The 53,943-nt window shown below is 72.6% G+C and carries 55 protein-coding genes, 1 tRNA gene and 1 rRNA gene (1 of these 57 only partly in view); 28 read left to right on the top strand and 29 right to left on the bottom strand.

Annotation, left to right across the window (positions count from 1 at the left end; translation table 11 throughout):
- A protein-coding gene (locus LY05_RS11630) for a CAP domain-containing protein (RefSeq protein WP_148923276.1) crosses the window boundary here: on the bottom strand, window positions 1–1,179 show its 5' portion. Its footprint begins 273 nt before the window's first position; the window shows 1,179 of its 1,452 coding nt (coding positions 1–1,179); it begins with the start codon at window positions 1,177–1,179; the stop codon falls past the left edge of the window.
- 71 nt (window positions 1,180–1,250) lie between these two features.
- Complete coding sequence (gene ubiA, locus LY05_RS11625; RefSeq protein WP_170258986.1) at window positions 1,251–2,201, bottom strand: 4-hydroxybenzoate octaprenyltransferase; 951 nt, start codon at window positions 2,199–2,201, stop codon at window positions 1,251–1,253.
- A 34-nt stretch (window positions 2,202–2,235) separates the two neighbouring features.
- Here ubiA and LY05_RS11620 point away from each other — a divergent pair, with 34 nt between their 5' ends.
- The 3 genes from LY05_RS11620 (at window position 2,236) to LY05_RS11610 (ending at window position 5,036) form a co-directional block, all read left to right on the top strand.
- A complete protein-coding gene (locus tag LY05_RS11620) occupies window positions 2,236–2,973 on the top strand; it encodes a 16S rRNA (uracil(1498)-N(3))-methyltransferase (protein ID WP_148923275.1) in 738 nt (245 codons plus the stop codon).
- Window positions 2,970–3,566 (top strand): hypothetical protein, encoded by a 597-nt coding sequence (locus LY05_RS11615; RefSeq protein WP_148923274.1) that lies wholly within the window; start codon window positions 2,970–2,972, stop codon window positions 3,564–3,566. The genes LY05_RS11620 and LY05_RS11615 overlap by 4 nt, the downstream gene beginning before the upstream one ends.
- A 99-nt stretch (window positions 3,567–3,665) precedes the next feature.
- Entirely contained in the window at window positions 3,666–5,036 is a 1,371-nt protein-coding gene (locus LY05_RS11610) for a glutamate--cysteine ligase (RefSeq protein ID WP_148923273.1), read from the top strand.
- Between the two features lie 18 nt (window positions 5,037–5,054).
- On the opposite strand, the gene LY05_RS11605 is transcribed toward LY05_RS11610, so the two are convergent.
- The 3 genes from LY05_RS11605 to tldD all read right to left on the bottom strand — a co-directional run bounded on the left by LY05_RS11605 (window position 5,055) and on the right by tldD (window position 7,875).
- A complete protein-coding gene (locus LY05_RS11605; protein WP_072747682.1) occupies window positions 5,055–5,513 on the bottom strand; it encodes a hypothetical protein in 459 nt (152 codons plus the stop codon).
- 14 nt (window positions 5,514–5,527) lie between these two features.
- A complete protein-coding gene (locus tag LY05_RS11600; RefSeq protein ID WP_148923272.1) occupies window positions 5,528–5,935 on the bottom strand; it encodes a hypothetical protein in 408 nt (135 codons plus the stop codon).
- A 509-nt stretch (window positions 5,936–6,444) separates the two neighbouring features.
- Entirely contained in the window at window positions 6,445–7,875 is a 1,431-nt protein-coding gene (gene tldD / locus LY05_RS11595; RefSeq protein WP_148923271.1) for a metalloprotease TldD, read from the bottom strand.
- A 208-nt stretch (window positions 7,876–8,083) separates the two neighbouring features.
- Between tldD and coxB the strand changes: the two genes are divergently transcribed.
- From coxB to LY05_RS11560, 8 genes are all read left to right on the top strand, one after another.
- Complete coding sequence (gene coxB, locus LY05_RS11590) at window positions 8,084–8,965, top strand: cytochrome c oxidase subunit II (RefSeq protein ID WP_083581396.1); 882 nt, start codon at window positions 8,084–8,086, stop codon at window positions 8,963–8,965.
- Window positions 8,966–9,002: 37 nt separating this feature from the next.
- Window positions 9,003–9,953 (top strand): heme o synthase, encoded by a 951-nt coding sequence (gene cyoE / locus LY05_RS11585; protein ID WP_148923270.1) that lies wholly within the window; start codon window positions 9,003–9,005, stop codon window positions 9,951–9,953.
- A 10-nt stretch (window positions 9,954–9,963) separates the two neighbouring features.
- Window positions 9,964–10,110, top strand: coding sequence for a hypothetical protein (locus tag LY05_RS15175; protein ID WP_170258985.1), 147 nt, complete (start codon window positions 9,964–9,966; stop codon window positions 10,108–10,110).
- Window position 10,111: 1 nt separating this feature from the next.
- On the top strand, window positions 10,112–10,669 hold the full coding sequence (locus LY05_RS11580) for a cytochrome c oxidase assembly protein (RefSeq protein WP_148923269.1): 558 nt from the start codon (window positions 10,112–10,114) through the stop codon (window positions 10,667–10,669).
- Between the two features lie 50 nt (window positions 10,670–10,719).
- Window positions 10,720–11,526, top strand: a complete 807-nt coding sequence (locus LY05_RS11575) for a cytochrome c oxidase subunit 3 (RefSeq protein WP_148923268.1) — start codon at window positions 10,720–10,722, stop codon at window positions 11,524–11,526.
- A 5-nt stretch (window positions 11,527–11,531) separates the two neighbouring features.
- Window positions 11,532–11,894 carry a DUF983 domain-containing protein gene (locus LY05_RS11570; RefSeq protein ID WP_148923267.1) on the top strand — a complete coding sequence of 121 codons (363 nt, stop codon included), beginning with the start codon at window positions 11,532–11,534 and terminating at the stop codon, window positions 11,892–11,894.
- 16 nt (window positions 11,895–11,910) lie between these two features.
- Window positions 11,911–12,606, top strand: coding sequence for an SURF1 family protein (locus LY05_RS11565; RefSeq protein ID WP_148923266.1), 696 nt, complete (start codon window positions 11,911–11,913; stop codon window positions 12,604–12,606).
- Between the two features lie 125 nt (window positions 12,607–12,731).
- A complete protein-coding gene (locus LY05_RS11560; protein WP_170258984.1) occupies window positions 12,732–13,319 on the top strand; it encodes a cytochrome P460 family protein in 588 nt (195 codons plus the stop codon).
- Between the two features lie 33 nt (window positions 13,320–13,352).
- On the opposite strand, the gene LY05_RS11555 is transcribed toward LY05_RS11560, so the two are convergent.
- Window positions 13,353–13,429: transfer RNA gene (locus LY05_RS11555), tRNA-His, on the bottom strand.
- A gap of 96 nt (window positions 13,430–13,525) precedes the next feature.
- Between LY05_RS11555 and LY05_RS11550 the strand changes: the two genes are divergently transcribed.
- Complete coding sequence (locus LY05_RS11550) at window positions 13,526–13,741, top strand: DUF6324 family protein (RefSeq protein ID WP_072747673.1); 216 nt, start codon at window positions 13,526–13,528, stop codon at window positions 13,739–13,741.
- Between the two features lie 12 nt (window positions 13,742–13,753).
- Here LY05_RS11550 and LY05_RS11545 read toward each other — a convergent pair whose 3' ends face one another.
- On the bottom strand, window positions 13,754–14,269 hold the full coding sequence (locus LY05_RS11545; RefSeq protein ID WP_245728516.1) for an MmcB family DNA repair protein: 516 nt from the start codon (window positions 14,267–14,269) through the stop codon (window positions 13,754–13,756).
- 103 nt (window positions 14,270–14,372) lie between these two features.
- Here LY05_RS11545 and LY05_RS11540 point away from each other — a divergent pair, with 103 nt between their 5' ends.
- The 3 genes from LY05_RS11540 (at window position 14,373) to LY05_RS11530 (ending at window position 18,484) form a co-directional block, all read left to right on the top strand.
- Window positions 14,373–15,707 (top strand): NAD(P)-dependent oxidoreductase, encoded by a 1,335-nt coding sequence (locus tag LY05_RS11540; RefSeq protein WP_072747672.1) that lies wholly within the window; start codon window positions 14,373–14,375, stop codon window positions 15,705–15,707.
- A 3-nt stretch (window positions 15,708–15,710) separates the two neighbouring features.
- The gene (preA, locus tag LY05_RS11535) at window positions 15,711–17,012 is read left to right on the top strand and encodes an NAD-dependent dihydropyrimidine dehydrogenase subunit PreA (RefSeq protein WP_072747671.1); all 1,302 of its coding nucleotides are present in this window, start codon (window positions 15,711–15,713) and stop codon (window positions 17,010–17,012) included.
- A 551-nt stretch (window positions 17,013–17,563) separates the two neighbouring features.
- Window positions 17,564–18,484, top strand: a complete 921-nt coding sequence (locus tag LY05_RS11530; RefSeq protein ID WP_148923264.1) for a DMT family transporter — start codon at window positions 17,564–17,566, stop codon at window positions 18,482–18,484.
- A gap of 24 nt (window positions 18,485–18,508) precedes the next feature.
- On the opposite strand, the gene mutL is transcribed toward LY05_RS11530, so the two are convergent.
- The 6 genes from mutL to LY05_RS11500 all read right to left on the bottom strand — a co-directional run bounded on the left by mutL (window position 18,509) and on the right by LY05_RS11500 (window position 25,035).
- Window positions 18,509–20,389 (bottom strand): DNA mismatch repair endonuclease MutL, encoded by a 1,881-nt coding sequence (gene mutL, locus LY05_RS11525; RefSeq protein ID WP_249041940.1) that lies wholly within the window; start codon window positions 20,387–20,389, stop codon window positions 18,509–18,511.
- Window positions 20,390–20,468: 79 nt separating this feature from the next.
- Window positions 20,469–21,824, bottom strand: a complete 1,356-nt coding sequence (locus LY05_RS11520; RefSeq protein ID WP_148923262.1) for a M16 family metallopeptidase — start codon at window positions 21,822–21,824, stop codon at window positions 20,469–20,471.
- Window positions 21,821–23,224, bottom strand: a complete 1,404-nt coding sequence (locus LY05_RS11515) for a M16 family metallopeptidase (protein WP_148923261.1) — start codon at window positions 23,222–23,224, stop codon at window positions 21,821–21,823. Before LY05_RS11515 ends, LY05_RS11520 begins: the two co-directional genes overlap by 4 nt.
- 342 nt (window positions 23,225–23,566) lie before the next feature.
- Window positions 23,567–24,154: a DUF3035 domain-containing protein gene (locus LY05_RS11510; protein ID WP_148923260.1), complete on the bottom strand. Its 588-nt coding sequence runs from the start codon at window positions 24,152–24,154 to the stop codon at window positions 23,567–23,569.
- A 36-nt stretch (window positions 24,155–24,190) separates the two neighbouring features.
- Window positions 24,191–24,664: a signal peptidase II gene (gene lspA, locus LY05_RS11505; RefSeq protein ID WP_072747666.1), complete on the bottom strand. Its 474-nt coding sequence runs from the start codon at window positions 24,662–24,664 to the stop codon at window positions 24,191–24,193.
- A gap of 23 nt (window positions 24,665–24,687) precedes the next feature.
- Window positions 24,688–25,035: a hypothetical protein gene (locus LY05_RS11500; RefSeq protein WP_148923259.1), complete on the bottom strand. Its 348-nt coding sequence runs from the start codon at window positions 25,033–25,035 to the stop codon at window positions 24,688–24,690.
- Between the two features lie 186 nt (window positions 25,036–25,221).
- Between LY05_RS11500 and LY05_RS11495 the strand changes: the two genes are divergently transcribed.
- Both LY05_RS11495 and LY05_RS11490 read left to right on the top strand, forming a co-directional pair.
- Complete coding sequence (locus LY05_RS11495; RefSeq protein ID WP_148923258.1) at window positions 25,222–26,970, top strand: tetratricopeptide repeat protein; 1,749 nt, start codon at window positions 25,222–25,224, stop codon at window positions 26,968–26,970.
- Entirely contained in the window at window positions 26,967–27,854 is an 888-nt protein-coding gene (locus LY05_RS11490; protein WP_249041939.1) for a 4-(cytidine 5'-diphospho)-2-C-methyl-D-erythritol kinase, read from the top strand. Before LY05_RS11495 ends, LY05_RS11490 begins: the two co-directional genes overlap by 4 nt.
- 28 nt (window positions 27,855–27,882) lie before the next feature.
- Here LY05_RS11490 and LY05_RS11485 read toward each other — a convergent pair whose 3' ends face one another.
- Complete coding sequence (locus LY05_RS11485) at window positions 27,883–28,872, bottom strand: polyprenyl synthetase family protein (RefSeq protein ID WP_072747663.1); 990 nt, start codon at window positions 28,870–28,872, stop codon at window positions 27,883–27,885.
- A 65-nt stretch (window positions 28,873–28,937) separates the two neighbouring features.
- Here LY05_RS11485 and LY05_RS11480 point away from each other — a divergent pair, with 65 nt between their 5' ends.
- The 4 genes from LY05_RS11480 to LY05_RS11465 all read left to right on the top strand — a co-directional run bounded on the left by LY05_RS11480 (window position 28,938) and on the right by LY05_RS11465 (window position 31,498).
- Window positions 28,938–29,168 (top strand): putative signal transducing protein, encoded by a 231-nt coding sequence (locus LY05_RS11480; RefSeq protein WP_072747662.1) that lies wholly within the window; start codon window positions 28,938–28,940, stop codon window positions 29,166–29,168.
- The gene (locus LY05_RS11475) at window positions 29,165–29,965 is read left to right on the top strand and encodes a tRNA1(Val) (adenine(37)-N6)-methyltransferase (protein WP_148923257.1); all 801 of its coding nucleotides are present in this window, start codon (window positions 29,165–29,167) and stop codon (window positions 29,963–29,965) included. The genes LY05_RS11480 and LY05_RS11475 overlap by 4 nt, the downstream gene beginning before the upstream one ends.
- 44 nt (window positions 29,966–30,009) lie before the next feature.
- Window positions 30,010–31,209, top strand: a complete 1,200-nt coding sequence (locus LY05_RS11470; protein ID WP_346265234.1) for a M20 aminoacylase family protein — start codon at window positions 30,010–30,012, stop codon at window positions 31,207–31,209.
- 115 nt (window positions 31,210–31,324) lie between these two features.
- On the top strand, window positions 31,325–31,498 hold the full coding sequence (locus LY05_RS11465; protein WP_072747660.1) for a YdcH family protein: 174 nt from the start codon (window positions 31,325–31,327) through the stop codon (window positions 31,496–31,498).
- 128 nt (window positions 31,499–31,626) lie between these two features.
- Here the strand turns inward: LY05_RS11465 and yddG are convergent, their stop codons facing one another.
- The 5 genes from yddG to LY05_RS15260 all read right to left on the bottom strand — a co-directional run bounded on the left by yddG (window position 31,627) and on the right by LY05_RS15260 (window position 36,419).
- Window positions 31,627–32,550 (bottom strand): aromatic amino acid exporter YddG, encoded by a 924-nt coding sequence (gene yddG, locus LY05_RS11460; RefSeq protein WP_148923256.1) that lies wholly within the window; start codon window positions 32,548–32,550, stop codon window positions 31,627–31,629.
- A gap of 125 nt (window positions 32,551–32,675) precedes the next feature.
- Window positions 32,676–33,398: a beta-ketoacyl-ACP reductase gene (gene phbB / locus LY05_RS11455; protein ID WP_072747658.1), complete on the bottom strand. Its 723-nt coding sequence runs from the start codon at window positions 33,396–33,398 to the stop codon at window positions 32,676–32,678.
- Window positions 33,399–33,473: 75 nt separating this feature from the next.
- The gene (locus LY05_RS11450; RefSeq protein WP_072747657.1) at window positions 33,474–34,649 is read right to left on the bottom strand and encodes an acetyl-CoA C-acetyltransferase; all 1,176 of its coding nucleotides are present in this window, start codon (window positions 34,647–34,649) and stop codon (window positions 33,474–33,476) included.
- Between the two features lie 125 nt (window positions 34,650–34,774).
- Complete coding sequence (locus tag LY05_RS11445) at window positions 34,775–35,923, bottom strand: alpha/beta fold hydrolase (RefSeq protein ID WP_211356325.1); 1,149 nt, start codon at window positions 35,921–35,923, stop codon at window positions 34,775–34,777.
- Between the two features lie 73 nt (window positions 35,924–35,996).
- On the bottom strand, window positions 35,997–36,419 hold the full coding sequence (locus tag LY05_RS15260) for a hypothetical protein (protein WP_211356324.1): 423 nt from the start codon (window positions 36,417–36,419) through the stop codon (window positions 35,997–35,999).
- On the opposite strand from LY05_RS15260, the gene phaR reads away from it, so the two are divergent.
- On the top strand, window positions 36,376–36,978 hold the full coding sequence (gene phaR / locus LY05_RS11440; protein WP_148923254.1) for a polyhydroxyalkanoate synthesis repressor PhaR: 603 nt from the start codon (window positions 36,376–36,378) through the stop codon (window positions 36,976–36,978). The genes LY05_RS15260 and phaR overlap by 44 nt on opposite strands.
- A gap of 6 nt (window positions 36,979–36,984) precedes the next feature.
- On the opposite strand, the gene LY05_RS11435 is transcribed toward phaR, so the two are convergent.
- Complete coding sequence (locus tag LY05_RS11435) at window positions 36,985–38,346, bottom strand: EAL domain-containing protein (protein ID WP_170258983.1); 1,362 nt, start codon at window positions 38,344–38,346, stop codon at window positions 36,985–36,987.
- Window positions 38,347–38,407: 61 nt separating this feature from the next.
- On the opposite strand from LY05_RS11435, the gene LY05_RS11425 reads away from it, so the two are divergent.
- Window positions 38,408–39,031 (top strand): DNA-3-methyladenine glycosylase I, encoded by a 624-nt coding sequence (locus LY05_RS11425; protein WP_148923251.1) that lies wholly within the window; start codon window positions 38,408–38,410, stop codon window positions 39,029–39,031.
- Here LY05_RS11425 and LY05_RS11420 read toward each other — a convergent pair.
- The 6 genes from LY05_RS11420 to LY05_RS11395 form a co-directional block, all read right to left on the bottom strand.
- Window positions 39,010–39,288, bottom strand: coding sequence for an HPr family phosphocarrier protein (locus LY05_RS11420; protein WP_072747653.1), 279 nt, complete (start codon window positions 39,286–39,288; stop codon window positions 39,010–39,012). The genes LY05_RS11425 and LY05_RS11420 overlap by 22 nt on opposite strands.
- Complete coding sequence (locus tag LY05_RS11415; protein ID WP_072747652.1) at window positions 39,285–39,698, bottom strand: PTS sugar transporter subunit IIA; 414 nt, start codon at window positions 39,696–39,698, stop codon at window positions 39,285–39,287. The genes LY05_RS11420 and LY05_RS11415 overlap by 4 nt, the downstream gene beginning before the upstream one ends.
- 73 nt (window positions 39,699–39,771) lie before the next feature.
- Window positions 39,772–40,683 (bottom strand): RNase adapter RapZ, encoded by a 912-nt coding sequence (gene rapZ / locus LY05_RS11410; RefSeq protein WP_148923250.1) that lies wholly within the window; start codon window positions 40,681–40,683, stop codon window positions 39,772–39,774.
- A gap of 60 nt (window positions 40,684–40,743) precedes the next feature.
- Complete coding sequence (locus tag LY05_RS11405; RefSeq protein ID WP_072747650.1) at window positions 40,744–41,199, bottom strand: HPr kinase/phosphorylase; 456 nt, start codon at window positions 41,197–41,199, stop codon at window positions 40,744–40,746.
- Between the two features lie 11 nt (window positions 41,200–41,210).
- Window positions 41,211–42,971, bottom strand: coding sequence for a sensor histidine kinase (locus LY05_RS11400; protein ID WP_148923249.1), 1,761 nt, complete (start codon window positions 42,969–42,971; stop codon window positions 41,211–41,213).
- Between the two features lie 8 nt (window positions 42,972–42,979).
- Entirely contained in the window at window positions 42,980–43,678 is a 699-nt protein-coding gene (locus tag LY05_RS11395; protein WP_072747648.1) for a response regulator transcription factor, read from the bottom strand.
- A gap of 296 nt (window positions 43,679–43,974) precedes the next feature.
- Between LY05_RS11395 and LY05_RS11390 the strand changes: the two genes are divergently transcribed.
- A complete protein-coding gene (locus tag LY05_RS11390) occupies window positions 43,975–45,579 on the top strand; it encodes a phosphoenolpyruvate carboxykinase (protein WP_148923248.1) in 1,605 nt (534 codons plus the stop codon).
- A gap of 79 nt (window positions 45,580–45,658) precedes the next feature.
- Complete coding sequence (locus LY05_RS11385) at window positions 45,659–46,525, top strand: N-formylglutamate amidohydrolase (protein ID WP_083581387.1); 867 nt, start codon at window positions 45,659–45,661, stop codon at window positions 46,523–46,525.
- 203 nt (window positions 46,526–46,728) lie between these two features.
- On the opposite strand, the gene LY05_RS11380 is transcribed toward LY05_RS11385, so the two are convergent.
- Together LY05_RS11380 and pyrF are read right to left on the bottom strand one after the other, a co-directional pair.
- Entirely contained in the window at window positions 46,729–48,066 is a 1,338-nt protein-coding gene (locus tag LY05_RS11380; protein WP_148923346.1) for a DNA polymerase IV, read from the bottom strand.
- A gap of 51 nt (window positions 48,067–48,117) precedes the next feature.
- The gene (gene pyrF, locus LY05_RS11375) at window positions 48,118–48,855 is read right to left on the bottom strand and encodes an orotidine-5'-phosphate decarboxylase (protein WP_170258982.1); all 738 of its coding nucleotides are present in this window, start codon (window positions 48,853–48,855) and stop codon (window positions 48,118–48,120) included.
- 198 nt (window positions 48,856–49,053) lie between these two features.
- On the opposite strand from pyrF, the gene clpB reads away from it, so the two are divergent.
- Window positions 49,054–51,663, top strand: a complete 2,610-nt coding sequence (clpB, locus tag LY05_RS11370; protein WP_072747644.1) for an ATP-dependent chaperone ClpB — start codon at window positions 49,054–49,056, stop codon at window positions 51,661–51,663.
- 80 nt (window positions 51,664–51,743) lie between these two features.
- Here clpB and LY05_RS11365 read toward each other — a convergent pair whose 3' ends face one another.
- Entirely contained in the window at window positions 51,744–52,478 is a 735-nt protein-coding gene (locus LY05_RS11365) for a C2 domain-containing protein (RefSeq protein WP_148923246.1), read from the bottom strand.
- 137 nt (window positions 52,479–52,615) lie between these two features.
- On the opposite strand from LY05_RS11365, the gene LY05_RS11360 reads away from it, so the two are divergent.
- Together LY05_RS11360 and LY05_RS11355 are read left to right on the top strand one after the other, a co-directional pair.
- A complete protein-coding gene (locus LY05_RS11360) occupies window positions 52,616–53,434 on the top strand; it encodes a hypothetical protein (RefSeq protein WP_148923245.1) in 819 nt (272 codons plus the stop codon).
- A gap of 379 nt (window positions 53,435–53,813) precedes the next feature.
- Window positions 53,814–53,943 (top strand): 16S ribosomal RNA (locus LY05_RS11355); the annotation flags it as partial.

The raw sequence follows: 53,943 nt of genomic DNA, 5'->3' as shown, positions 1-53,943 counted from the left end.
GCCGCCCACCAGCAGATCCGCGCCGCCGCCGCCCAGCAGCAGGTCGCGCCCCGCGCCGCCGCGCAGCGCGTCCGCGCCGGCGCCGCCCTGCAGGCGGTCGGCGCCGTTGCGCCCCCACAGCGCGTCCTCGCCGCCGCCGCCGAACAGCTTGTCGCGCCCCGCGCCGCCGTCGAGCGCATCGGCGCCGCCGCGCCCGGTCAGGCGGTTGGCCCCCGCGTTGCCCGTCAGGCTCTGGGCGCCGGCCATGCCCTCGGCGTCGATGTCGTCGGTTCCCAGCAGGGCGATGGCGCGCACGTTCTCAAGCGCGGCGACGCTGACCGAGGCGCGCAGGGCGCCGTCATCGGCCAGATCGACCTTCACATTCGCGCTTGCGACCTCGAGCGCGACGCGCACCGGCGCCGCAAGGCCGCCGCCCGAGAAGCTCAGCTCGACCGGGCCCTGCGCCGCGATCTGGTATCCGCCCGCCTCCCAGCTGAGCGTCTGGGCGCCCGAGACGGCGACCTGCACGCCGCCGCGTCCCTCGCCCATGTCATAGGCGCCGTCGCCGTCGGCGTCGTCATGGATGACGCCCAGGATCATCGGCGTCGAGCCGAAGCTGACCCCGAGATTCTGCGTGAGCACATAGGGCCCCACCTGGCCGGCGCCCGCCGCGCCCTGCGTCACGCCCACGCCCATTTCCATGAACGCGCCGCCAAGCAGGTTGTGGCGATGCCCGGCCGGGTCCTGCATGCCCCCGGGTCCGACGCCCCAGTCGATGACCATCGCGGCGTGGCCATGTTCGGGCGAGTCGACATAGGCGAACACGTTCTCGCCCAGGCGCAGGTAGTCGTAGCCGACCGCCTGGGCGCGCCCGCCCAGATCGGGCTCGAGCCACGCCCCGTCGCGCGAGACCCGGTGGCTTTGCTGGTTCTCGTCGCGCATCAGCTCGGAATGCGCTAGGGCGGCGTCGGCCAGGCTTTCGCTCCAGGCCAGCGGGGCGACCGGGGAGAGCGCGTCAAGCGCGGCGCGCAGCGCGTCCATGTCCACCTGGAAATAGCGCAGCGCGCTGCTCACGGCCGGATCCGTCGCGCTTCGCGAGGCGGCGTCCGCTATCAGCCGGTCGAACTCGCCCCGCGGGTCCAGGCGGAACGCGTTCGTCAGCTCCATGATCATCTGTTCGAACGCGCCGGGAACGGCCATTCGATCACCCCTTCACATCCCTGCCCGGGCCGCAGTGTGCGCCTCAAACGTATACGAAGGCTTACCCCGGCTCAGAGCCAGCCCGCCGCGAAATACCCCGCGAACAGCAGCAGCCCCGCGTTGCGCGCATCGCGGAACAGCGCGAGGCAACGCGCGGGGTCGTCCGGGTCGAGTCGGCGCAGCTGCCAGGCCAGGCGCCAGCCGAAGGCCCAGCTGCCCGCGATCGCCGCCAGCGGCGCCAGGCCGCCGCGCTCGACCGTCGCCAGCACGCCGGCCGTCATCGCGCCCGTCGTGGCCAGGATCAGGAAGACCAGCAGCGCGCGGCCCGTATTGGCGCCGAACAGGCGCGCGGTGGACTTCACGCCGATCAGGGCGTCGTCCTCCTTGTCCTGATGGGCGTAGATCGTGTCGTAGAAGATGGTCCAGGCGATCAGCGACAGGTAAAGCGCCGCCGGCGCCGCCGCCAGCGCCCCCGCATGCGCCGCCCAGCCCAGAAGCGCGCCCCAGTTGAAGGCGATGCCCAGGAACAGCTGCGGCCACCAGGTCACGCGCTTCATGAACGGGTAGATCGCCACCGGCGCAAGCGAGGCGATCCCGAGCGCGATGGCGAAGCCGTTGAAGGTCAGCAGGATGGCGAAGGCGGCCAGCGCCTGCGCGGCCATCCAGATCGCCGCGGCGCGCACGCTGACCTGCCCCGAGGGGATCGGCCGCGAGCGCGTGCGCGCCACCTGCGCGTCGATGCGCCGATCGGCGATGTCGTTCCAGGTGCAGCCCGCGCCGCGCATCAGGAAGGCGCCCGCGGCGCAGGCGACGAAGATCCAGGCGTCCTTCAAACCCCAACCGGCCGGATCGGCCGCGCAGGCCAGCGCCAGGCCCAGCCAGCAGGGAATCAGCAGCAGCCATGTGCCGATCGGCCGGTCCGCCCGGCTCAGCCGCAGATAGGGGCGCCACGGGGCCGGCGCCAGCCGGTCGACCCAGTTGTCGGGGGCGGCGTCGGCGACCCTTTCGTCGGCGCCCGCCATGGGGATATCGTCCGAGGGAATCATGGAGGGCGTTATGACAGACCGCGCGGCGAAAATCAGGCTTTTCGTCGAGGCTCCGCTTCAGTCCGGCGCCGAGGTTCCGCTGTCGCAGCCGCAGGCGCATTACCTGTTCTCGGTCATGCGCCGCGAGGCGGGCGACGCGGCGCTGGTCTTCAACGGCCGCGACGGCGAGTGGCTGGCCGAGATCGTCCGCGCCGGCCGGCGCGCGGGCGCGCTGGTCTGCCGCGAGCGCACGCGCGCGCAGGAGCGGCCCGCGGATCTCGAGCTGCTTTTCGCGCCGGTCAAGAAGGCGCGCACCGACTTCATCGTCGAGAAGGCCGCCGAGCTGGGCGCGGCGCGCGCGGTTCCGGTCTTCACCCGCTTCACGAACGCCGAGCGCGTGCGCCCAGAGCGCCTTCAGGCCATCGCCATAGAGGCCGCCGAGCAGTGCGGGCGCACCAGCGTGATGCAGGTCGCCGCGCCGCGCCGGCTGGACGAGCTGCTCGACGGCTGGGATCCCGCCCGCCGCATCATGTTCTGCGACGAGCGCATGACCGCCCCTTCGGCCGCCGCCGCGCTGGCCGAGGCGGGGCCCGGGCCATGGGCGGCGCTGATCGGCCCCGAAGGGGGCTTCGCCGAGGACGAGGCCCGCAGGCTGCGCCAGATGCCATGCGTCGTGCCGGTCACGCTGGGGCCGAGGATCCTGCGCGCCGACACGGCCGCCGCCGCCGCGCTGACCTTGTGGCAAAGCGTCCTGGGCGACTGGCGATGAGCGGCGCGCCCCGCCGCCCCGATCCGCCGGTTCCCCTGCGCCCGCCGGGGCGAACGCCGCGCGGCGCGCCGGCGCTGGCCTCGCCCGCGTGCGCGGGCGGCGCGGCGGCGGCGCGGCGCTGGATCGAGCCGGCCATCGCCGGCGCCCTGTCCGCGGGGGCGCTGTGGCTCGGGGGGCGCACGCTCGGCCTTGCCGGGCCGATTCACGGCTGGATCGGCTGGCCCCTTCTGGCGTTGGGCGCGGGGCTGGGACTGTGGTTCTGGGCGGCCGTGCAGCGCGCGCGGCTGCAGGGGGCGGGCGGCGGCGCGTCCGCCCCCGGCCTGGTCGAGGTGGACGAGCGGCGCATCGTCTACATGGGGCCGGTCCATGGCGGGGCGGCGGCGCTCGAGGCCATCGCCGCCATCGACGTTCTGGGCGGCGCCGATCCCGTCTGGCTGCTGCGGCTGAGCGACGGAAGCCGCCTGGCCATTCCCGCCCGCGCGCATGGCGCCGAGGCGTTGCCCGAGGCCTTCGCCGCGCTGCCGGGCTTTTCGACCGCGCGCGCGGCGCAGGCGCTGGCGGGCGCGGGGCGGCGGCGGGTCTGGCGTCGCTGAGGGCGGCCTTTGGCGGTTGCCGCCCGCGCGCGCGCTGGCTAAAGCTGGCGCGACGGCGGGCTTTGCCCCCAACGGCACCATTGCGGAGGCGCGCGGCGCATGTCCATTCCCCAAACCGGCGGCGGGCCGATCGAGCGCTACGAGCAGCTCGTCGAGTATTTCGAGCAGGGCTGCAAGCCCCCCGAAAGCTGGCGCATCGGCACCGAGCACGAGAAGTTCGGCTATTGCGTCGATACGCTCAAGCCGCTGCCCTATGACGGGCCGCGCTCGATCCGCGCCATGCTCGAAGGGCTGCGCGACCGCTTCGGCTGGGCGCCGGTGCACGAGGCCGGCCATCTGATCGGCCTCGAGAAGGACGGCGCCAACATCTCGCTCGAGCCGGGCGGCCAGCTCGAGCTGTCGGGCGCGCCGCTCGAGACCATTCACCAGACCTGCGACGAGGTGAACGAGCATCTGCGGCAGGTCAAGTCGGTGGCCGACGAGATCGGCGCCGGCTTCATCGGCCTTGGCGCGGCGCCCATCTGGCGGCACGAGGACATGCCCGTCATGCCCAAGGGCCGCTACCGGCTGATGACCGACTACATGGACCGCGTGGGCACGCACGGAAAGCAGATGATGTATCGCACCTGCACCGTGCAGGTGAATCTGGACTTCGCCTCCGAGGCGGACATGGTGCGCAAGTTCCGCGTCGCGCTGGCGCTGCAGCCGGTGGCGACGGCGCTGTTCGCCAACTCGCCCTTCTTCGAGGGCAAGCCGACGGGGCATCTGAGCTGGCGCTCGCGCATCTGGCGCGACCTCGACCCGAGCCGCACGGGCATGCTGCCCTTCGTGTTCGAGCCGGGCATGGGCTTCGAGCGCTACGTGGAATACGCGCTCGACGTGCCGATGTATTTCGTCTACCGCGACGGCGTCTACATCGACGCGCTGGGGCAAAGCTTCCGCGACTTTCTCGAAGGCCGGCTGCCCGCGCTGCCGGGCGAGAAGCCGACCCTGTCGGACTGGGCCGACCATCTGACCACCATCTTCCCCGAGGCGCGGCTCAAGCGGTATCTCGAGATGCGCGGCGCCGACGGCGGCCCCTGGCGGCGTCTGTGCGCGCTGCCGGCGCTGTGGGTCGGGCTGCTTTACGATCAGGCCTCGCTCGACGCCGCGTGGGAGCTGTGCAAGGGCTGGACGGCCGAGCAGCGCGAGGCGCTGCGCGTGGACGCGTCGGTCAGGGGCCTGAAGGCCGAGATCGCGGGGCGCAGCCTGCGCGACGTGGCGCGCGACGTGCTCGAGCTGTCGCGCGCGGGCCTTGCGCGGCGCGCGCGCCCGGGCGCCGGGGGGCTGATCCCCGACGAGACGCATTTCCTCAACGCGCTGCACGAGATCGTCGAAAGCGGCAAGACCCCGGCCGAAGAGCTGCTCGAGCGCTGGCAGGGGCCGTGGAAGGGCGATCTGACGCGGATCTACGCCGAATACAGCTATTGAGCCGCCCCCGGCGGGCGTTCAGCCCGCCGGCGCCTCGGGCGGCGGGCGCACCCCCGCGATGCGCCGCGCGATGAGCAGCGTCAGCGCCCCCAGAAGCGCAAAGGCCGCCATCTGCGCCGGCGTGGTCGTCAGCCCGGTGACCAGCAGGTTCGTCGCCAGTAGGAACAGCGCGCCGGCCGCCGCGCCCGCCAGCGCGAAGGCGCCGGCCGAGCGCCGGCGCGTCGCCCACAGCGCCAGGATCGCCGCCAGTCCGAAGCTGCCCATGAAGGCCAACAGCGCGCCCAGCGCCGACAGGGCGACGATGGCCGTCTGCTCGCGCACCGCGCCGCCGTCGGACAGGTTCAGACCCGCCACCACGAAGCCGACCAGCCCGGCCGGGATCGCCGCCAGCGCGGGGCTCAGCGCCAGCGCCGCCAGAAGCCGAAGCCTTGGCCGGCGCACCTGCGAAGGCCACCAATCGTTCGAGAAAACCGCCATCGCCGCACGCTAGATCACGGCCGCCGTCCTGTCCAGCGGGCCAGCCGGCCGGCCGCCATGACGCCAAGGCGCATGGCCGCGGCCGCCGCCGCGGCGGCCCCGCCAAGCAGCTTCGCCCAGCCGTTCAGCTCGATCAGCAGCGCGCCGCGCCCCGCGCCCCATGCCGACACGCCCGCCACGACGACGGTCAGCGCCGCGCCGCCAAGCGCCGCGCTGATCGCCGTCTCGGCCCAGCAGAAACGCCCGCGCCGCCGCGCCAGCGCCAGCGCCGGCGGCATGACCGCCAGCGCCCCGAGCAGCCAAAGGTTGAGCGCCGCGCCGAGCGCGCCGAATGGCGCGAACACGTCCCAGCGGCCCAGCCCGGTCAGCGCGGCGAAGGGCGGCAGCGTCAGCGCCAGCAGCGCCGCCGCGCCCGCGCCCATGAGCGCGGCGGGCAGGGCCGCGCCGGCGGCCAGGGCGGCGGGCAGCCATGCGGCGGGCGGCTCGGGGGTCGTTTCTGGAGTCGTTTCTGGGGTCGTTTCGGGGGGCGACTTGGCGGGCGACCTGGAGGCGCGAGGGGCCGCGTCGTGCGCGGGCGCGCTCCGGGCCTGGCGGGGCTCTGCCGCACACGGGACATCGTCGCGCGTAGCCGCGCACTGGAGGTCGTCGCGCGTAGCCGCGCGCTGGAGATCGTCGCGCCGCGTGCCGCGCATGGCCGCGCGTGGGGCGTCATCGCGCCGAGCTGCGTGCGGGGCGTTATCGCGCCGAGCCGCGCGCAGGGCTTCGTCGCGCGTTGCCGCGCGCGGGGCTTCGTCGCGCGTCGCCGCGCGCGGGGCTTGGTCGTCCCGGGCGGCGTCCGGCGGCCTGGTCTGCGGCGCGGGTTCGGGGTCGGGCTGCGCCAAGGGGCGGCTCCTGCGCGGCGAAGATGGAAGCAAGGGCATGGGCGGCGCGCTCAGGCCGCCGCGCCGCCCACGGTCAGCCCTTCGATCAGCACGGTCGGCTGGCCGACGCCGACCGGCACCCACTGGCCGGCCTTGCCGCAGGTCCCCATGCCGGGGTCCAGCGCCATGTCCGATCCCAGCATGCGGATGCCGCGCAGCGCCGTCGCGCCGTCGCCGATCAGCGTGGCGCCCTTGACCGGGTGCAGGATCTTGCCGTTCTTCACCCGATAGGCCTCGGTGCACGAGAACACGAACTTGCCGTTCGTGATGTCCACCTGGCCGCCGCCGAAATTCACCGCGTAGATGCCGTCGCGCACGGCCGCGACGACCTCCTGCGGGTCGGCGTCGCCGCCCAGCATGATGGTGTTGGTCATGCGCGGCATGGGCGCGTGGGCGTAGCTTTGCCGGCGCCCGTTCCCGGTCGGCGCGACGCCCATCAGCCGGGCGTTCTGGCGGTCCTGCATGTAGCCGACCAGGATGCCGTCCTCGATGAGCGTGGTGCGCCCAGAGGGCGTGCCCTCGTCGTCGAAGCTGATCGAGCCGCGGCGGTCGGGAATCGCGCCGTCGTCCACCACCGTCACGCCGGGGGCGGCGATGCGCTGGCCCATCAGCCCGGCGAAGGCCGAGGTCTTCTTGCGGTTGAAGTCGCCCTCCAGCCCGTGGCCGATGGCCTCGTGCAGCAGGATGCCGGGCCAGCCCGGGCCCAGAGCCACCTCCATCTCGCCGGCGGGGGCCTCTTGGGCCTCGAGATTGACCAGCGCCTGGCGCAGGGCCTCGTCCGCAAGGGCCTGCCAATGCGCGGGTTCGAGCATGTCGGCCGCGCCGGCGCGGCCGCCGCCGCCCGCCGAGCCGCTTTCGCGCCGGCCGCCCTGCTCGACGATCACGGTGACGTTCATGCGCGCCAGCGGCCGCGCGTCGCGCAGGCGCAGCCCCTCGGGGCGCAGGATCTCGACCTCCTGCATCGAGGCGGCGAGGCTGGCGGTGACCTGCACCACGCGCGGGTCGCGTGCGCGGGCGTAGGCGTCGATCTGCGCCAGGGCCTCGATGCGGCGCTCGAAGGCGACCCCCTCGAGCGGGTCGCGGTCGCCGTAAAGCCGCCGGTTCGTCGCCGGCGGCGGCGCATCCAGTGCGACGCTTGCGCCGCCGCCGCGCGCGGCCAGGCGCGCGGTCTGGGCCGCGCGGCGCAGGGCCCGCTCGCTGATCTCGGTCGAGTGCGCGTATCCGGCGACCTCGCCGCAGACCGCCCGCAGGCCGAAACCCTCGCCCGCGTCGTAGCTTGCGGTCCTGAGGCGGCCGTCGTCGAAGACGAGCGATTCGGATCGGCGGCGCTCGACGAACAGCTCGCCATCCTCGGCGCCCGCCGTCGCCTCGCGCAGAATCGCCAGCGCCCTGTCGGGATCGAGGGCGCTTTCGAAGGGGCGGAAGCGGTCTTCGGAGGTCATGCGGATCCTTTCTGACGGCGCCGCCGCGGCGGGTGCGACCGATGGTCGCTGGCGGCGGCGGCAATTCGTTGCACCTGAAACTCAGCGCGTGCCTTGCCTGCGACAGTGCAGTAAGGGAATATCCAAGGCAACTGACTGCAGCGCGCCTTGCCATGGGGGCCGACCCCGCGGCAGGGTCGCGCGCGCCCACAACAAGATGGGGAACGACATGCGGATTGCAAAGACTGCGGCGGCGACGGTGCTCGGCATGCTGGCGGCTGGCGTCGCCTGGGGGCAGGAGAATGTGGGCATGCCCGTTCCGGGCGGCACTTCGCTGCAGCCCGCGGCCACCGAGGTGGCGCGCGACCTGCACTGGATGGACAACTTCCTGCTCTACATCATCGCGGCGATCACGCTGTTCGTGATGGCGCTGCTGCTGATCGTCATCATCCGCTTCAACGAGCGCGCCAACAAGACGCCGGCGCGCTTCACGCACAACTCGCTGCTCGAGGTGGCGTGGACGCTGGTTCCCGTCCTCATCCTGGTCGCCATCGCCGTGCCGTCGCTGCGCCTTCTGGACAAGCAGGTGACGATTCCCGACGCCGACGTGACCATCAAGGCGACCGGCAACCAGTGGTACTGGTCCTACGCCTATGCCGACGAGGGCATCGAGTTCGACAGCTTCATGGTCGGGTCGGGCTTCAAGGACTTCGACACGGCCATGGCCGATCCCGACGCGGCCGAGCTGATCAAGAAGACCGGCACCACGCGCGAGACCTGGCTGCTGCAGACCGACACCGAGGTCGTGGTGCCCGTGGGCAAGGTGGTGCGTCTGCTGACCACCGGCGCGGACGTCATCCACTCGTGGGCGATGCCGGCCTTCGGCGTGAAGATCGACGCGGTTCCCGGCCGCCTGAACGAGAGCTGGTTCCGCGTGGACAAGCCCGGCCGCTACTTCGGCCAGTGCTCGGAGCTGTGCGGCAAGGACCACGCCTACATGCCGATCGTCGTGCGCGCCGTGCCGCAGGACGAGTATGACGCCTGGGTGCGCAAGACGCGCGAGCAGCTGGCCGCGGCCGACGCGCCGCTGCGCCTGGCCTCGGCCCGCTGAGCCGCGCCCCGGCGCGCAAGCCTGAACCGGAGTGCAGATGACCGACGCATCCATCATCCGCCCGCGCGAGGCCGACCCCGAGTTCGGCGACTACGTCGCGCTGCTCAAGCCGCGGGTCATGTCGCTGGTGGTGTTCACCGCCATCGTCGGCCTGGCCGCGGCGCCGTCGGGCGTGCATCCGGTCATCGCCTTCGCGGCGCTGCTGTGCGTGGCCGTGGGAGCGGGCGCGTCGGGCGCGCTCAACATGTGGTGGGACGCGGACATCGACGCCCAGATGGCGCGCACGCGCGGCCGGCCCGTGCCCTCGGGCCGCGTCGCGGCGGGCGAGGCGCTGGCCCTCGGGCTGGCGCTGTCGGTGCTGTCGGTGATGATGCTGGCGCTGTTCGCCAACTTCGTGGCGGCGGGGCTGCTGGCCTTCACCATCTTCTTCTACGCCGTCATCTACACCATGTGGCTCAAGCGCGCGACGCCGCAGAACATCGTCATCGGCGGGGCCGCGGGCGCGCTGCCGCCGGTGATCGGCTGGGCCATCGCCACGGGCGGGGTCTCGGTCGAGGCGCTGCTGATGTTCGCGCTGATCTTCATGTGGACGCCGCCCCATTTCTGGGCGCTGGCGCTGTTCCGCAACGAGGATTACCGCCGCGTCGGCGTGCCCATGATGCCGGTCACCGCCGGCCCGCGCGCGACTCGCGCCCAGATCTTCGCCTATGCCGCGCTGCTGGCGCCGGTGGCGCTGGCCCCGGCCTTCACGCAGGTGGGCGGATGGGTCTATCTGGCCGTGGCGGCGGCGCTGAACCTGCGCTTCGTGCAGCTGGCCTGGCGCGTGCGGCGCCGGAGCGAAGCCGAGGCCGAGGCCGACGGATACGCCGCCGAGAAGAAGCTGTTCGGCTTCTCGATCGTGTATCTGTTCGCGCATTTCGCCGCCCTGCTGGTCGAGGCGGCGATCCGCGCGGCGACCGGCGCGGCCGCGCCTTTCGCGCTGATCTGAGGGACGGGCGATGATCGTCAAGGAAGAGCACGAGCTGCACAAGCGCCGCCGCCGCCGCAACCTGGCGCTGGGCGGCGTGCTGCTGGCCTTCGTGCTGCTGGTGTTCGCCGTGACCATCGTCAAGCTGGCCAACGGCCAGATGATCAAGGCTTTCTGACATGGACCGCAACCGCCGCACCGTGCTGGGTCTTGTCCTGCTGGTCGCCGTCATGGGCGGGCTCAGCTTCGCGGCCGTGCCGCTCTACGACTGGTTCTGCCGGGTGACGGGCTTCGGCGGCGAGGTGTCGGTGGCCGAGCAGGCCCCCGACCGCGTGCTGGACCGCACCATCAAGATCCGCTTCGACGCCAACAAGGAAAAGGGCATGGCCTGGACCTTCCGCCCCCTGACCAGGGAGGTGGAGCTGCGCATCGGCGAGACGGGCATGGCCTTCTACGAGGCCTCGAACCCCACCGACCGGCCGATCGCCGGGCAGGCCAGCTACAACGTGGCGCCCTTCTCGGCGGGAGGCTACTTCACCAAGATCGAGTGCTTCTGCTTCACCGAGCAGGTGCTCCAGCCGGGCGAGACGGTGCAGATGCCCGTGACCTTCTACGTCGATCCCGAGATCGTGGACGACCCCGAGGCGAGCAAGGTGCACACCATCACGCTCAGCTACACCTTCTACGAGATCGACCTGCCCGAGGGCGCCGCCGACGGCGCCTCGGCGACCAACTGACCCGACAGGCGAGACCGAACGCGACGAGGACCCCGCGAGGAGACGAGCAAATGGCCCATCAGAAGAACCATCCCTATCAGATCCTGCCGCCCAGCCCATGGCCGCTTCTGGGCGCGTTCGGCGCCTTCGTGATGCTTTACGGCGCCGTGCTGTTCTTCCACGACCGCGGGCCGTGGATCATGACCGTCGGCCTGCTGCTGGTGCTCTACACCATGTATGGCTGGTGGAGCGACGTCATCCGCGAAGCCATGGCCGGCGAGCACACGCCCGTCGTGCGCATCGGCCTGCGCTACGGGGTCATCCTGTTCATCACCTCCGAGGTGATGTTCTTCGTCGCCTGGTTCTGGTCCTTCTTCAAGCACGCGCTCTACCCGATGGGCGAGATCGTGGGCTTCTCGGTCGAGCCCGGCGTCTGGCCGCCCGCGGGCATCGAGACCTTCGACCCCTGGCACCTGCCGCTGATCAACACGCTGATCCTGCTGGCCTCGGGCTGCTTCGCCACCTGGGCGCACCACGCCATCGCCCATGACGGCGACAACCGCACCATGGGCAACGCCCTGGTCGGCGCCGTGCTGCTGGGCATCCTCTTCACCATCACCCAGGCCTACGAATACAGCCACGCCTCCTTCGGCTTCGCCGGCAACATCTACGGCGCGAACTTCTTCATGGCGACGGGCTTCCACGGCTTCCACGTCATCGTCGGCACCATCTTCCTGGCGGTGTGCATGTTCCGCGCCTTCGCGGGCCACTTCACCAAGGAGGCCCATGTCGGCTACGAGGCGGCCGCCTGGTACTGGCACTTCGTCGACGTGGTGTGGCTGTTCCTGTTCGCCGTCGTCTACATCTGGGGCGGCTGAGCGACATGAGCGAAGACGACCGCGCCGGTGCGCTGACGCCGCTTCAGGCGGCGCTGCGCCGGCGCTGTCCGCGCTGCGGGCGGGGGCGGCTGCTCGAAGGGTTCCTTCGCGCCGCCCCCGTTTGCGAGTCCTGCGGGCTGGACCTGCGCCCCTACGACGCCGGCGACGGCCCGGCCTTCTTCGCGGGCGCGCTGGCGGGGCTGGGCGGCATCGGCGCCGTCGCCCTCAGCATGCTGGCTTTCGACGCGCCGAGCGCCTGGCCGGTGGCGGCGGGCATGGCCGGGGCGATCGTCGGCGGGCTTGCGCCGTTGCCCTTCCTCAAGTGCTTCTTCATCGCTCAGGCGTGGCGCAAGGCCGCCCGCCGCTGAGAAGCGGAGTTTCCTCATGGCCCGATCGCGCGCCGCATCGCTGGCTTTCGCCGTCGTCCTCGGGGCGGTCGGCGCCGCGATCCTGGTGGGGCTCGGAACCTGGCAGCTGCGGCGCCTGGCGTGGAAGGAGGGCCTGATCGCCACCCTCGAACAGCGCCTTTCGCAGCCGCCCGCGCCGCTTCCGCAAAGGCCGGTCGAATCGCGCGACGAGCATCTGCGCGTGCGCGTCGAGGGCGTGCGCCTGGACGGTCCCCGGAACGAGCTGCACGTGCTGACCTCGCTGCCGCCGCACGGGCCGGGCTTTCGCGTGATCGTGGCGTTCGAGACCGATGACGGCCGGCGCATCATGGTCGACCGCGGCTTCGTCCCCGAAAGCCTGAAGAACGCGCCCCGCCCGGGCGGGCGCGAAACGGTGACGGGCGCCTTGCTGTGGCCGGACGAGGGCGGCGCGCGCCTGCCGCCCGACGCGGCGCGCGGCATCTGGTTCGCGCGCGACGTGCCGGCCATGGCCCGCGCGCTCGACGCCGAGCCGGTTCTGGTGGTGGCCGAGACCGCGCCCGAGGGCGTCGAGTGGCCCAAGCCGCAGCCCGTCACCGTGCGGCTGCGCAACGATCATCTGCAATATGCGGTGACCTGGTTCTCGCTGGCGGCGGTCTGGCTGGGCATGACCGCGGCCTTCATCCTGCGCATCCGCCGCGACGGGCGCGCCTGAGCGCCTCACGCATCCTTCACGCAGAGTTGCGTCGCCTTGAATGGCCGCCGGCGCCGGCGCGCGCGATGCTTGGGCGGACGGGCCGCGCCCATGCGCGGCGCCGCTTCAAGCAGGGAGGAGCCCACATGATTCGCATCGCCATTCTCGCCGGCGGGCTTGCAGCGGCGGCGTCCGCGGCCGCGGCCGAGGAATGCGCCGCCGGCAAGCCGCGCGACCAGATGACCTATGAGGACGCGCAGGCCGTCTACGCCTGTCTCGAGGACAAGATGCTGCGCGGCTACATGACCGGACCCAAGCGCTGGATCCCCGAACGATTCGTCGCCGAGTATCGCGGCTGGACCCGCGCCAGCAACCTGCCGGCCGATCCCGGCTTTCACGGCGGGCGCTATCTGCTGACCTACGTCAATCCGGTCGGGGCCGCGACCTATCTGCGCTTCGAGGAAGAGGGCGTGAAGATGCCGCCGGGCAGCGTCATCGCCAAGGAAAGCTTCTCGATCGACGAGCAGGGCAAGGCGGCGCCGGGGCCGCTCTTCATCATGCAGAAGGCCGAGCCGGGCGCCTCGCCGCAGACGGGCGACTGGTATTACATGATGGTCGCCCCGAACGGCGCGCCTCAGGCGGTGGACGTGATGACCGCCTGCAACGCGTGTCACCAGAACTACGCGGATCAGGACTACATGGCCTATCCGGTGGAGGAGGTGCGCGCGCGTTGATGCGCCGACGATCGGGCCTGCGGGAAAGGGGGATGGTACCGACGCCCCGGCTCGAACGGGGGACCCCTAGATCCACAATCTAGTGCTCTAACCAACTGAGCTACGTCGGCACTGGCGGCTCAAATACCCTCGCCGGCGGCGCAATGCAAGACCCGCTTGCGCGTCGGCGCGTCAGGTCGTAGCACCTGCGCAGGAGGATTTCGCGCATGGGCATCGACAGCGAAAGCGACATCGCGGCCAACCTGCAGATCGGGCCGACGACCGAAGGCATGGTCCGCATCTATGTCGAGGGCGAGGGGATCGAGCTGCCGCTCGATTTCGACCCCGAAGAGGCCGAAGAGATCGCCGACGAGCTGCGCATGGCCGCAGCCAAGGCGCGCGCGGTGCGCAAGGGGCCCAAGGGCGGCAAGGGCCGGCGCTGAGCGCGGCCGGGCTCAGTCCTCGCCGCTCAGCGAATCGAAGGCCGCCGCGCCCGGATCGAGCGCCGCGCGCAGGCGCCGCGCCGCCGCCATGGCCAGGCGCAGGGTCAGCGCCTTGCGCCGCGCGGGGGGCAGGGGGCGCGGCGCGGGCAGGCGAATCAGCTCGGCGCCGTAGCCGTCGGCGATGAGCAGGCCCTCATCCTCGGGCAGCGCCTCGTGCGGGAAATCGGCCGGAGCGGCGAAGGCGAACAGGTCGCACCACGCCAGATAGCCGCGCCATTTCGCATCGGCGCGGAAATCGGCCAGGCTGGATTTGCACTCCACGATCCAGATGCGCCCGCGCGCGTCGACTCCCATCACGTCGGCGCGCAGCCGCGCCTCGGGCGCGAACTCGGTCACCGGCGCGATTCCCGCGCTCAGCATGTAGCGGCACACCCCGCGGGCCAGCAGGGCGCCGGGGCGCGGCGGCGCGTCCTGGGTCATGCGCTCGGACATGGCGCGCAGGCTGCGCGCCGGCGCGCGTCGCGTCAAGCGCGGCGGGGCGCGTGCTGCGCCGCAGCGTAATTTTATCAATTGATAAAAAAACGGACCGGCGCCAATCTCGAATCAGAACAACGACCACAGGGAGAGTCGCATGACGCATCCGAGCCTGACGCCAGGGATCGTCCCGGGACGCCTGAGCGCCGAAGAGATCGCGGCGAACTTCGCCGACCTGCATCCGCCGCTCTCGGATCACGAGGCGCATGTCGAGGCGGACCGCTGCTATTTCTGCCACGACGCGCCTTGCGTGACGGCGTGCCCGACCTCGATCGACATTCCGATGTTCATCCGCCAGATCGCCGCCGACAACGCCAAGGGCGCGGCGCGCACGATCTTCGAGCAGAACATTCTGGGCGGCATGTGCGCGCGCGTCTGCCCCACCGAGCAGCTGTGCGAGGAGGCCTGCGTGCGCCAGACCGCCGAGGGCGACCCGGTCAAGATCGGTCGCCTGCAGCGCTACGCCACCGACGCGATGATGGCGGTCAACGCCCATCCCTTCGAGCGCGCCGCCCCGACCGGCAAGCGCGTGGCCGTGGTCGGCGCCGGCCCCGCCGGGCTGGCCTGCGCGCATCGTCTGGCGATGAAGGGGCACGAGGTGGTGGTGTTCGACGCGCGCCCCAAGCCGGGCGGCCTGAACGAATACGGCATCGCCGCCTACAAGACCGTCGACGGCTTCGCCCAGGCCGAGGTGGACTGGCTGCTGCGCATCGGCGGCATCGAGATCCGCACCGGCCAGCGCCTGGGCGCCGAGATCTCGCTCGAGGCGCTGCGCGCCGAATACGACGCGGTGTTCCTGGGCATCGGCCTTGGCGGCGTGAACGCGCTGCGCGTCGAGGGCGAAGACGCCGAGGGCGTGCGCCCGGCGGTCGAGTTCATCGCCGATCTGCGCCAGGCGCAGGACCTGAGCAAGCTGCCCATCGGGCGCGACGTGGTGGTCATCGGCGGCGGCATGACCGCCATCGACGCCGCCGTTCAGGCCAAGGCGCTGGGGGCCGAGAACGTGACCCTGGTCTATCGCCGCGGCCGCGAACGCATGAGCGCCTCGCGCTACGAGCAGGACCTGGCCGCCTCGCGCGGGGTGGTGCTGAAGTTCAACGCCCGCCCCGTGCGCATCCTTGCCAATGGGGCCGCGCGGGCGGTCGAGTTCGAATACGTCGCCGAGGGCCCCGACGGGCTGCGCCCGCTGGGCGAGACCTTCACCCTGCGCGCCGATCAGGTCTTCAAGGCCATCGGCCAGACGCTGGTCCCGGTCGAGGGGCTGGCGCTCGAGGGCGGCAAGATCGCCGTGACCGGCGCCGGGCGCACCTCGCTCGACGGGGTGTGGGCGGGCGGCGACTGCGCCGCGGGCGGCGACGATCTGACCGTCACCGCCGTCGCCGAGGGCCGCGACGCGGCCGAGGACATCCACGCCAAGCTGATGGAGGGCTGAGCCATGGCCGATCTGCGCACCGACTTCGTGGGCATCAAGTCGCCCAACCCCTTCTGGCTGGCCTCGGCCCCGCCCACCGACAAGGAATACAACGTGCGCCGCGCCTTCGAGGCCGGCTGGGGCGGCGTGGTGTGGAAGACGCTGGGGCTCGATCCGCATGTGGTCAACGTCAACGGCCCGCGCTACGGCGCGATCTGGGGCCCGGACCGGCGGCTGATCGGGCTCAACAACATCGAGCTGATCACCGACCGTCCGCTCGAGGTGAACCTGCGCGAGATCAAGGCCGTCAAGCGCGACTACCCGGACCGCGCGATGATCGTCTCGCTGATGGTCCCGTGCGAGGAGGAGTGCTGGAAGGGCATCCTGCCGCTGGTCGAGGAGACGGGCGCCGACGGCATCGAGCTGAACTTCGGCTGCCCGCACGGCATGTCCGAGCGCGGCATGGGCTCGGCGGTGGGGCAGGTGCCCGAATACATCGAGATGGTCACCCGCTGGTGCAAGCAGGCCACCCGCATGCCGGTGATCGTCAAGCTGACGCCCAACATCACCGACATCCGCCGCCCGGCGCGCGCGGCCAAGGCGGGCGGCGCCGACGCCGTGTCTCTGATCAACACGATCAACTCGATCATGGGCGTGAACCTTGACGATTTCAGCCCCGAGCCGTCGATCGACGGCAAGGGCAGCCATGGCGGCTATTGCGGCCCGGCGGTGAAGCCCATCGCGCTCAACATGGTGTCCGAGATCGCGCGCGATCCCGAAACGGCGGGTCTGCCCATTTCGGGCATCGGCGGCATCACCACCTGGCGCGACGCGGCCGAGTTCATGGCCCTGGGCGCGGGCAGCGTGCAGGTGTGCACCGCGGCCATGACCTATGGCTTCCGCGTTGTGCAGGAGATGATCTCGGGCCTGTCCGGCTGGATGGACGAGAAGGGCCACCGCACGCTGTCCGACATCGTCGGGCGCGCCGTGCCCAACGTCACCGACTGGAACCAGCTCAACCTGAACTACGTCGCCAAGGCGAAGATCAACCAGGATCTGTGCATCAAGTGCGGGCGCTGCTACGCGGCGTGCGAGGACACCTCGCATCAGGCCATCGCCATGAAGGACGGCCGCGTCTTCGAGGTCATCGACGAGGAATGCGTGGCGTGCAATCTGTGCGTCAACGTCTGCCCGGTCGAGGGCTGCATCGACATGGTTCCGCTCGCCCCGGGCGAGGTGGACCCGCGCACCGGCAAGGTCGTGTCGGGCGAATACGCCAACTGGACCACGCATCCGAACAACCCGGCGGCCAAGGCCGCCGAGTGAGGCGGGAGAAGGCCCCGGCGGCGATCTGCGCCGGGGCCTGCGACGGTGCGGCATCCGTGCTGCGCGCGGTCGCGCGGGCGCCGCAAGGGCGCGCCGGCAAGGGCCGCGGGCAAGGCCGGCGGCTCAGGCTTGGCGACTGCGGGCGCGGCGCGCCTGCGCGGGGCGAGCGCGGCTCGGGGCTGAATCCGAGGACGAAGCGCCGAGGCCGCGGGGGCGGACGCTCGGCCCGTGGGCGGCGTCCTCTTGACCTGGGCGCCTCGGCGCGGGAACAAGCGGCATGAGCGCGCGTCATTCGTCCAACCCATGCCTTTGGGCGCCGATCCATGTCGTCCCTGGCCGCCGGCCTTGCGGGGGCGGCGGTGCGCGGCGCGCCGCGCCCACGGCCCCCGCGCGGCGCCCGGGCGGCCTCCGCACGGACCGTGCGCAGGCCGAGCGCGGCGCATGAGGGCGGCGCCCCGGACCAAGGCGCCCGGCGCCTGGCTGCGCGCGGGCGGCGGCCTGCGCGTCCGACGCGCGCCCGGCCCCGGCGCGGGCGCAGGAAAGGGCGCCCGATGAGCGCGCTTCATGCCTCGATTCCGCCCGGCGCCGAGCGGCGCGAGGCGCTGCGCGGCCATGCGGCCATGCTGGCCTTCGCCGCGATCGTGTCGGGCTCGTTCACCCTGGGCGCGCTGGCCGCGCCGCATCTGCCGCCCGAGGCGCTGAACGTGGCGCGCTTTGCGCTGGCGGCGGCGGCGCTGGGGGCCATGGCGGCGGCCGGGCCGGGGCTGCGGCTGCGCCAGCTGGCGCAGCCCTGGAGGTATGCGCTTCTGGGCGGAACGCTGGCGGTCTATTTCGTCCTGATGTTCGTGGCGCTGCGCATCGCCTCGCCCGTCTCGACGGGGGCGGTGTTCACCCTGACCCCGGCCATGAGCGCGGTCTTCGCCTGGGCGCTGCTGGGCCAGCGCACCGACCGGCGCGTGGCGCTGGCGCTGGCGCTGGGGGCGGCGGGGGCGAGCTGGGTGATCTTTCGCGGCGATCTGCGGGCGATGATGGCCTTCGAGATCGGCCGCGGCGAGGCGATCTTTCTGGTCGGCTGCGCGGCGCATGCGCTCTACACGCCCATGGTGCGGCTGTTCAAGCGCGACGAACCCCTGCTGGCCTTCGCCTTCTGGACGACGCTTGCCTGTTTCCTGGCCATCCTGGCCTATGCGCTGGCCACCGGCGCGCTGGCGGCCGTGCGTTGGAGCGCGCTGCCTCCGATCGTCTGGGGCGCCATCGCCTATCTGGCCCTGATGGCCAGCGCGACGACCTTCGTCCTTGTCCAGTTCGCGGCGCTGCGCCTGCCCGCGGCCAAGGTCATGGCCTATGGCTACGTCACGCCCAGCTTCGTCATCCTGTGGGAGGGGCTGCTGGGGCATGGATGGCCGGCGGCGTCGATCCTGGCCGGCGTGGCGGCCACCGCCTGCGCCATGCTTTTTCTGCTGCGCGGCTGAGGGGGCCGGCCCTTTCTCGCGCGCTCAGCGGCGGCCGAACAGCTTTTCGATGTCGGCCAGCGACAGGGCGACCCAGGTCGGGCGGCCATGGTTGCACTGGTCGGAATGGGGCGTCGCCTCCATCTCGCGCAGAAGGGCGTTCATCTCTTCGCCCGTCAGGCGCCGGCCCGAGCGCACCGAGCCATGGCAGGCCATGCGCGAGAGCACCGCGTCGATGCGCGCGCGCACGGCGCGGGCGTCGCCCATCTCGGCCAGCTCGTCCGCCACGTCGCGCACCAGGGCGCGGGCGTCGACCTGCCCAAGGGCGGCGGGCGTCTCGCGCACGCAGACGGCGCCGGGGCCGAAGGGCTCGACCGCAAGCCCGGCCTCGGCCAGCTGCTCGGCGGCGTCGAGCACGCGCTCGGCGTCTTCGGGCGACAGCTCGACCACCTCGGGGATCAGCAGCGCCTGGCGCGGCACGGCGCGCTCGGCCATCTGGCGCTTGAGACGCTCGTAGACCAGGCGCTCATGGGCCGCGTGCTGATCGACGATCACGATGCCGTCGCGGGTCTGGGCCAGGATGTAGTTCTCGTGAAACTGCGCGCGAGCCACGCCCAGGGGCAGATCCTCGGCGGCCTCGGCGTCGGGGGCGGGGGGCTCGACGCGGGCCGACCAGCCCGGCGCGGTCTCCTGGGCGAAGGCGGCGGGGGCCTCGGCGAAGGCCGCGGCGGCGTCGCCCTGGGCGGCGGGCGCCTGCGCCTGCCAGGCGCGCGCCAGAAGCCCCGCCGAGGGGCGCGGGCGCGCGTAGTCGCCCTGATAGGCGGGGCGCGGCGCGCCGGTCTCTGGGCGGAAGGCGCCCAGCGCCGCCGTCGAGATCGTGGTGCTCGAGCGCCGCCCGGCCTCGGCCAGCGCATGGCGCAGCGCCGAGACGATCAGCCCCCGCGCCACGCCCGGCTCGCGGAAACGCACCTCGGTCTTGGCCGGGTGCACGTTCACGTCCACGCGCTCGGGCGGGCAGTCGAGGAACAGCACGGCGGCGGGGTGGCGGTCGCGGCCGAGCAGGTCGGAATAGGCCGCGCGCAGCGCCCCCGCCAGCAGCTTGTCGCGCACGGGACGGCCGTTGACGAACAGGTGCTGCGCCGCCGCAGACCCGCGCGAGAAGGTGGGCAGGGCGGCGAAGCCGGTCAGGCGCAGCCCCTCGCGCTCGGCCTCGATGGGCAGGGCGTTCTGCGCGAATTCGGCGCCCAGAACCTGGCTCAGGCGGGCCAGCCGGGCGTCGAACAGGTCGCCCTGCTCGGGATCGGCGCGGAACATCAGCCGCCCCTCCTGCTCCGGGCCGGCGGCGCCGACGTCGCGCAGGGTGAAGCCGACCTCGGGCGCGGCCATGGCCAGCTTCTTGACGGTTTCCGAGATCGCCTGAAGCTCGGCGCGGTCCGTGCGCAGGAACTTCAGCCGCGCCGGCGTGGCGAAGAACAGGTCGCGCACCTCGACCGTGGTTCCGGGCGGATGGGCGGCGGGCTGCGGCCGCCCGATCTCGCCCGCCACGCAGACGATCCGCCAGGCCTCGTCCGCCCCCGCCGCGCGGCTGGTCAGCGTCAGCCGCGCCACCGCGCCGATCGAGGGCAGGGCCTCGCCGCGGAAGCCGAAGCTGGAGATGTTCAGAAGGTCCGAGCCGTCGATCTTGGAGGTCGCGTGCCGCTCGAGCGCCAGCGCCAGCTCGTCCTGCGCGATGCCGTGTCCGTCGTCGCGCACGCGGATCAGCGTCTTGCCGCCGTCGGCGACGCTGACCTCGATGCGCCGCGCGCCGGCGTCGAGCGCGTTCTCGACCAGCTCCTTCACCGCCGAGGCGGGGCGCTCGACCACCTCGCCGGCGGCGATTCGGTTCTGGGCGGCCTCATCCAGCAGGCGGATGCGGCGGCGGGGCATGATGTTGTGGCTTGGCGCGTTCATGCCCCAAGGGATAGCATGGCGCGGCGGTCTTGGAAATGGCCGCCGCGCCCCTGGCTCAGCGTTCGGCGTCGGTGAAGCCGGGGATCGGCGGGCCGGGGGGCAGCCCCTCGGGGCGGCCGACCACCACCGTGCGCAGCCGCTCGGGATGCAGCAGGCGGGCGGCGACGCGGCGGATGTCGTCGAGCGTGACCGCCTCGATCAAGGCGTTGCGCCGGCGCAGATAGCCGGGGTCGAAGCCTTCGCGCATCAGCCCGGCCAGCTGACCCGCGATCTTGGCGTTGGTGTCGAAGCGCAGCGGGTAGGCGCCGGTGAGATAGCGCTTGGCGGCTTCCAGCTCTTCGGCCGTGGCGCCCTCGCGGGCCATGCGCGCCCATTCGGCGCGGATCACCTCCAGCGCCTCGGCCATGCGCGCATTGTCCGAGGCCAGCCCCGCCATGATCAGCCCCGCCCGCCGGTAGGGAGCCAGGTAGGAATAGACGCCATAGGTCAGGCCGCGTTTCTCGCGCACCTCGCGCATCAGCCGCGACGAGAAGCCCCCGCCGCCCAGGATGTGGTTCATCACATAGGCGGGGATGAAGTCGGGGTCCGAGCGCAGCAGCCCCTCATGGCCCAGCACGGCGCGCGACTGGGGCGTGTCGAGCGGCACGACCGTGGTTCCGCGCTGCCGGGCCGGGCGCGCGGGCGGCGGGGGCGTCCAGGGGTCGTCGGGCAGCGCGCCCAGAAGCCGGTCCAGCAGCGGCCCCAGCGTCTGGGCGTCGATGTCGCCGACCACGCCGACCGCCAGCCGCGAGCGGTTGAGCGCGCGCAGCCGCGCCGCGCGCAGATCTTCGGGGCCGATGCGCGCGACGGCGGCCTCGTCGCCCTCGACGGGGCGGCCGTAGGGATCGCCGGGGAACATGGCCGCGCTCCAGGCCATGGCGGCCAGCGAGTCGGGGTCGGTGCGCGCGCTGCGCAGGCCCGACAGGATGCCGGCGCGCACGCGCTCGACGGCGTCGGGGTCGAAGCGCGGCTCGGTCAGCGCAAGGCGCAGCAGATCGACGCTTTCATCGAGGTTCTCGGTCAGCATCCGCGCCGAGACGGTGAACGAGTCGCGCCCGGCCGAGAAGCCCGCGCGCAGCGCCAGCGTCTCGGCCTTGCGGGCGAAGGCGGCGGCGTCCAGATCGCCCGCCCCTTCGGACAGCATCGCGGCCAGGAAATTCGCCGCGCCGGGCAGCCCGTCGGGGTCGCGCAGCGCGCCGCCCTCGAAGATGATCTCGAACGCGACCATGGGCAGGGCGGGTTCGCGCACCAGCCAGGCGCGAATCCCGCCGGGCGAGACCACCTCCTGCACCTCGGCGGCGGCGCGGACGGGGGCGGGGGCGGCGGCCAGGAAGGCCAGCGCGCCCAGCGCGGCAAGGCAAAGGCGGATCATTGGGCGGCTCCTGATTCGACAAGCGGCCGGGCCGCGGGCGCGGCCTCGGGCGGGGCGGCGTCTTCGGCGCCGGTCAGCCAGCCGGTGACCGAGCGGCGCTTGTCGAACAGCGCGCGCGCCGCCTCCATCACATCCTCGGCGTCGACGGCGGCGATGGCGTCGGGCCAGCTGCGGATCTGCTCCAGCGTCAGCCCGGCGGCCAGTCCCGCGCCATACATCCGCGCCATGGCCTGCTGGCTGTCCTGCGCATAGATCAGATCGGCGCGCGCGCCGGCCTTGACGCGGGCCAGCTCTTCGTCGCTCGGGCCGTCCGAGGCCAGAAAATCGGCGATCACCCGATCCATGGCCGCCTCGACCTCGGCCAGGCTGCGGCCGGGGCGCGGGGCGGCGTAAAGCGTGAAGGCGCCCGGATCGCGCCGGTCGGCCTCGTACCAGGCGCCGACTCCCACCGCCAGGTCCGAGCCGATGGTCAACGCCTGCTGAAGCCGCGCCGCCGGGCCGCCGCCCAGGATCTCGGCCAGCACCGCCAGGGCGGCGGCGCGCGCCTGATCCTGCCGCCTGGCCGGCGCCAGGTAGCTGCGCACCACATAGGGCTGGCGCACGCGCGCATCGGCGTATTCGATGCGCCGCGCGGCCAGCTGGGGCGGCTCTTGCGGGCGCAGGCGCTCGGGCGGATGCGAGGGCGCGAGGGGGCCGTAATGCTTGCGCGCAAGACGCTCGACCTCGGCGGGGTCGACGTCGCCCGCGACGACCAGGATGGCGTTGTCGGGCGCATACCAGGTCCGGTAGAAGGCCAGCGCATCGTCGCGCGTCAGCGCCGCGACCTCGTGCCGCCAGCCGATGACGGGAATGCCGTAGGGGTGGTTGAGGTAAAGCGCCGCCCCGCGCTGCTCGGAGAACAGCGCGAAGGGGTCGCTGTCGGTGCGCTGGCTGCGCTCTTCCAGAACCACGTCGCGCTCGGTGCGCACCTGCTCTTCGCTCAGGCGCAGGTTGCGCATGCGGTCGGCCTCCATCTCCATCGCCAGCTCGAGCCGGTCGGTGGCGAGCCGCTGGAAATAGGCCGTGTAGTCGTAGCTGGTGAAGGCGTTGTCCTGCCCGCCATTGGCCGCGATGATGCGCGAGAACGCCGCGTCGGGGATCTTGTCGGTGCCCTTGAACATCAGGTGCTCGAGGAAATGCGCGATCCCCGACTTGCCGCGCGGCTCGTCCGCGGCGCCGACGCGATACCAGACCATGTGCGTGACCACCGGCGCGCGGTGATCCTCGATCACCACGCCCTGCATGCCGTTCTCAAGCGCGAAGGTCGTGACGCGCGGCGCGGCGGCGACGGGCGGCGCGGCCAGCGCCAGGGCGACGAGGGGCGCAAGGCGCGTCAGCGTCCGGCGAAGGAAAGAGGGCATGGGCGAGCTCCTTGAACGGACCTTGAGCCGAAGTCGCCGCCGCCCGAGCGGTCCGGCGCGCGGCGCAGGGGGGCAGCTTAGCCCGCGCGCGCGTGCAGGCAAGGGGCCCGGCGGGCGGGCGCGGCAAAGGGTCCGCGACAAGGACGCCGCGCGATCCAGGCGCCGCGCCGGCCGCGCAATGGTCCTGGGGGCCGTCCTGGCCGTTGCGCGCCTGGGGTCGGCGCCGGCCGGACCCGGCGCGCCCGTTCGAGGGACGGCGCCACCGCAAGCAGTTCGGCGCTGGTCCTGGGGTCGGCGCCGGCCGGGCCGGCGCGCCCGTTCGGACGCGGGGCCTTCGGCGGGTCAGAGGATCTCGCCCAGGATCCACTCGTTGCTGGGCTGCTCCGGGGCGGGCGGCGGCGCCGAGGGCGTCGGCGCGCCCAGCTCGAGCAGGCGTTCGGCCTCGGCGCGCGGGTCCAGCACCGGGCTGTCGCCGCCGACCTCGTAATCGGGGACCGGGATGCCGAACAGGCTCGACAGCCCGTAGGGCGAGCGGCGGTTGCGCTCGGGCGCCTCGAGCTGGCGGCGGATGTCGGCCGGCGCCTCGTTCGCGCCGGCCCGGTCGAGCAGCGTCAGCTCGCCCGTGCTGGGGGCGGCGGCCGGGTCGGGCGTCGCGCCCACGCCGCCCAGCGCCGCGCGCGCCTCGGCCAGCGGGTCGGGATCCAGCGGGCTGGGCGCGCCGGGGCGCGGCTCGGGCAGCGCGTTCAGGTCGGGCGGCAGGCGCAGGGGCTTGCGCGGATAGACGTTGAAGGCGTCGGGCGAGCTGAGCTTGATGCCGAGCGCCTCGCCCAGGTCCGTGCGCCCGCCGCAGCCTGCGGCCAGCGCCGCGACGGCGGCCACGAGGCAAAGGCGGAGCGGGCGGCGCAGCCTGGCGGAACGGAGTTCGGACATGTCTCGTGCACCCTCAGCCGCGGCGCGAAGGCCGCTCTACGCGGCCTGCTTGTCAGAACCTTCGCGCAGGATCAAGCCGGCCGCCCCCACAAATATGAAAATGTCCGCGGGATTGAAAGCGTAAGGATTGCGCAGCCCGCAGCAGCTCATGTTCAGGAAATCCACCACCGCGCCATACAGGACCCGGTCGAGCGCGTTGCTCAGCGCGCCGCCGATCATCAGCCCGGCCGCGGCGGCGCGCGTCCCGTCGCGCATGCCGCGCGCCCACCAGGCCAGCCCCGCGCTGAGCGCCAGCGCCAGCCCCGCCCACACCCAGCGCGAGACGCCATCGCCCAGGCCGAAATTCACGCCCCGGTTCCACGCCATGACCAGGTTGAGCCAGGGCGGCAGAACCTCGACCGCCCGGCGCGCGGGCAGGTCGAGCCAGTCGAGCACCCACCACTTGCTCAGGCGGTCGATGGCGAAGGCCAGAAGGGCTGCGGCGGTCGCGGCGGCGGAGGAGGAAGGCATTGCTCGGCGTCTTGTCCCTGCGTTCAGCCGCCGAAGCCCTGGCGGAAAACCTGCGTGCGGTCGAGCGGCCCCAGACCCTCTTCCGCGCAGCGGCCGTAGAAGGCTTCCGAGACGCTGCGCTCGTAGTCGAACAGCGGCGCATCGCTCGGGTCGGGCGGCGTCGGATGCATGCCCCGATACCCCGTCGCGTCGATCTCGGCAAGCTTTGCGCGCAGCTCGGCGCAGGTCATCTCGGCGGCGGGGCGCAGCTCGATGCGCCGGCCTTCGGCGGTGACGAAGGGGCCGGCCTGCGCCGTCGCGGCGCCGGCCAGCAGCGATTGGGCCAGGATCAGCGCCGCCCGCACGGCGGGCGGGATGCGGCTTGGGGTCATGACGCCTCGCAGGGCCCCGAAGGGCGGGTTGCACATGTCCTAGACGATCACGGCGCCATGTTCAAATTTTGGCGCGGGCATGGCGCGAAAGGGCGCGGGGGCGCATGCGCATTGCCACGGCGCGCGGGGCGGTTAGGATGCCCGGGGGCCGCACCGGGCGGCGCAATACGGCGGGATCGAAGAGACATGGCGAAGTTCAGGGCCCTTGCGGCGGCGGCGGTGGCGATGGCGGCGTTCGGCGCGGGCGCGAAGTTCGGTCCGGGCGCCGCGCAGGCGCAGACGGCGCATGGCCTGTCGGGCGCCTATCTGGCCGCGCGCCATGCCGAGCGGCTGAACGACCTCGAGGCGGCGGCGCGCTACTACGTCGCGGCCATGGCGCACGATCCCGGCAATCAGGATCTGCGCGTCAAGGCGGTCACCTATCTGGCGGCGGCGGGCCGTTTGCGCGACGCGGCGCTTGCGGCCGAAGAGCTGCTGCGCGCGCGCCCGGGCGATCGGCTGGCGGTCACCGTGCTGACGGCCGAGGCCTTTCGCGACGGCGACTACGACGCCGCCGCCGAGCTCTTGCGCGGCGAAGGCGCGCGGGCCTTTCCATCCTTGCTGAGGGCGCTGCTGCTGGGCTGGGCCGAGACGGGCCGCGGCCGCGACGAGGACGCGCGCGCAGCCTTCGCCGAGCTGGGCGAGTCGGGGCCGACGGCGCGGCTGGGGCTTTATCACGCGGGTCTGGCGCGGCTGGTGCGCGGCGATGCGGCCGGCGCGCTCGAGGCGTTTTCGCGCGCCGCGGCCGATGCGGCGCAGGACGACGCCCCGCTTTCGGGCAATGTCGAGCGCGCCCGCGCCGCCGCGCTGGCCGCCCTGGGGCGTCTTGACGAGGCGCGCGCGCTCATCGCGCAGGCCGCCGAGGACGGGCGCCTGCCGCAGGCGATGGCGCAGGCCGACCTCGCCCGGCTCGACAAGGGCGAGGCGCCGGCGCTTGGGGTGAGCGACGCGCGCCAGGGCGCGGCCGAGGCGCTTCTGGCCGCCGCGGCGGTCCTGGCGGGCTCGGAAGCCGGGGCGCGCGCGGCGGGCGGGTTCCTTTATGCGCGCCTTGCGGTCGAGCTCGACCCGCTCAACGAACAGGCGCGGCTTCTGGCGGCGGACGTCCTGTCCTCGATGAACCGGCACGAGATGGCGGCCGAGATGCTGGCGGGAATCCCGCGGCGCTCGCCCAACTTCACGCAGGCCGAGATCCTGCGCGCCAACGCCCTGGCGCGCACGGGCCGCGTCGAAGAGGCGCTGACGGCGCTGCGCGGCCTGACCGAGGACCGCCCGGACGAGCTGTCGGCGCATCTGGCGCTGGGCGGCCTCTTGCGCATGCAAAAGCGCTTCGCCGAGGCGGCCGAGGCCTATTCGCGCGCCATCGCCCTGATCGATGCGCCCGAGCCGCGTCACTGGAGCCTGTTCTACGAGCGCGGCATCGCCTACGAGCGCTCGGGCCAGTGGGACAAGGCCGAGGCCGATTTCCTGCGCGCGCTCGAGCTGCAGCCCGACCAGCCGCTGGTGCTGAACTATCTGGGCTACTCGTGGGTCGAGATGGGCCGCAACATCGAGCGCGCCCGCGAGATGATCGAAAAGGCGGTCGAGCTGCGCCCGGACGACGGCTTCATCACCGACTCGCTGGGCTGGGTGCTGTATCGCCTGGGCAAATACGAAGAGGCCGTGCCCGTGCTTGAACGCGCGGTCGAGCTCGAACCCAGCGATCCCATCCTCAACGACCATTTCGGCGACGCGCTTTGGATGGTGGGGCGCAAGCTCGAGGCGCGGTTCCAGTGGAAGCGCGCCCTGTCCCTCGGCCCCGAGGAGAAGGACGCAGAGCGCATCCGCAAGAAGCTGGCGCGCGGCCTCGACGCCGTGCTGGCCGAGGAGCGCGCGGCGCAGGAGGGCGCGGCCAAGTGACGCCCGCCCCGATCCGCGAGGAGGCGCCCGCCAAGGTCAACCTGCACCTGCATGTGCTGGGGCGGCGGGCCGACGGGATGCATCTGCTCGACAGCCTGGCGGTCTTTCCCGCCATCGGCGATTCGCTCGGCGCCGCGCCCGCCGGCGCCGGCGCGGATGCGCCCGTCGCCCTTGCGGTCGAGGGGCCCTTCGCCGGCGCCCTGCCGCCGGCGGAAGACAATCTGGTCCTGCGCGCCGCCCGGATGCTGCGCGCGCAGGCGCGGGCGGCGGGGCGCGATCCGGGCGGCGCCGCGCTGCGGCTGACCAAGCGCCTGCCGCCGGCCTCGGGGGTGGGCGGCGGCTCGTCCGACGCGGCGGCGGCGCTGCGGGCGTTGAACGCGCTGTGGGCGCTGGGGCTGGATGACGAGGCCTTGCGCCGCCTTGGCGCGCGGCTGGGCGCGGACGTGCCGGTCTGCATCCGGCCGGGCGCCTGGCTGATGCGCGGCGTGGGCGAGGCGCTGACGCCCGCGCGGATCCCGGCGGGGCTGTGGATCGCGCTGGTCAATCCCGGCGTGCCGGTTCCCACCGCCGCGGTCTTCGCCGCGCTCGAGCGGCGCGACGGCGCGCCGGCCGCGCCCATGCCGCCGCCCGAGGCGGGCATCGGCCCCTTCGCGCAATGGCTGCGCGCCCAGCGCAACGATCTTCAGCCGGCGGCGCTGCGCGTGGCGCCCGACATCGCGGCGCCGCTCGAGATGCTCGCCGCCGCGCCGGGGGCGCTGGCCGCGCGCATGTCGGGCAGCGGCGCCACCTGCTTCGCGCTGTTCGACGCCCCGGGCCCCGCGCGCGCGGCGGCCGCGGCGGCGCGTGCGCGCGGATGGTGGGCCGAGGCGGGGGCGTTGTCCTGAACGCCGTTCCGGCCGCGCGGCGCGGCGCTCAGCGCACCCGCGAGACCACGAAATCGGCGATGCCGTCCAGCGCCGCGCGCAGCTCCGAGGGCGGGAAGGCCTCGAGCGCGGCGCGCGCCCGCGCGGCCCGCTCGCGCGCCGCCTCGGCGCTGCGCTCGAGCGCGCGGGCGGCGCGCATGCGCGCGACGGCCTCCTCCAGATCGCCGGGCCCTTGCGCGCGCTTTTCGATGACGCGGCGCCAGAAGGCCATGCCGGCCTCGTCCTCGGCGGCGATGGCGTAAAGCACCGGCAGCGTCACCTTCCCCTCGCGGAAGTCGTCGCCGACATTCTTGCCCAGCGTTTCGGACACGCCGCCATAGTCCAGCACGTCGTCGACGATCTGGAAGGCCATGCCCAGCTCCTCGCCATAGATGCGCAGGGCTTCGACCTGGCGCTCGGGCGCGTCGGCGATCACGCCGCCCACCTGCGCGGCCGCGGCGAAGAGCGCGGCCGTCTTGCCGTGGATCATGGTCAGATAGGTGGCCTCGGTCACGCTCAGATCGTTGGCCGTGGACAGCTGCAGCACCTCGCCCTCGGCGATCACGGCCGAGGCGTTGGCCAGGATGTCGAGCACGCGCAGGCTGCCCGTCTCGACCATCAGCTGGAACGAGCGCGAGAACAGGTAGTCGCCGACCAGCACGCTCGACTTGTTGTCCCACAGAAGGTTCGCCGTCGGTCGCCCGCGCCGCTTGTCGCTTTCGTCCACCACGTCGTCATGCAGCAGCGTCGCGGTGTGGATGAACTCGACCGTCGCGGCCAGCTTGACGTGATCCTCTCCGCCATAGCCGCACAGGCGCGCGGCGGCCAGGGTCAGCATGGGGCGCAGCCGCTTGCCGCCCGCCTCGACCAGATGGGCGGTGACCTCGGGGATCCGCGGCGCGTGCTCGGATTCCATCCGCGCGCGGATCATGGCGTTGACGGCGGCCAGATCGCCCGCCACCAGGGCGCTCAAGGTCTCGAAGGGGCCTGACGCGGTCACCTTGGCATACTCCCGAACGAAGGCCGGCGCTCGACGGCGGGTCGGCCCGGCGGTAGAAGATCGGCATGGACGAACTGCTTCGCACCAACGACCCGGCGCTGATGGCCTTCGCCACGGCGCTTCTGCGCGCCGAGGGTATAGACTGCTTCGAATTGGACGTCCATACGAGCGTCCTCGAGGGGTCGCTGGGCATCCTGCCGCGCCGCCTTGCGGTGGCGCGCCGCGACGGGTTTCGCGCGCGCGCGATCCTGCGCGAGAACGGCCTGGGCGACGAGCTGACGGGCGCCGGCGCATGACCGGCGAGGCCGCGTTCGAGGTGACCGAGGACCTGCTGCTGGGCGGGCGCGTGCGCCTCGCGCAGCCGCGCGGCGGCTATCGCGCGGCGACAGATCCGGTGCTGCTGGCCGCGGCGTGCCCCGCGCGGCCCGGCGAGCGGGTCCTGGACCTGGGCTGCGGCGTCGGGGCGGCGGCGCTGTGCCTGCATGCGCGCGCGCCGGGGGTCGAGCTGCACGGGCTCGAGCTGCAGCCCGCCTATGCCGCCCTGGCGCGGCGCAACGCGGCGCGCAACGGCGCGGCGCTGACGGTGCATGAGGGCGACGTGCTGCGCATGCCCGAGGCGCTGCGGGCGCTGCAATTCGACCACGTCATCGCCAATCCGCCCTGGTTCGCGCATGGCGCGGCCTCTGAGGCGGCCGATCCGGGGCGCGACGCGGCCCATCGCGAAGGGGGCGCCGCGCTCGAGGACTGGATCGACGCGGCGCTGCGCAGGCTGCGCCCGCGCGGACGGCTGACGCTCATCCACCGGGCCGAAAGGCTGCCGCGTCTGCTGGCGGCGCTCGAGGGGCGGGCCGGAGACATGCGCGTGCTGCCGCTGGCGGGGCGCGCGGGCCGCCCGGCCAAGCGCGTCATCGTCGCCGCGCGCAAGGGCGCGCGCGGCCCCTTCGCGCTGCTGGCGCCCTTCGTGCTGCATGCCGGCCCCCGGCACGAGCGCGACGCCGACGATTTCTCGGCCGAGGCGGCGAGGGTGTTGCGCGACGCGGCGCCCCTGCCGCTCGACCCCGGCCCCGAGCGAGGCGGCGCGCGCAACATCTGACCCATGCGGCCCGCCCCCGGGCCGGCCCCGAAGGAGCAAGACCAATGACCCTGCCCATTCCCAACGCGATCGCCGCCATGGCGCCCGAGCTGACCGAGTGGCGGCGCGACCTGCACATGCATCCCGAGCTGGCCTACGAGGAATCGCGCACCGCCCGCGTGGTGGCCGAGCGCCTGCGCGCCTTCGGCTTCGACGAGGTGCATGAGGGCGTCGGCCGCACCGGCGTGGTCGGCATCCTGCACGGCGCCGACGGGCCGGCCGCGGACGCGTCGCGGCGAATCCTTCTGCGCGCCGACATGGACGCCTTGCCCATGGACGAGGCCACCGGGTTGCCCTGGGCCTCGCGCCATGCGGGGCGCATGCATGCCTGCGGCCATGACGGCCACACCGCCATGCTGCTGGGCGCGGCGCGGCGGCTTGCGCAGACGCGGGCGTTCTCGGGCACGATCGTGTTCTGCTTCCAGCCGGCCGAGGAAGGGGGCGCCGGCGCCGAGGCGATGATCGCCGACGGGCTGCTGGACCGCTGGCCCGTGCGCGCGGCCTTCGGCCTGCACAACGACCCCCAGACCGCCGAGGGCGCCTTCGCCACCGCGCCGGGGCCGGTTCTGGCCTATGCCGACCAGTTCCGCATCCGCATCCGCGGCAAGGGCGGTCATGCGGCGCATCCCGACATGGCGCGCGACCCGCTCATGGCGGGCGTGCAGCTGGTCTCGGCCTTCCAGACCATCATCAGCCGCCGGCGCGATCCGATGCAGCCCGCCGTGCTGTCGGTGACGCGGTTCCACGCCGGTTCGGCCACGAACGTCATCGCCGACGAGGCCGAGCTGGGCGGCACAGTGCGCGCCTTCGACGATTCGGTCGCGCGCATGATCATCGACCAGATGCGCGCCCAGTGCCGCCTGATCGGCGAGGCGATGGGCGTCGAGATCGAGGCCGAGCTCGGCCTCGACGCCTATCCGGCGCTGGTCAACGACCCCGAGGCGACCGCCTTCGCCGCGGACATATGCCAGGAGCTGGTCGGCGCCGAGCGCGTCAACCGCGCCGCGCGCCCCTCTCTGGGCGGCGAGGATTTCGCCTTCATCGCCCGCCGCGTGCCGGCCGCCTTCGTCTTCATCGGCAACGGCCCGAGCGCGCCGCTGCACCACCCGGCCTATGACTTCAACGACCAGATCCTGCCCCTGGGCGTGGCCTGGTGGTCGCGTCTGGCCGAGCGGGCGCTGCCCCGGGCCGAGGCCGGGAGTTGAGCGTTTTCGCTCAGGTTGCAAAAAATCGTGAGCGAATGCCTTTTCGTGATGGGTGACAGGCGCGCCGCGCGGTGCTTAGATCATGGGGCGGACCAACCCAGAAAAGGAGACGCCGATGAGTCTGGATGCGCATCTCGCCCAACTTCGCAAGAAGCATGAGGCGCTCTCGCGGCTTATCGAGGCCGAACAGCGCAGCCCCGCCGCCGACGACCTCGAAATCGGCAAGCTCAAGAAGCAGAAGCTCCGCATCAAGGAGGAGATCGAGCGGCTCTCGCCCACGCGCCACTGAGCGCGGCGCGAGCCGCGGACCATGGGCCGGCCCAGGCGCCGGCCCGCCTGGCCCGGAGCCCGCGCGGCCCGGGCCTTTTGCGTGCGCGCCCCCGGCCCGGCGCCCGCGCCCTGTCTCCAGGCCCTGTCTCAGCGCCGGCGCGAACCCATCGCCGCCAGCGCCGCGCCGCCCGCGATCAGCGCCGCCGCCAGCAAAAGGCGCGGCGTCAGCTCGGCCAGCCCCGCCGCCGCCAGCGCCAGCGTCGAGGCCAGCGGCGCCGCATAGGCGGCGACGCCCAGCAGCTGGATGTCGCCGCGCTTGACCCCCACATCCCAGGCGTGAAAGGCCAGCCCCAGCGGTCCAAGCCCAAGCCCGACCGTCGCCGCCCATTGCACGGCGTCCTGCGGCCACACCGTGCGCTCGAGCGCCAGATGGCACAGCGCGCTCAGCGCCGCGCCCGCCAGGCAAAAGCCCGTCACCGCGTCGGTGGGCACATGGCCCGCCACGCGGCTGAGCACCGAATAGCCCGACCAGATCAGCGCGCAGGCCCCCGCCGCGGCGAAGCCCGCGGCGTGCTCGGGCGCAAAGCGCAGCGTCCCGCCCTGCGAGATGATCAGCGCCGCGCCCGCCAGCGCCGTCGCCGCGCCGGCCAGATGCGCCGCGCGCAGCCGCTCGCCGGGCAGAAGCCCCGAGAACAGCACGATCAGCAGCGGCCACAAATAGGCGATCAGCCCGGCCTCGGCCGCCGGCGCATTGCGCAGCGCCGTGAAGTAGAAGAAGTGATAGCCGAATATGCCGCCGATCCCCAGCGCCAGCGCCGCCGGCCTTTGCCGCAGCGCCGCCAGCGGATCGCCCCCGCGCAGCGCACTCAGCGCCGCGCCCGCCGCGCCGCCGATGGCCAGGCACATGGCGGTCAGCTGAAAGGGCGGGACCTGGCCCGACAGCACGGTCAGAAGCGCCAGCGCCGACCACAGCGCCACCGCCAGACCCCCGATCAGGGTGGCGCGCAGCCGCGCCCGCGCCTGCGCGGGATCGGGCGCCGCGGCGGCCGTCGGTCCAATGGTTCGAGACATGCGCGGTTTCTCCGATCGGGCCTCCGGCCCGGACGCCGCGGAGGTTGGCACGACCGCGCCGCCCTGCGCAAGCGCAAGGGGCCGGTCCTTTCGGACCGGCCCCCGTCAGTCGCCGCGGCGCGGCCTCAGACCATGTACTGGCCGCCATTCGCCGTCATGGTCGCGCCGGTGATGAAGCCGGCGTCGTCCGAGGCCAGGAACACCACGCAGCGCGCGATCTCTTCGGGCTCGCCCAGGCGCCCGACGGGGATCTGCGCGATGATCTGCTCGCGCACCTTCTCGGGCACGGCCATGACCATGTCGGTGGCGATGTAGCCGGGGCAGATCGCGTTCACGGTGATGCCGTAGCGCGCGCCCTCCTGCGCCAGGGCCTTGGTGAAGCCCAGATCGCCCGCCTTGGCGGCCGAGTAGTTGGCCTGCCCGAACTGCCCCTTCTGCCCGTTGATGGACGAGATGTTGATGACGCGGCCGAACTTGCGCTCGCGCAGCGAGGGCCAGAGCGGATGGGTCATGTTGAACAGGCCCGTCAGGTTGGTGTCGATGACCTGCGACCACTGCTCGCGCGTCATCTTGTGGAAGGGCGCGTCGCGGGTGATGCCCGCGTTGTTGACCAGAACGTCGATCGGGCCCAGCTCGGCCTCGACGCGGGCGATGCCCTCCTTGCAGGCGTCGTAGTCGGCGACCGACCACTTGTAGGTCTTGATGCCGGTCTCGGCGGTGAACTTGGCGGCGGCCTCGTCATTGCCGGCGTAGTTGGCGGCGACGACGTAGCCCGCATTCTTGAGCGCGACCGAAATCGCGGCGCCGATGCCGCGGGTTCCCCCGGTGACAAGTGCGACTCGTGCCATGGCGTTCTCTCTCCCCTCTGTGGTTCGTATGCAGCAAAGCCGCGGCGCCCGGCGCGGCGGGCGCCGCGCGGCGGTTCACGGGCGCTCGACGCACATCGCCACGCCCATGCCGCCGCCGATGCACAGCGTCGCCAGGCCGCGCTTGGCGCCGCGGCGCTTCATCTCGAACAGAAGCGTGGTCAGGATGCGCGCGCCCGAGGCGCCGATCGGGTGGCCGATGGCGATGGCGCCGCCGTTGACGTTCACGATCGACGGATCCCAGCCCATCTCCTTGTTCACGGCCAGCGCCTGGGCGGCGAAGGCCTCGTTGGCCTCGACCAGATCCAGATCCTCGACCTTCCAGCCCGCCTTCTCGAGCGCCTTGCGCGAGGCGGGAATCGGGCCGGTGCCCATGACCTTCGGATCGACGCCGGCCGTGGCGTAGGAGACGATGCGCGCCAGCGGCTCGATCCCGCGGCGCTCGGCCTCGTCGGCGCGCATGACGACCACCGCCGCGGCGCCGTCGTTCAGCCCCGAGGCGTTGCCCGCCGTCACGGTGCCGTCCTTGACGAAGGCCGGGCGCAGCTTGGCCAGCGCCTCGAGCGTCGTGCCGTGGCGGATGTACTCGTCGCGGTCGACGGTGACCTCGCCCTTGCGGGTCTTGACCACGACGGGGACGATCTCTTCGTCGAACTTGCCGGCCTTCTGCGCGGCCTCGGCCTTGTTCTGCGAGGCGACGGCGAATTCGTCCTGCATCTCGCGGGTGATCTGGAAGGCGCTGGCCACGTTCTCGGCCGTCTGGCCCATGTGATAGCCGTTGAAGGCGTCCCACAGGCCGTCCTTGATCATCGTGTCGACGAACTTCAGATCGCCCATCTTCTGCCCCGCGCGCAGGTGCGCGGCATGGCTCGCGAGCGACATGCTCTCCTGCCCGCCGGCCAGCACGATGCCGGCGTCGCCCAGGCTGACATGCTGGGCCGCCAGCGCCACGGCGCGCAGGCCCGAGCCGCACACCTGGTTGATGCCCCAGGCCGCGCTCTCGATCGGCAGGCCGGCGGCGATGTGCGCCTGGCGGGCGGGGTTCTGGCCCTGGGCGGCGGTCAGCACCTGGCCGAGGATGGTTTCGGAGACGTCCTCGGGCGCCAGCCCCGCGCGCTCGAGCGCGCCGCGCAGGGCGGTCGCGCCCAGCTCATGGGCGGGCGTCGCGCCGAACGAGCCGTTGAACGAGCCTACCGGGGTGCGCGCCGCGGCGGCGATGACGATGTCGGACATGCGGTTCTCCTCCTCGATGCCGGCCTGCGGGGCCGGTCGGTTGTTTCGTGTTGCGGCGCAGCATAGCCGCGGAACGGGCGGCCTGTCACGCCGGAACTTCGCCGCAGGCACGAAAGTCGCGGCCCTCAGCCGCCCTCGGCAAGAAAAGCGGCCAGGGGCGACCATACCATCCGCGGCGCCTGCGCGCCTATGATCATGCCCACATGGCCCGCTTGCGGGCGCAGGATGCGCGCGCCGGGAATGGCGCGGGGCAGGGCCTCGGCGCATCCGGGGGGCGAGATGAGGTCGCGCGTGGCGCAGAAGGCCAGCGTCGGGGCCGCGATGTCCTCGGGGCGAACGGCGCGCCCGCCCACCTGCCAGCTCCCGCGCGCCGCGTCATTGTCAAGGCACCAGCCCAGCAGCAGGTCCGCGGCCGCCGGAGCAGGCAGCGGCGGGCCGTCGTTGAGCCAGTCTTCGGCGGCGACGAACAGCTCCTCGGCCGGGTCGCCGCGCGGCATGCGCGCCAGCTTGCGGAACTTGCGCAGCGCCAGGGTCGGGTCGAGCGCGGCGAACAGGGTTTGCAGCACATCCATCGGGACCGCGCCGAAGCAGGCGCGCAGGCCCTCGATCCGCGCGCGCAGGGCGGCGCGGTCCTCGCGCGCGAAGGCGGCGGCCAGCGCCGCGCCCATGCCCTCGAGCCGCGAGAAATCCCAGGGCGTGCCGATCAACGCCAGCCGCGCCGTCAGCTCGGGGCGCGTCGCGGCCAGCGCCGCCGCCAGGCCGCCCCCCATGCAATAGCCCGCGACCGCCGGCGGAGCGCCGAACATCTCGGCCGCCGCCTCGGCCGCGGGAACAAGGCGGCGCATGACGTGATCGGCCAGGTCGAAGCCCATCTCCTCGGGGCCGGGCGCGCCCCAGTCCAGCAACAGCGGCCGCACGCCATGGCGCGACAGCCAGCGCAGCAGCGAGCGGTCGGGATGCAGGTCCAGCACATGGGCCCGGTTGACCAGCGAGGGCACGATCAGCGCCGGCCGGCCGTCGCCGCCATGGTCCAGCAGCCGCGTCGCCCCGCGCCGCCAGACGCATGGCGGGTCGGGCAGGCGCCGGCGCCAGGGGTGCTTCTGGTAGCGTTCGACGCCTGCGACGAACTCGGCCAGCCGCCGGGCCGCCGCGCGTGCCGTGTGCAGCGTCGCCTCGGCGCCCGCGGCGCGGCGCAGGGCGGCGGCGGCGGCGCGTCCCTCGTCGGCCAGCTCGGGCGCCCATGGAAAGCGGGGATCGTCTCCGAGCGGCGCCATCGCCGCCGCCTGCGCATACAAGAGCGCCCCGGCGGCCAGGTGCAGGACCAGCGGCGAGGGCTTGCCGCGCCGATCAGGAAGAGCGGCCCTGCGCGCCTGCGCCGCGCGCCTGCGCCGCCGACGGCATCCGCGCAAGCGCCTCGGCGTTTCGCTCCCACAGGTCCAGGAATCGCGCCGCCGCCTGCGCCGGCTCGGGGTCGTCGTCTTGCGCGCGCGGACCGGCGGCGCGCGCCGGACGCTGCGCGCGCGCGTTCTCCTGCGCTTCATCGCCGAACTTTCCGCCGCCATCCATGCGTCGAGGGTAATGATGCGCGCGGCGCCGCGCAATCGGCGCTTCGCGGCCGCGAAGGGGGGCTTTGCGGCGCCGCGGCGAACGGTTAAGCTGAACGCGGCGCCCGCGCCGCGTCGGGGCGCCGACGAGTTTTGCGGCGGCTTCAGGGGAGGAATGGCAGTTGGCCAACGACAACGCGAGCGGCGCCGAGCCGATCACGATCAAGAAATACGCCAACCGGCGCCTCTACAACACGGCCAAGAGCGCGTATGTGACGCTCGAGCATCTGGCGCAGATGGTGCGCGAGGGGCAGGATTTCGTCGTCTACGACGCCAAGACGGGCGAGGACATCACGCGATCGGTCCTCACCCAGATCATCTTCGAGGAGGAGGCCAAGGGGCAGAACATGCTGCCCATCAGCTTCCTGCGCCAGCTGATCCGCCTTTACGGCGACGCGCTTCAGGGCGTGGTGCCGGGCTATCTGGAAGCGTCGATGGAGTCGTTCACGCGCAACCAGGAAAAGCTGCGCGAGCACATTCTCAAGACCTTCGGCGCGAATCCGGCGCTGTCGAATTTCGAGGCCATGGCGCGCTCGAACATGGAGTTCTTCGAGAACGCGATGCGGGTCTTCTCGCCCTTCGGGGCGGCCAGAGCGACGGCGCGCCCCAAGAAGGAGGCCGAGCGCGAAGAGGAGCGGGCCGCGCCCGAAACCGAGCTGTCCGAGCTCAAGGAACAGCTGCGCCAGATGCAGGAGCGCCTCGACAAGCTGTCGGGGCAGGGCTGACGCCGATCAGGCGGGCAGTCTGCGCCCCTTCGGCGCAAGCGTGGCCGGCGCGGCGGCGGGTCGGCCGGTGAGGTGGCCTTGCAGTGCGTCCACGCCCATCTCGGTCAGCGCGGCGGCATCCTCGGGGGTTTCGACGAACTCGGCCACGGTCATGATGTCGAGCGCGCGCGCGGCCCGAAGCACCGCTTCGACCAGCGGCCTGCGGGCGGGGTCCTCGGCCATGCCGCGCACCAGCGAGCCGTCCAGCTTGAGGATGTCGGGGCGCAGCTCGACCAGCTGCGAAAGCGCCGTGCAGCCCGCGCCGAAATCGTCGATGGCGATGGCGCAGCCCGTCTTGCGCGCGCGCCGCACGAAGGGCAGCGTCAGATCGGCCCGCAGGCCGGCGCCGCTTTCGGTCAGCTCCACGATCAGGCGACGGGTCACGTCGGGGCGGAGGGCGGCTTCGGCCTCGAGCGCCTCGATCCATGCGGGGTCGGCCAGGGTTCCGGGAGCGACGTTGACCGACAGCCGCAGCGTGGGCATGGCGCGCAGCTTTTCCAGGGCCAGCGCGAGCACGCGGCGGTCGAACAGCCGACTCAGCCCCAGCGCCTCGATCTCGGGCATGAAGCGGCCGGCGGGGATCGGCGCGCCGCCGGGATGGGAGACGCGAATCAGGGTCTCGTGAAATGCGGGGAACAGCGGCATGTCCGTGCGCACCACCGGCTGATAGGCCAGCGAGATCCGCCCTTCGTCGAGGGCGGCGAGGGCTTCGGAGGCGAGGCTGGGGCGCGGATCGGCCCGCAAGAGGCGCTCGGGCCCCGAGGCGAGCGCGCGCGCCAGAGCGTCGGGCAGCGCCGCGGCGAGCGCGGGCAACGGCGCGTCTTCTGCGTCCGTGTAGGCGGCCGAGAGGGTCAGCGTCATGGGGCCGAATTCGGTGCGCGTCGGTTCGGCGCAGGCCAGAAGGCGGATCCTGGCCAGCGCGGCGTCCGCGTCGCCCAGAACCGGGACCAGGAACATGCCCTCATCGGCCGCCGCGCCCAGGGCCGCCAGCCGCGCGGCGAACGCCGCCGTCATGCGGCGGCCGCCGGCCGCCCCCAGACGCCGGTCGATCATGGCCGATCGGTCGCGCGCCACGGCCAGAAAGCCGGCGCGCCCGGCGCCGCGGGCCAGCGCCGGATCGGCGGGCCGGAACAGGCCGATCCGCGCGCCCTCGCAAGATGTCCAGAACAGCGCGCCATGCGCGCCGCGCGCCTCGCCCTCTGGCCGGGGGCAGACGGTCTCGGACATCCAGCGCACGATCTCGGCCGGCAGGGGGCGGGCCACGGCCACCGCGCCCGAGCAGCTGGCGGAGAAGGGAAGAGCGGCGGTCTTGTCGGCGGTGTTGGACATAGTGAAACCTCGCTTGCGGTCGTTCCCTTTGTGCCCGACATGTTCTAAAAATGTTCTAATCATGGTGAACTTCGATCAACCCTGCGAAGACCAGGCCCTCGGACGCCGCTGTTCGTGGTGCGGCGAGGATCCGCTGATGGTGGCGTATCACGACCGCGAATGGGGCTTTGCGCAGTTCGATTCGCGTGCGCTGTGGGAAACGCTTTGCCTCGAGACCTTTCAGGCGGGGCTGAGCTGGGCGGTGATTCTGCGCAAGCGGCCCGCCTTTCGAGCCGCCTTCGCCGGGTTCGATCCGGCGCGCGTGGCGCGATTCGGCCCCGACGACGCCGCGCGCCTGGCGGCCGATTCGCGGATCGTGCGCCACCGCGGCAAGATCGAGGCGGTCATCGCCTCGGCGCGCGCCTGGATCGAGATCGAATCGCGCGAGGGCTTCGCCGCCTTCGTATGGGCGCGGCAGGACTGGACGCCGCGGGTCAATGCGTGGCGCGCGCCCGAGGAGATCCCGGCCTTCACCGCGCAAGGCGCCGACCTGGCCAAGGCGCTGCGCGCGCGGGGGATGCGCTGGTGCGGGCCGACCACGGTCTACGCCTTCATGCAGGCGGCGGGCCTGGTCAACGACCACCTGCTCGGCTGCCCGGCGCGCGCGGTGGCGATCGCCGCCGGTCAGCCGCCCTCGCCGAAATAGTCGGCCACAAGCGCTTCGAGCGCGTCGAGCAGGGCTTCGGCCTCGGGGCCGCTGGCCTCGACCTCGATCTCGGAGCCTTGCGCCGCGGCGAGCGTCAGCAGGCCCATGATCGAATCGCCCGACACCTCGATGCCGTCGTGACTGACGCGCGCGCTGGCGTCATGGGCCTCGACCGTCGAGACGAACTTGGCCGAGGCGCGCGCATGCAGGCCCTTGCGATTGACGATTCGCAAGGTGCGGCGGCACGGGGCGCTCATGCCGTCCGCTTGCGCCGCGCCGACAGGATCGACGTCGCGCTGTCGACATATTTGCGGCCCGCGGACAGGGCGCAGGCGGTGGCCTCGGCCATGGGCATGGCGCGGGATTTGGCCAGCTTGATCAGAAGGGGCAGATTCGCGCCGTAGATCACCTCGACCCCCGAGTCGCGCATGGCGCCCATGGCCAGGTTCGAGGGCGTGCCCCCGAACATGTCCGTGACCAGGATCACGCCGTCGCCCTGATCGACCGCGTCGACGGCGGCGTTCACCGCGGCCTGCATGTCGCGCAGGTCGCCCTGGGGCTGGATTCCGATGGCGCGCACGCCTTCCTGCGGGCCGACGACATGCTCCATGGCGCGGCGCAGCTCCTCGGCCAGGCCGCCATGGGCGACGATCACGAGACCGATCATGCGAGGCTCCGTTTGTGCATCGGGCGGCTGGCTCCCTTGCCCGCGAGGGGCGTTCGGCTATTGCGATCCGTGTTCACGTCGTCTTCTGGTCGTCAAGCTCTCGGTGGCGCAGGGCCGCGCTCCAGCCCGCGGCGCGCAGCCGGCGGGTCAGATCCTCGGCCGCCACGACCGAGCGATGCCGGCCGCCCGAGCAACCGAAGGCGAGGGTCAGATACGCCTTGCCCTCGCGCTCATATGCGGGAAGCAGCATCAAGGTCAACTCAGCCACGCGATCCATGAAATCCGCGTAAAGGGGATCGTCGCACACGAAGCGCGCCACCTGCGCGTCGCGCCCGTCGGCGGGGCGCAGCTGCGGATCCCAATGCGGATTGCGCAGAAAGCGGCAGTCGAAAACGGTGTCGGCTTCGCGCGGGGCGCCGCGCTTGAAGCTGAACGACTGCACGCACACGGCAAGCCCGCGCAGCCGGGCGGCCCGATCGAACAGCCCCGCAAGGCGGGCCTTGAGCTCGTGCGGGGAAAGGTCGGTGGTGTCGATGACGAGGTCGGCATGCTCGCGCAGCGCCTGCAGCGCCTCGCGCTCGCGCGCGATGCCCACGGCCGCGCCCTCGAGCGGCGCAAGCGGGTGGCGGCGGCGGGTGGTCTTGAAGCGGTCGATCAGCACCTCGTCCGCGCAGTCGAGGAACACCAGCCGCGGCGCGACGCCCGGCGCCGCGCGCAAGGTCGCGAGGCGGTCGAGAAAGGCCTGCGCCGTGAAGCCCCGGGTGCGCACGTCGATGCCCAGCGCGACGGGGCGGGCGTCGGCGTCGGGCGGCGCGTCGGCGGGGAACAGGCGCTTGAGGAAGGGCAGGGGCAGGTTGTCGATCGCCTCGAAGCCCATGTCCTCGAGCGCGCGGATGGCGGTCGAGTTGCCCGCGCCGGACATGCCGGTGATGAGCGCGAGCCGCGTCGCGGAGCGCGGGTCCGGGTCGGGGGCGGGGTCGGTCATGCGCGTGCTCCGGCGGGGCGGGCGGATGGGCGGTCGGGCGTTCGTTCGGCGCGGCGACGCTCAGGGCGCCGCCCGGGTCCCGCCCGCGCGCAGCAGCGCGGCCAGCGCGGGCGCCATGGCGGCGGCCTTGTCGGCGTCGTCGCCGCAAAGAACTAGAGGAATGCGCACGCCGTTCAAGAGGGATTCACGCGCGGGCGGCAGGCGCTCGCTCTCGGCGCGGTCCAGATCCACGGCCAGAACCACCCGGGCGCGATCGAGCGCGGGCAGGCGCAAGAGGCCCACGCCGCGCGCCTCGATCAGGCCGCGGATGGGCGCGGGCGCGGCGGCGAACAGCGCGTCGCCCTCGCGCGTCAGCGTCACGCGGTCGTCGGCCACCAGCGCCGCGCCGCGGCTGATCAGCTCGAGCGCCAGGCGCGACTTGCCCGCCCCGGCGCGCCCGGTGATGAGCGCGGCGGCCGGTCCGGCGGGCGTGTCCATGGCAACGCAGCTGGCGTGGATGGCGGGCTGGGCGGGCATGGGCGGCGTCCTCAAAGGCGCAGCGCGACGACGAAGCGCGCGCCGCGGCGGGGGTCGTTCCGGGGGCCGATGTTCTCGGCGTGGATGCGGCCGCCATGGGCCTCGACGATCTGGCGCGAAATCGACAGCCCCAGCCCCGAATGGTCGCCGAAGGCGCCTTCGGGGCGGTTGCTGTAAAATCGCTGGAAGACCGAGCCCAGGTTCTCGTCCGGGATGCCGGGGCCGTCGTCCTCGACGGCGATGATCGCCTCGGCGCCCGTCTGGCGCACGCGCACGCGCACCGTTCCGCCCTCGGGCGAGAACGAGATCGCGTTGTCGATCAGGTTGACGAAGACCTGCGCCAGCCGGCCCTCGATCCCGCGCACCATCGCCGGCGCGGGCGGGGCGTCGAGGACGATGCGCGCCCCGCGCTCGGCCGCCTTGGGGGCGTTGTGCTCGACGATCGAGCGCAAGAGCGCGTTCAGGTCGAAGGGCTCGCGCGCCTCGCGCACCAGCTCGGCGTCGAGGCGCGAGGCGTTCGAGATGTCGGTCACCAGCCGGTCCAGCCGCGCCACGTCGTGCTCGATCACCTGCAGCAGACGCTCGCGCGCCTCGGGCCGGTCGGTGAGGCGCATGGTCTCGACCGCCGAGCGCAGCGAGGTCAGGGGGTTCTTGATCTCGTGCGCCACGTCGGCGGCGAAGGTCTCGGTGGCGTCGATGCGCGAATAGAGCGCCTCGGTCATGCGCTTGAGCGCGCCGGACAGATAGCCGATCTCGTCCATGCGGGCGGTCATGTCGGGGATCTCGACGCGCTCGGCCCCGCCGCCGGCGCCGCCTTGCTCTGCGGCCTCGGCCGAGCGCGCCAGCAGCCGGATCGGGCGGGCGATGGTGTTGGCCAGAAGCGCCGACATCACCACGCTGGCCGCAAGCGCGACCAGGAAGACCTGAAGGATCGACATGCGCTCCGAGCGCACGATCTCGTCGATGTCGCCGCCGCGGGTGGACAGCACCAGCACGCCCAGCACCGCCTTGAGCCGCGTGATGGGGACCGAGACCGAGACGATCAGCTCGCCCTTCTCGTTGATGCGCTCGCCCCGCGCCACGGCGCCGCCGAGGGCGGCGTAGACCTCGCGCTCGCGCGCAACGCCGCCCAGGGTGCGGGTGTCGAGCCGCGCGTCGCGGTAAAGCATGGCCCGCACGCGCCGCGTGAGCGACTGCAGCCAGGCGGCGGGGGCGGGCGCGTCCAGCCGATCGGCGGGCAGGGGGCTGGCCTCGACCGAGTCGTCGCGCCGCGTGCGCAGCGAGGTGTCGCGCATCAGCCGCGCGGCGCGGTCGAAGATCTGGGCGCGCACATGGGTTGGTTCGATCAGCTTGTCCAGAACGATCATGGCGCGCGCCGGGTCGATGCCCAGCGCGTCGTCGCGCGCCGCCGATTCGGCGATGGTGATGGCGATGATGCGGCCCTGGGTCTCGAGCGCGTCGGTGCGCAGCGCGATCAGCTTCTCGCGAAAGTCGTTGAGCGCGAGAACGCCCGTCACCAGCAGGCCCAGCCCGATCAGGTTGAAGGCGACGATGCGCCGCGTCAGCGGCGACAGGCGGCCGATCCGCCCGACCCGCCCCGGCCGCGCGACGCCCGTCCCCGCGCGCGGCGCGGCGGCGGGATCGATGCCGCTGCCGACGCGCGCGCCGCCGTTTTCCGCAACCCTCGCCCCGCCTGCGCGGGCGCGCAGGCGCGAGAGGATGCGGCCGGGAATTCGGCGGGCGTTCGAGGCCGCGCCGGCGCGCGCTGCCATCTGCTGCGTCAAACCTCCTTGTAGCGGTAGCCGACGCCGTAAAGCGTCTCGATCGAGGCGAAATCCTCGTCCACGGCGCGGAACTTCTTGCGGATGCGCTTGATGTGGCTGTCGATGGTGCGGTCGTCGACATAGACCTGGTCGTCATAGGCCGCGTCCATCAGCTGGTCGCGGCTCTTGACGAAGCCGGGGCGCGCGGCCAGCGCCTGCAGGATCAGGAACTCGGTCACGGTCAGCGTGACCGGCTTGCCGTCCCACAGGCAGGCATGGCGCAGCGGGTCCAGGGTCAGCTTGCCGCGCTGGATGGCCTTGTCGGCCTCGCCGCGCTCGGCCTCGTCGGCCCCGGCGTCGCGGCGGCGCAGCACGGCGCGGATGCGCTCGACCAGAAGGCGTTGCGAGAAGGGCTTGCGCACATAGTCGTCGGCGCCCATGCGCAGGCCCAGAACCTCGTCGATCTCCTCGTCCTTCGAGGTCAGGAAAATCACCGGCAGATCCGATTTCTGCCGCAGGCGGCGCAACAGCTCCATTCCGTCCATGCGCGGCATCTTGATGTCGAACACGGCAAGGTCGGGCGGCGTCTGCGTCAGCGCCGCCAGCGCGGCGGTCGGGTCGGCGTAGGCGCGCACCTCGAAGCCCTCGGCCTCGAGCGCGATGGACACCGAGGTGAGGATGTTGCGGTCGTCGTCCACGAGCGCGATCTGGGTCATTCGGCGTTTCTCCTGCGGCGCGGCCTTGCTTCGCCTCCGGGAGCGGCCGCGCGCGCATCATACAGGCCCCCGGGGGCGCCGCGAAAGAACGTAGCGCGATTGCGGCGACAGCAAGGCGCAGGTGCGCCAAAGAGTCGTCTTGTTGGGCGCTGCAATAATCTTTTCCCCGTGCTAAGGAGCGCGCAGGAATGGTGCGCGGGCCGGAATCGCCCGCCGCGCCCTCCGGCTCGTCGTGGGGGCGGGCCGGCACCGGCGGCGCCCGGCGCGCCGCATGACATTGCGAGGAGCTAGCGAGCATGGAGCGAGGCGTCTTCAACCCTGCGCATCCGTTGTCGGAGCTGGGCGTCACCGGCGCGAAGGCCGTCCACTACAACCTCAACGAGGCGGTTCTGGTCGAGGAGGCGCTGCGGCGCGGCGAGGGCGATCTGGGGAATGGCGGGCCTCTGCTCGTCTCGACCGGCCGGCACACCGGCCGCTCGCCCAAGGACAAGTTCGTGGTGCGCGAGCCCTCGGTCGAGCCCCACATATGGTGGGAGAACAACGCCGCCATGGAGCCCGACGCCTTCGAGCGCCTGCGCGCCGACATGGTCGCGCATCTGAACGGCGCCGAGCTGTTCGTCGAGGATCTTTACGGCGGCGCCGATCCCGCGCACCGGCTGAACGTGCGCGTGGTGGCCGAGCTGGCCTGGCACGCGCTGTTCTGCCGCCACCTGCTGCGCCGCCCCGCCGCCGAAGAGCTGGCCAGCTTCGAGCCCGGCTTCACGATCATCAACGCGCCCTCGTTCAAGGCCGACCCGGCGCGCCATGGCTGCCGCTCCGAAACGGTCATCGCGATCTCGTTCGAGCGCAAGCTGATCCTGATCGGCGGCACCGCCTATGCCGGCGAGAACAAGAAGGCCGTGTTCTCGGTGCTCAACTACCTGCTGCCCGAGCGCGGCGTGATGCCGATGCACTGCTCGGCCAACCACGCGATGGGCGATCCGTCGGACGCGGCCGTGTTCTTCGGCCTGTCGGGCACGGGCAAGACGACGCTGTCGGCCGATCCCTCGCGCACGCTGATCGGCGACGACGAGCATGGCTGGACCGATCGCGGCGTCTTCAACTTCGAGGGCGGCTGCTATGCCAAGACGATCAACCTCAGCCCCGAGGCCGAGCCCGAGATCTACGCCACCACGCGCAAGTTCGCGACCGTGATCGAGAACATGGTCTACGACCCCCTCACGCGCGAGATCGACTTCGAGGACGACAGCCTGACGGCCAACACCCGTTGCGCCTATCCGCTGCACTACATCTCGAACGCCTCGGAAACCGGCATGGCCGGCGCGCCGCGCAACGTGGTCATGCTGACCTGCGACGCCTTCGGCGTGCTGCCGCCGATCGCGCGCCTGACGCCGGCGCAGGCGATGTATCACTTCCTGTCGGGCTTCACCTCGAAGGTGGCGGGCACCGAGCAGGGCGTGACCGAGCCCGAGCCGACCTTCTCGACCTGCTTCGGCGCGCCCTTCATGCCCCGCCGCCCCGAGGTCTACGGCGCGCTGCTGCGCGACAAGATCGCCCGGCACGGGGCCTCGTGCTGGCTGGTGAACACGGGCTGGACGGGCGGCGCCTACGGGGTCGGCTCGCGCATGCCGATCAAGGCGACGCGCGCGCTGCTTTCGGCGGCGCTGGACGGCAGCCTGAACGGCGCGGCCTTCCGCAAGGATCCGAATTTCGGCTTCGAGGTTCCCGTCAGCGTGCCGGGCGTCGAGGACCGGCTGCTGGACCCGCGCGCCACCTGGGCCGACCCCGCCGCCTATGACGCGCAGGCCCGGCGCCTGGTCGAGATGTTCGCGGCCAATTTCGCCCAGTACGAGGCGCATGTCGGCGAGGACGTGCGCGCGGCCGCGCCCAAGGTCGCCTGAGGCGCGTCGCATCTGACCATCGCGCGAGGGGCGCGCGCCGGCGGTTGCGCGGCGCGCGCCCCGTTCTATAGTCGCGGGCATGAGCATGGACGAGCCCTTCCGCATCGAGCGTCCCGGTCCCGCGGCTCCGGCCTGCGGCGCGGTGTTCAGCTCGCCCCACAGCGGGCGGCGCTTTCCGCCGCAGATGCTGCGCCGCGCGCGCCTGTCGGGCCTTGCCCTGCGACGGTCCGAGGATGCGTATGTCGAACGGCTTTTCGACCATGCCCCGCGTTGCGGCGCGCCGCTGATCCATGCGCTTGATTCGCGCGCCTATGTGGACCTGAACCGCGCGCCGGACGAGCTGGACCCCGCCCTGATCGAGGGCGTGCGCGCGGCCGGCGCCAATCCGCGCGTCGCGGCGGGGCTGGGCGTGATTCCGCGCATCGTGGCCGAGGGCGCGCCGATCTACGAAGGCAAGCTGCCCCTGTCCGAGGCCGCCGCGCGGCTGCGCCGGACGCACGCACCCTATCACAGGGCGCTCGAGGGCCTGCTGGCCGAGGCGCGCGCGCAGGCGGGGGCGGCGGTGCTGATCGACTGCCACTCCATGCCCTCGGACGCCCTGCGCGCGCTGCCGCGCCATGTCCGGCGTCCCGACATCGTTCTTGGCGACCTGCACGGGGCGGCCTGCGGGCGCTGGCTGACGGCGCTTGCCGAAGAGGCCTTCCGCAAGGCGGGCTTCTCGGTGGTCCGCAACGCGCCCTTCGCCGGCGGCTACATCACCGCGCGCCATGGGCGGCCCACGCGCGGGGTGCATGCCCTGCAGGTCGAGATCGACCGCGGCCTGTATCTGGACGAGCGCCGCATCGAGCCCGGCCCCGCCTTCGACGAGATCCGCGCCGCCCTGCGTCCGGTGATCGAGGCCTTGTGCGCCGCCGCGCGGGCCGAAGGCGCCCTGGCGGCGGAGTGATCGCGGCCGCCGCGCCGGCTTGCCGGAAAAGGAACCTCCCGACGAAAAAAAGGGCCGCGACTGGCGCGGCCCAAGTCTAGGGAGGAAACGCCCGAATGGGCGGTGACGTCAGACGCCACATGACAACGATAGGGGTGCGGTGCAGCATTGGCAAGCCGATTTTTGCTGCGTAGCAACATGACGTATCGTCATGTTATGAAATCCTAATCCTGATCGGCCGCGCCGCCGCCGCGCGTCGTCGACGACTTCTTTTCGCTGATGCGGAATCCGCCGGCGGACAAGGCCCGGCCCTTGGCGATCGCGCCGTCGCCGAAGCGCGCGCGGATCAGATCGGCGGCGCGCTCGGCCTGGGCGCGGCGCGCGGCGTCAGGGTCGAGAAGGTCGGCCATGCGGTCGCCCTCCTGCGCCTGGGTCAGCTCGCTCAGCCCGGCGCCGATCAGGCGGAAGGGCGCTTCGGGCAGCGCGCGCTCGAGCAGCGGGCGCAGGGCGCGGTGCAGGCGATCGGCCAGCTGGGTCGGCTCGGTCAGCGTCGCGCGCCGCGTCAGAAGGCGGTGGTCCGCGCGCTTGAGCTTGAGCGTCGCCACCCGCCCCGCCAGCCCGCGCGCCTTGGCGCGGGCGGCCACCTTCTCGACCAGACGCCACAGATGCGCGTCCAGCAGGTCGGGCGCCGACAGGTCGGCCTCGAAGGTCGTTTCCGCCGACAGCGAGCGGGTCGGCGCGTCGGGGGCGACCTTGCGCGAGTCGCGCCCTTGCGCCAGCTCGAGCAGGCGTCGGCCCATGGCCCCGTGGCGCGCGATCAGCTGGCGCGGATCGGCGCGCAGAACGTCGCGCACATGGGTCAGCCCGTCGCGCGCAAGGCGCGCGCGCGTCGCCTCGCCCACGCCCCAGATGATCGACAGCGGCTTGTCGCGCAGGAAGTCCTCGGTCTCGGCGCGCCCGATCAGCGAATAACCGCGTGGCTTGTCCAGGTCCGAGGCGATCTTGGCCAGGAACTTGCAATGGCTCAGCCCGACCGAGACGGTCACGCCGACCTCGTCCTCGATGCGCCGCGCCAGCCGCGCCAGAAGCGCGGCTGGGGGCGCGCGGTGCAGGCGCTCGCAGCCCGACAGGTCCAGAAACGCCTCGTCCAGCGAAAGCGGCTCGACCAGGGGGGTGAGCTCGTCCATCAGCGCGCGGATGCGGCGCGAGGCGTGGGCGTAGACCTCCATGCGCGGCGCGCGCACGGCGGCGTCGGGGCACAGGCGCATGGCCTGGAACATGGGCATGGCCGAGCGCACCCCCCGCATGCGCGCCAGATAGCAGGCGGCCGAAACCACGCCGCGCCGCCCGCCGCCCACGATCACGGGGCGGTCGCGCAGCGCGGGGTCGTCGCGCTTCTCGACCGAAGCATAGAAGGCGTCGCAATCGACATGGGCGATGGAGAGCGTCTCGAGCTCGGCATGACGCAGCGTGCGCGGCGAGCGGCAGGCGGGGCAGCGCGCGCGTCCGGGCCCCGGCGGCGCCGAGAAGCGGCGCAGGCAGTCGCGGCACAGGGCGGGCAGGGCGGGCGTCATGCGCCGATCATGCGCGCGCGCGGGCCGGCGCGCCAGCGCTCAGAGCGCGGCGATCTCGGCCTGCACGGCCTCGGCGGCGGCGCGCGGATCGTCGGCCTGCCAGATGGGGCGGCCGACGACGATGTGATCGGCCCCCGCGGCGATGGCCTCGGCGGGCGAGGCGACGCGCTTCTGATCGCCCCGCGCGGCGCCCGAGGGGCGCACGCCGGGGGTGACGATCAGCCGCCCCTCGGCCTCGGGCAGGGCGCGGATGGCGGCGGCCTCGCGCGGCGAGGCGATGACCCCGTCCGCCCCGGCGGCGAAGGCGCGGCGGGCGCGCTCGAGCGCAAGCTCGGCGACGTCGCCCGGGGCCATCAGGGCCTCGTCCAGATCGGCGCGGTCGAGGCTGGTGAGCACCGTCACCGCCAGGATCCGCGTCGGCGCCGCCCCGCGCCCGGCCACGGCGGCGCGCACCACATGCGGATCGCCGTGCACGGTCAGGAAGTCGGGCTCGAACTGCGCCAGGCCCCGCACGGCCGCCTCGACCGTGGCGCCGATGTCGAACAGCTTCATGTCGAGGAACACGCGCTTGCCGCGCTCCTTGAGCTCGTTGGCCAGCGCCAGCCCGCCGCCGGTGAGCATGCCCAGCCCGATCTTGTAGAAGCGCACGCTGTCGCCCAGCCGGTCGGCCAGCTCGAGCCCGGCCAGGGCGTTGGGCACGTCGAGGGCGACGATCAGGCGCTCGCGCGGGTCGGGTGCGGGGCGGGTTTCGGTAGGGCGGGGGGCTTGGTCGGACATGGCTTTCTCCGTCGGGTCGCGGGCAGCGATAGCCGCCGCGGCCGCCGCTGGCAAGCGCGCCGGGGTCTTGAGCGCGCGCCCCGCGGCGCCCATATCGACGCCGAGGGGCGCGCCGCGCAGGGGCGCCCGCAAGAGCGCCGGGCCCCGGCCGGCGGGCCGCATCGCGGACGGCGGCGGGGCGCTGAGAAGGAGACGCAAATGAACTTCGAAAAGTTCACCGACCGCGCACGCGGGTTCGTGCAGGCCGCGCAGACCATCGCGATGCGCGAAAATCACCAGAGGATTCTGCCCGAACATCTGCTCAAGGCGCTGCTCGACGACGAGCAGGGCCTGGCGGCCAACCTCATCCGCAACGCCGGCGGCGATCCGGCGCGCGTGGCGCAGGAGGTCGAACTGTCGCTGTCGCGCCAGCCCAGGGTGCAGGGCGCGGGCCAGATCTATCTGGACCCGGCGACCGGCAAGGCGCTGGGCGACGCCGAAGAGCTGGCCCGCAAGGCCGGCGACAGCTTCGTGACGGTCGAGCGCATCCTGACCGCGCTGGCCCTGTCGGACGGCGACGCGGGCAAGGCGCTCAAGGCCGGGGGCGTCACCGCGCAGAAGCTGAACGCGGCCATCAACGATCTGCGCAAGGGCCGCACCGCCGACAGCGCCTCGGCCGAAGAGGGCTATGACGCGCTGAAGAAATACGCGCGCGACCTGACCCAGGCGGCGCGCGAGGGCAAGATCGACCCCGTGATCGGCCGCGACGAGGAAATCCGCCGCTGCATCCAGGTGCTCAGCCGCCGGACCAAGAACAACCCGGTGCTGATCGGCGAGCCCGGCGTGGGCAAGACCGCCATCGTCGAGGGGCTGGCCATGCGCATCGTCAACGGCGACGTGCCCGAGAACCTGCGCGACAAGAAGCTGATGGCGCTGGACATGGGCGCGCTGATCGCCGGCGCCAAGTACCGCGGCGAGTTCGAGGAGCGCCTGAAGGCGGTGCTGTCCGAGGTCACCTCGGCCGAGGGCGGGATCATCCTGTTCATCGACGAGATGCACACCCTGGTCGGCGCCGGCAAGTCGGACGGCGCGATGGATGCGTCGAACCTGCTCAAGCCCGCGCTGGCGCGCGGCGAGCTGCACTGCATCGGCGCGACCACGCTTGACGAATACCGCAAGCATGTCGAGAAGGACGCCGCCCTGGCGCGGCGCTTCCAGCCGGTCTTCGTCTCAGAGCCCACGGTCGAGGACGCGATCTCGATCCTGCGCGGCCTGAAGGAGAAATACGAGGTCCATCACGGCGTGCGCATCACCGACTCGGCGCTGGTGGCGGCGGCGACGCTGAGCCATCGCTACATCACCGACCGCTTCCTGCCCGACAAGGCGATCGACCTGATGGACGAGGCCGCGTCGCGCCTGCGCATGGAGGTCGACTCCAAGCCCGAGGAGCTGGACGCCCTGGACCGCGAGATCCTGCAGAAGCAGATCGAGGCCGAGGCCCTGAAGAAGGAGAAGGACGAGGCCTCGAAGGACCGCCTGGCCCGGCTCGAGGCCGAGCTGGCAGAGCTGCAGCAGAAATCGGCCGAGCTGACGGCCCGCTGGCAGGCCGAGCGCGACAAGCTGCACGCGGCGCGCCAGCTCAAGGAGCAGCTCGACCGCGCGCGCGTCGAGCTCGAGAACGCCAAGCGCGCCGGCGACCTGGCGCGGGCGGGCGAGCTGAGCTACGGCATCATCCCCGAGCTCGAGCGCAAGCTGGCCGAGGCCGAGAAGGCCGGGCAGGGCGATCTGATGGTCGAAGAGGCCGTCACGCCCCAGCACGTCGCCGCGGTGGTCAGCCGCTGGACGGGCGTTCCGGTCGAGAAGATGCTCGAGGGCGAGCGCGAGAAGCTGCTGCGCATGGAAGAGGAGCTGGCCAAGCGCGTGGTCGGCCAGGACGAGGCGGTGCGCGCCGTCTCGAACGCCGTGCGCCGCGCGCGCGCCGGGCTGCAGGATCCGAACCGGCCGCTGGGCAGCTTCCTGTTCCTCGGTCCGACCGGCGTCGGCAAGACCGAGCTGACCAAGGCGCTGGCCGAGTTCCTGTTCGACGACGACCAGGCGATGGTCCGCATCGACATGTCCGAATTCATGGAGAAGCACGCGGTCTCGCGCCTGATCGGCGCTCCGCCGGGCTATGTCGGCTATGACGAGGGCGGCGTGCTGACCGAGGCCGTGCGCCGGCGGCCCTATCAGGTCGTCCTGTTCGACGAGGTCGAAAAGGCGCATCCCGACGTCTTCAACGTGCTGCTGCAGGTGCTGGACGAAGGGCGCCTGACCGACGGGCAGGGCCGCACGGTGGACTTCAGGAACACGATCATCATCCTGACCTCGAACCTGGGCGCCGAGTATCTGTCGCAGCTGCCGGTGGGCGCCAAGGTGGACGAGGTGCGCGGGCAGGTGATGGAGGCGGTGCGCCGCCACTTCCGCCCCGAGTTCCTGAACCGCCTGGACGAGATCGTGCTGTTCGACCGGCTCTCGCGCGACCACATGGACGCGATCGTGGACATCCAGCTGGGCTATCTGCAGCGGCGCCTGGCCGACCGCAAGATCACGCTCGAGCTGGACGAGGCCGCGCGCATGTGGCTGGCCGACAAGGGCTACGACCCGGTCTACGGCGCGCGCCCGCTCAAGCGGGTGATCCAGAAGTCGCTGCAGGACCCGCTGGCCGAGCTGCTGCTCTCGGGCGCGGTGAAGGATGGCGAGACCGTCCGCGTCACCGCCGACGAGCGGGGGCTTGTCGTCGGCGACCGCGCCGCCGGCGCGACGCAGGACGCGCGGCCGACCGTGCACTGAAGGCGGCCCCTTGCGGGGCTGGCCAGGGGGCGGGGCGCATGCCTCGCCCCCTTTTTCGCGCCGGCCCGCCCGCGCCGCGCTCAGACGCCGCCCGCGGCGCGCGCGCGCAGCAGGTGCAGCCCGCGCGCAAGCCCGTCCTTGAGCCGGCGCCGCCGCCCGTCCAGATGCGCCACGGTGGCCAGGTGCCCCAGCGGGCCGTAGACATGGCCGCCGCCGACGAAGTCGCAGATGTTGCCCTCCAGCCCCGCGGCCTTGCGCGCGGCCGGGTCCAGCACGGGCAGGACGCGCCGGCGGTAGAAGTCGATCTCGATGATCTGCGGATTGTTCGAACGCCCCGACACGCGGCAGCAGGGGAAAGGCGCGTCGGTCAGCTCGCGCATGAAGTAGTCGTAGCCCACCGGACGGTTCCAGCGCTTGTTGAAGCGCAGATGGGTGATGCGCGCTGCCTCCATGCCTGCCGTCAGCTCGGGCAGGCCGTGCCGGATTCGCCGGCGGATGAACACGAAATCATGTTCGAGCATGATCGCGTGCGACGAGCGCGCCGATTCGATCGCCTGGCGGAACCCGTCGCTCAGCCCGCATGTGCGCGCGACCTCGGGCGCGGGCAGACCCAGACGCGCCAGCGCGTCGCGCGTGCGCGCGATCCAGGCGTCGAAGCCCTCTGGGTTCGGGTTCGGGTCCACGAAAAGCCGGGGGCGCAGATGGGGGCCGAACGTCTCGAAGGCCGAGCGGATGGCATGATGCGCCAGGTTGTGCGCCGGATCGGGCGACGCGACGTTGGAAAAGACGTTGAGGTCGATCAGCTGGTCCGACATTCTTGCCCTCCGCCGGGGCCAGGGCCCCTTTCCACGGGTTCCAATACAACGGGTGGCAGGTGAAGTCTTTGCGCGTTTTGTGGGCGCGCGCCGCTTTCGGCGGGGCGCGGCGGGCGGTCAGCCGGGCGTTGGCGCCCATGCTGCCCGCGCCCGCGACGGCCGAGGTCCGCCCGGCGGGCGAGGGCGCGCTGATCGTCGAGGGGCCGCTCCATGCGAACCCGGCGAATGGCGCGCTGTTTCGCGGCCTGCGGCCGCTGCGCCTGCCGCCCGAGCATGCCGACGCGCCCGCCGCCGCGGCGATGGCGCCCCATGCGCGGGCGGATCTGGTGGTGCAGCTGTTCCACAGCCTCTCCAGGGCCGAAGCCATCGCGCCGATCTGCTACGACCCCGAGGCGGGGCCCGAGCAGCTTCTGGCCGAGGTGCTGCCGCGGACCCTCATGCTGGATCGCCTCGGCGCGCCGCCGATGCTGCGCGCCACGGTGGGGCTTGCGCTGGGCGCGCAGGACGCGACGCAGGATGCGCTGGCCGCGGGGCTGTTCGGCCGGCGGCGGCTGCGCGCGCACGCCTTCGACAAGGTGATCGCGGCCAGGGCGGCCTGGCTTCTGCCGCCGCCCGGGCCGGACCTCATGGCCGAGGCGGGCGAGCGAATCGCGCGCGTCTTTTCGATCCAGCGTAAGGAGGGGCCGCCGACGATCGTGCTGCGCGGCGGCCCGGCGGCGCTTTCGGCGCGTCTTGCGCCCGCCCCGTCAGGCCTCGGCGCGTGGCGAGTCGTCGATCCTCTGACGACGCCCATCGCCGCCTTCGCCGAGGCCGTTCTTTGCGCCCGGATTCTGGCCCTGCCGGCGCGCGGCCCCGAAAACGCGCTCGCGCGCCTGAGCCCCGACACGGCGGTGAAACTCGAGCAGGTTCAAGGGCATGGCTCCGACGCGCATGACGCTTCCGTGACGTCCGCGTGATTTTTTTGCGAGAATGGGGTTGCGTTGGGATTTCGAATCTCCTAGATAGCGCGTCACCGGCAGCGAGGGCGGCGGCGACGTCGCCTCGGGGTTGGTTCAGCGGCGGCACGGATTTCGGGGCGCGTTTTTGCAAGGGAACGCACTCGTCGTCTGTCGCTCGGCTCTTTGACATTGCGTATGGAAGGGATATGCGGACGGCTGGGTTGTTTCGACGACCGGACGTCTGGATATCGGCCTCTAGGGCTGGCTTTTGGCTGGCTCGATGATGAGGTGTCAGCTTCACGCTTGGCGGCTCGGGTTTTCCGTGAGGGGACTTGAGCATGTCGAGAGTGACGATGTGCAGAGGTTCGAACGTCAAGGACGTCGCTGAGCGACGTTTCAACTTGAGAGTTTGATCCTGGCTCAGAACGAACGCTGGCGGCAGGCCTAACACATGCAAGTCGAGCGGGCCCTTCGGGGTCAGCGGCGGACGGGTGAGTAACGCGTGGGAACGTGCCTTTCGGTTCGGA

It is taken from the genome of Oceanicella actignis, assembly GCF_008124525.1.
GTDB classification, from domain to species: Bacteria; Pseudomonadota; Alphaproteobacteria; order Rhodobacterales; family Rhodobacteraceae; genus Oceanicella; species Oceanicella actignis.
The sequence above is the reverse complement of the archived record's forward strand: the minus strand, read 5'-3'. Positions and strand labels throughout refer to the sequence as shown.

What these genes read in the sequence shown, in the direction of transcription:
- LY05_RS11580 (WP_148923269.1), top strand. Translation starts at nt 10,112, where the DNA reads ATGGACCGCAACCGCCGCACCGTGCTGGGTCTTGTCCTGCTGGTCGCC.
- tldD (WP_148923271.1), bottom strand. Translation starts at nt 7,875, where the DNA reads ATGACCTCCGAAGACCGCTTCCGCCCCTTCGAAAGCGCCCTCGATCCC.
- LY05_RS11605 (WP_072747682.1), bottom strand. Translation starts at nt 5,513, where the DNA reads ATGGCGGTTTTCTCGAACGATTGGTGGCCTTCGCAGGTGCGCCGGCCA.
- LY05_RS11620 (WP_148923275.1), top strand. Translation starts at nt 2,236, where the DNA reads ATGACAGACCGCGCGGCGAAAATCAGGCTTTTCGTCGAGGCTCCGCTT.
- LY05_RS11395 (WP_072747648.1), bottom strand. Translation starts at nt 43,678, where the DNA reads ATGACCCAGATCGCGCTCGTGGACGACGACCGCAACATCCTCACCTCG.
- LY05_RS11420 (WP_072747653.1), bottom strand. Translation starts at nt 39,288, where the DNA reads ATGAGCGCCCCGTGCCGCCGCACCTTGCGAATCGTCAATCGCAAGGGC.
- LY05_RS11520 (WP_148923262.1), bottom strand. Translation starts at nt 21,824, where the DNA reads ATGATCCGCCTTTGCCTTGCCGCGCTGGGCGCGCTGGCCTTCCTGGCC.
- LY05_RS11365 (WP_148923246.1), bottom strand. Translation starts at nt 52,478, where the DNA reads ATGTCGGACCAGCTGATCGACCTCAACGTCTTTTCCAACGTCGCGTCG.
- yddG (WP_148923256.1), bottom strand. Translation starts at nt 32,550, where the DNA reads ATGTCTCGAACCATTGGACCGACGGCCGCCGCGGCGCCCGATCCCGCG.
- pyrF (WP_170258982.1), bottom strand. Translation starts at nt 48,855, where the DNA reads ATGTCCGACCAAGCCCCCCGCCCTACCGAAACCCGCCCCGCACCCGAC.
- LY05_RS11465 (WP_072747660.1), top strand. Translation starts at nt 31,325, where the DNA reads ATGAGTCTGGATGCGCATCTCGCCCAACTTCGCAAGAAGCATGAGGCG.
- LY05_RS11515 (WP_148923261.1), bottom strand. Translation starts at nt 23,224, where the DNA reads ATGCCCTCTTTCCTTCGCCGGACGCTGACGCGCCTTGCGCCCCTCGTC.
- LY05_RS11425 (WP_148923251.1), top strand. Translation starts at nt 38,408, where the DNA reads ATGGTGAACTTCGATCAACCCTGCGAAGACCAGGCCCTCGGACGCCGC.
- LY05_RS11570 (WP_148923267.1), top strand. Translation starts at nt 11,532, where the DNA reads ATGAGCGAAGACGACCGCGCCGGTGCGCTGACGCCGCTTCAGGCGGCG.
- LY05_RS11360 (WP_148923245.1), top strand. Translation starts at nt 52,616, where the DNA reads ATGCTGCCCGCGCCCGCGACGGCCGAGGTCCGCCCGGCGGGCGAGGGC.
- LY05_RS11400 (WP_148923249.1), bottom strand. Translation starts at nt 42,971, where the DNA reads ATGGCAGCGCGCGCCGGCGCGGCCTCGAACGCCCGCCGAATTCCCGGC.
- LY05_RS11450 (WP_072747657.1), bottom strand. Translation starts at nt 34,649, where the DNA reads ATGTCCGACATCGTCATCGCCGCCGCGGCGCGCACCCCGGTAGGCTCG.
- LY05_RS11405 (WP_072747650.1), bottom strand. Translation starts at nt 41,199, where the DNA reads ATGCCCGCCCAGCCCGCCATCCACGCCAGCTGCGTTGCCATGGACACG.
- LY05_RS11415 (WP_072747652.1), bottom strand. Translation starts at nt 39,698, where the DNA reads ATGATCGGTCTCGTGATCGTCGCCCATGGCGGCCTGGCCGAGGAGCTG.
- mutL (WP_249041940.1), bottom strand. Translation starts at nt 20,389, where the DNA reads ATGCCCCGCCGCCGCATCCGCCTGCTGGATGAGGCCGCCCAGAACCGA.
- LY05_RS11540 (WP_072747672.1), top strand. Translation starts at nt 14,373, where the DNA reads ATGACGCATCCGAGCCTGACGCCAGGGATCGTCCCGGGACGCCTGAGC.
- phbB (WP_072747658.1), bottom strand. Translation starts at nt 33,398, where the DNA reads ATGGCACGAGTCGCACTTGTCACCGGGGGAACCCGCGGCATCGGCGCC.
- LY05_RS15175 (WP_170258985.1), top strand. Translation starts at nt 9,964, where the DNA reads ATGATCGTCAAGGAAGAGCACGAGCTGCACAAGCGCCGCCGCCGCCGC.
- LY05_RS11565 (WP_148923266.1), top strand. Translation starts at nt 11,911, where the DNA reads ATGGCCCGATCGCGCGCCGCATCGCTGGCTTTCGCCGTCGTCCTCGGG.
- ubiA (WP_170258986.1), bottom strand. Translation starts at nt 2,201, where the DNA reads ATGGCGGGCGCCGACGAAAGGGTCGCCGACGCCGCCCCCGACAACTGG.
- preA (WP_072747671.1), top strand. Translation starts at nt 15,711, where the DNA reads ATGGCCGATCTGCGCACCGACTTCGTGGGCATCAAGTCGCCCAACCCC.
- LY05_RS11550 (WP_072747673.1), top strand. Translation starts at nt 13,526, where the DNA reads ATGGGCATCGACAGCGAAAGCGACATCGCGGCCAACCTGCAGATCGGG.
- LY05_RS11470 (WP_346265234.1), top strand. Translation starts at nt 30,010, where the DNA reads ATGACCCTGCCCATTCCCAACGCGATCGCCGCCATGGCGCCCGAGCTG.
- LY05_RS11530 (WP_148923264.1), top strand. Translation starts at nt 17,564, where the DNA reads ATGAGCGCGCTTCATGCCTCGATTCCGCCCGGCGCCGAGCGGCGCGAG.
- clpB (WP_072747644.1), top strand. Translation starts at nt 49,054, where the DNA reads ATGAACTTCGAAAAGTTCACCGACCGCGCACGCGGGTTCGTGCAGGCC.
- rapZ (WP_148923250.1), bottom strand. Translation starts at nt 40,683, where the DNA reads ATGACCGACCCCGCCCCCGACCCGGACCCGCGCTCCGCGACGCGGCTC.
- LY05_RS11560 (WP_170258984.1), top strand. Translation starts at nt 12,732, where the DNA reads ATGATTCGCATCGCCATTCTCGCCGGCGGGCTTGCAGCGGCGGCGTCC.
- LY05_RS11615 (WP_148923274.1), top strand. Translation starts at nt 2,970, where the DNA reads ATGAGCGGCGCGCCCCGCCGCCCCGATCCGCCGGTTCCCCTGCGCCCG.
- LY05_RS11575 (WP_148923268.1), top strand. Translation starts at nt 10,720, where the DNA reads ATGGCCCATCAGAAGAACCATCCCTATCAGATCCTGCCGCCCAGCCCA.
- LY05_RS11435 (WP_170258983.1), bottom strand. Translation starts at nt 38,346, where the DNA reads ATGTCCAACACCGCCGACAAGACCGCCGCTCTTCCCTTCTCCGCCAGC.
- LY05_RS11610 (WP_148923273.1), top strand. Translation starts at nt 3,666, where the DNA reads ATGTCCATTCCCCAAACCGGCGGCGGGCCGATCGAGCGCTACGAGCAG.
- LY05_RS11600 (WP_148923272.1), bottom strand. Translation starts at nt 5,935, where the DNA reads ATGGGCGCGGGCGCGGCGGCGCTGCTGGCGCTGACGCTGCCGCCCTTC.
- LY05_RS11475 (WP_148923257.1), top strand. Translation starts at nt 29,165, where the DNA reads ATGACCGGCGAGGCCGCGTTCGAGGTGACCGAGGACCTGCTGCTGGGC.
- LY05_RS11500 (WP_148923259.1), bottom strand. Translation starts at nt 25,035, where the DNA reads ATGACCCCAAGCCGCATCCCGCCCGCCGTGCGGGCGGCGCTGATCCTG.
- LY05_RS11495 (WP_148923258.1), top strand. Translation starts at nt 25,222, where the DNA reads ATGGCGAAGTTCAGGGCCCTTGCGGCGGCGGCGGTGGCGATGGCGGCG.
- LY05_RS11510 (WP_148923260.1), bottom strand. Translation starts at nt 24,154, where the DNA reads ATGTCCGAACTCCGTTCCGCCAGGCTGCGCCGCCCGCTCCGCCTTTGC.
- LY05_RS11390 (WP_148923248.1), top strand. Translation starts at nt 43,975, where the DNA reads ATGGAGCGAGGCGTCTTCAACCCTGCGCATCCGTTGTCGGAGCTGGGC.
- coxB (WP_083581396.1), top strand. Translation starts at nt 8,084, where the DNA reads ATGCGGATTGCAAAGACTGCGGCGGCGACGGTGCTCGGCATGCTGGCG.
- cyoE (WP_148923270.1), top strand. Translation starts at nt 9,003, where the DNA reads ATGACCGACGCATCCATCATCCGCCCGCGCGAGGCCGACCCCGAGTTC.
- LY05_RS11385 (WP_083581387.1), top strand. Translation starts at nt 45,659, where the DNA reads ATGAGCATGGACGAGCCCTTCCGCATCGAGCGTCCCGGTCCCGCGGCT.
- LY05_RS11445 (WP_211356325.1), bottom strand. Translation starts at nt 35,923, where the DNA reads ATGGCGCCGCTCGGAGACGATCCCCGCTTTCCATGGGCGCCCGAGCTG.
- lspA (WP_072747666.1), bottom strand. Translation starts at nt 24,664, where the DNA reads ATGCCTTCCTCCTCCGCCGCCGCGACCGCCGCAGCCCTTCTGGCCTTC.
- LY05_RS11480 (WP_072747662.1), top strand. Translation starts at nt 28,938, where the DNA reads ATGGACGAACTGCTTCGCACCAACGACCCGGCGCTGATGGCCTTCGCC.